General features: G+C 68.2%; 56 protein-coding genes (1 of these 56 only partly in view). 16 read left to right on the forward strand and 40 right to left on the reverse strand.

Annotated elements, in window-relative coordinates; all coding sequences use genetic code 11:
- On the forward strand, positions 1–347 hold the 3' portion of the coding sequence (gene lexA, locus HNR24_RS05685; RefSeq protein WP_182495260.1) for a transcriptional repressor LexA. The gene continues 373 nt to the left of window position 1, outside the view; 347 of the gene's 720 nt are visible here — the last part of the coding sequence; its start codon lies beyond the left edge, outside the window; the stop codon is at positions 345–347.
- Positions 348–491: 144 nt separating this feature from the next.
- Here lexA and HNR24_RS05690 read toward each other — a convergent pair whose 3' ends face one another.
- Positions 492–2,525, reverse strand: a complete 2,034-nt coding sequence (locus tag HNR24_RS05690) for an ATP-dependent DNA helicase (RefSeq protein ID WP_375139263.1) — start codon at positions 2,523–2,525, stop codon at positions 492–494.
- Positions 2,522–4,147 carry a GTPase HflX gene (hflX, locus tag HNR24_RS05695; protein WP_058888607.1) on the reverse strand — a complete coding sequence of 542 codons (1,626 nt, stop codon included), beginning with the start codon at positions 4,145–4,147 and terminating at the stop codon, positions 2,522–2,524. Before hflX ends, HNR24_RS05690 begins: the two co-directional genes overlap by 4 nt.
- Before the next feature lie 309 nt (positions 4,148–4,456).
- Here hflX and HNR24_RS05700 point away from each other — a divergent pair, with 309 nt between their 5' ends.
- A complete protein-coding gene (locus tag HNR24_RS05700; protein WP_058888606.1) occupies positions 4,457–5,074 on the forward strand; it encodes a class I SAM-dependent methyltransferase in 618 nt (205 codons plus the stop codon).
- Between the two features lie 120 nt (positions 5,075–5,194).
- On the opposite strand, the gene dapF is transcribed toward HNR24_RS05700, so the two are convergent.
- The 17 genes from dapF to HNR24_RS05785 all read right to left on the reverse strand — a co-directional run bounded on the left by dapF (position 5,195) and on the right by HNR24_RS05785 (position 23,400).
- Positions 5,195–6,169, reverse strand: coding sequence for a diaminopimelate epimerase (gene dapF, locus HNR24_RS05705; RefSeq protein WP_269745508.1), 975 nt, complete (start codon positions 6,167–6,169; stop codon positions 5,195–5,197).
- Positions 6,170–6,301: 132 nt separating this feature from the next.
- Positions 6,302–7,273 (reverse strand): tRNA (adenosine(37)-N6)-dimethylallyltransferase MiaA, encoded by a 972-nt coding sequence (miaA, locus tag HNR24_RS05710; RefSeq protein ID WP_083504817.1) that lies wholly within the window; start codon positions 7,271–7,273, stop codon positions 6,302–6,304.
- Positions 7,270–8,844: a tRNA (N6-isopentenyl adenosine(37)-C2)-methylthiotransferase MiaB gene (gene miaB / locus HNR24_RS05715; RefSeq protein ID WP_259392414.1), complete on the reverse strand. Its 1,575-nt coding sequence runs from the start codon at positions 8,842–8,844 to the stop codon at positions 7,270–7,272. Before miaB ends, miaA begins: the two co-directional genes overlap by 4 nt.
- 11 nt (positions 8,845–8,855) lie before the next feature.
- Positions 8,856–9,713, reverse strand: a complete 858-nt coding sequence (locus HNR24_RS05720; protein WP_232301757.1) for a regulatory protein RecX — start codon at positions 9,711–9,713, stop codon at positions 8,856–8,858.
- 12 nt (positions 9,714–9,725) lie between these two features.
- A complete protein-coding gene (gene recA, locus HNR24_RS05725; RefSeq protein ID WP_058888603.1) occupies positions 9,726–10,769 on the reverse strand; it encodes a recombinase RecA in 1,044 nt (347 codons plus the stop codon).
- Positions 10,770–10,957: 188 nt separating this feature from the next.
- Positions 10,958–11,176, reverse strand: coding sequence for a DUF3046 domain-containing protein (locus tag HNR24_RS05730; protein WP_182495261.1), 219 nt, complete (start codon positions 11,174–11,176; stop codon positions 10,958–10,960).
- On the reverse strand, positions 11,173–11,733 hold the full coding sequence (locus HNR24_RS05735) for a MarR family winged helix-turn-helix transcriptional regulator (RefSeq protein WP_182495262.1): 561 nt from the start codon (positions 11,731–11,733) through the stop codon (positions 11,173–11,175). The genes HNR24_RS05730 and HNR24_RS05735 overlap by 4 nt, the downstream gene beginning before the upstream one ends.
- Before the next feature lie 77 nt (positions 11,734–11,810).
- Positions 11,811–12,257 (reverse strand): helix-turn-helix domain-containing protein, encoded by a 447-nt coding sequence (locus tag HNR24_RS05740; RefSeq protein WP_182495263.1) that lies wholly within the window; start codon positions 12,255–12,257, stop codon positions 11,811–11,813.
- 94 nt (positions 12,258–12,351) lie between these two features.
- A complete protein-coding gene (locus HNR24_RS05745) occupies positions 12,352–13,026 on the reverse strand; it encodes a CinA family protein (RefSeq protein WP_182495264.1) in 675 nt (224 codons plus the stop codon).
- Positions 13,019–13,708 (reverse strand): CDP-diacylglycerol--glycerol-3-phosphate 3-phosphatidyltransferase, encoded by a 690-nt coding sequence (gene pgsA, locus HNR24_RS05750; protein WP_182495265.1) that lies wholly within the window; start codon positions 13,706–13,708, stop codon positions 13,019–13,021. Before pgsA ends, HNR24_RS05745 begins: the two co-directional genes overlap by 8 nt.
- Positions 13,709–13,715: 7 nt before the next feature.
- Positions 13,716–17,036, reverse strand: a complete 3,321-nt coding sequence (locus HNR24_RS05755) for an FtsK/SpoIIIE family DNA translocase (protein ID WP_182495266.1) — start codon at positions 17,034–17,036, stop codon at positions 13,716–13,718.
- A gap of 231 nt (positions 17,037–17,267) precedes the next feature.
- Positions 17,268–18,950, reverse strand: coding sequence for a ribonuclease J (locus tag HNR24_RS05760; RefSeq protein WP_179442003.1), 1,683 nt, complete (start codon positions 18,948–18,950; stop codon positions 17,268–17,270).
- Between the two features lie 96 nt (positions 18,951–19,046).
- The gene (gene dapA, locus HNR24_RS05765; RefSeq protein WP_083504816.1) at positions 19,047–20,009 is read right to left on the reverse strand and encodes a 4-hydroxy-tetrahydrodipicolinate synthase; all 963 of its coding nucleotides are present in this window, start codon (positions 20,007–20,009) and stop codon (positions 19,047–19,049) included.
- A gap of 100 nt (positions 20,010–20,109) precedes the next feature.
- Positions 20,110–21,270 carry an anti-sigma factor domain-containing protein gene (locus HNR24_RS05770; protein WP_182495267.1) on the reverse strand — a complete coding sequence of 387 codons (1,161 nt, stop codon included), beginning with the start codon at positions 21,268–21,270 and terminating at the stop codon, positions 20,110–20,112.
- Positions 21,263–21,775 (reverse strand): RNA polymerase sigma factor, encoded by a 513-nt coding sequence (locus HNR24_RS05775; protein ID WP_259392415.1) that lies wholly within the window; start codon positions 21,773–21,775, stop codon positions 21,263–21,265. The genes HNR24_RS05770 and HNR24_RS05775 overlap by 8 nt, the downstream gene beginning before the upstream one ends.
- Positions 21,776–21,854: 79 nt before the next feature.
- Positions 21,855–22,574 carry a class F sortase gene (locus tag HNR24_RS05780; protein WP_182495268.1) on the reverse strand — a complete coding sequence of 240 codons (720 nt, stop codon included), beginning with the start codon at positions 22,572–22,574 and terminating at the stop codon, positions 21,855–21,857.
- Between the two features lies 1 nt (position 22,575).
- Entirely contained in the window at positions 22,576–23,400 is an 825-nt protein-coding gene (locus HNR24_RS05785) for a DUF4397 domain-containing protein (protein WP_182495269.1), read from the reverse strand.
- A gap of 173 nt (positions 23,401–23,573) precedes the next feature.
- On the opposite strand from HNR24_RS05785, the gene HNR24_RS05790 reads away from it, so the two are divergent.
- Positions 23,574–24,788, forward strand: a complete 1,215-nt coding sequence (locus tag HNR24_RS05790; protein ID WP_182495270.1) for a heparan-alpha-glucosaminide N-acetyltransferase domain-containing protein — start codon at positions 23,574–23,576, stop codon at positions 24,786–24,788.
- A 125-nt stretch (positions 24,789–24,913) separates the two neighbouring features.
- Here the strand turns inward: HNR24_RS05790 and galK are convergent, their stop codons facing one another.
- From galK to HNR24_RS05810, 4 genes are read right to left on the reverse strand one after another with little or no spacing between them, the layout of a single operon-like run.
- The gene (gene galK / locus HNR24_RS05795; RefSeq protein WP_058888591.1) at positions 24,914–26,095 is read right to left on the reverse strand and encodes a galactokinase; all 1,182 of its coding nucleotides are present in this window, start codon (positions 26,093–26,095) and stop codon (positions 24,914–24,916) included.
- Positions 26,092–27,129 carry a UDP-glucose 4-epimerase GalE gene (galE, locus tag HNR24_RS05800; RefSeq protein ID WP_182495271.1) on the reverse strand — a complete coding sequence of 346 codons (1,038 nt, stop codon included), beginning with the start codon at positions 27,127–27,129 and terminating at the stop codon, positions 26,092–26,094. Before galE ends, galK begins: the two co-directional genes overlap by 4 nt.
- Positions 27,126–28,478, reverse strand: a complete 1,353-nt coding sequence (galT, locus tag HNR24_RS05805) for a galactose-1-phosphate uridylyltransferase (RefSeq protein WP_182495272.1) — start codon at positions 28,476–28,478, stop codon at positions 27,126–27,128. Before galT ends, galE begins: the two co-directional genes overlap by 4 nt.
- Entirely contained in the window at positions 28,475–29,320 is an 846-nt protein-coding gene (locus HNR24_RS05810) for a DeoR/GlpR family DNA-binding transcription regulator (protein ID WP_182495273.1), read from the reverse strand. The genes galT and HNR24_RS05810 overlap by 4 nt, the downstream gene beginning before the upstream one ends.
- Positions 29,321–29,502: 182 nt before the next feature.
- On the opposite strand from HNR24_RS05810, the gene dapB reads away from it, so the two are divergent.
- Both dapB and HNR24_RS05820 read left to right on the forward strand, forming a co-directional pair.
- The gene (dapB, locus tag HNR24_RS05815; protein ID WP_182495274.1) at positions 29,503–30,264 is read left to right on the forward strand and encodes a 4-hydroxy-tetrahydrodipicolinate reductase; all 762 of its coding nucleotides are present in this window, start codon (positions 29,503–29,505) and stop codon (positions 30,262–30,264) included.
- Between the two features lie 5 nt (positions 30,265–30,269).
- Positions 30,270–30,722 carry a hypothetical protein gene (locus tag HNR24_RS05820; RefSeq protein WP_182495275.1) on the forward strand — a complete coding sequence of 151 codons (453 nt, stop codon included), beginning with the start codon at positions 30,270–30,272 and terminating at the stop codon, positions 30,720–30,722.
- Positions 30,723–30,733: 11 nt separating this feature from the next.
- Here the strand turns inward: HNR24_RS05820 and HNR24_RS05825 are convergent, their stop codons facing one another.
- The 4 genes from HNR24_RS05825 to HNR24_RS05840 are packed head-to-tail and all read right to left on the reverse strand — an operon-like array spanning position 30,734 to position 33,694.
- On the reverse strand, positions 30,734–31,222 hold the full coding sequence (locus HNR24_RS05825; protein ID WP_375139264.1) for a molybdenum cofactor biosynthesis protein MoaE: 489 nt from the start codon (positions 31,220–31,222) through the stop codon (positions 30,734–30,736).
- A complete protein-coding gene (locus tag HNR24_RS05830; protein WP_083504812.1) occupies positions 31,219–31,857 on the reverse strand; it encodes a MogA/MoaB family molybdenum cofactor biosynthesis protein in 639 nt (212 codons plus the stop codon). Before HNR24_RS05830 ends, HNR24_RS05825 begins: the two co-directional genes overlap by 4 nt.
- Positions 31,854–32,354 carry a cyclic pyranopterin monophosphate synthase MoaC gene (gene moaC / locus HNR24_RS05835; protein ID WP_058888587.1) on the reverse strand — a complete coding sequence of 167 codons (501 nt, stop codon included), beginning with the start codon at positions 32,352–32,354 and terminating at the stop codon, positions 31,854–31,856. Before moaC ends, HNR24_RS05830 begins: the two co-directional genes overlap by 4 nt.
- Entirely contained in the window at positions 32,351–33,694 is a 1,344-nt protein-coding gene (locus tag HNR24_RS05840; protein WP_182495276.1) for a molybdopterin molybdotransferase MoeA, read from the reverse strand. Before HNR24_RS05840 ends, moaC begins: the two co-directional genes overlap by 4 nt.
- Positions 33,695–33,896: 202 nt before the next feature.
- Here HNR24_RS05840 and moaA point away from each other — a divergent pair, with 202 nt between their 5' ends.
- The 3 genes from moaA to HNR24_RS05855 all read left to right on the forward strand — a co-directional run bounded on the left by moaA (position 33,897) and on the right by HNR24_RS05855 (position 35,864).
- Entirely contained in the window at positions 33,897–35,030 is a 1,134-nt protein-coding gene (gene moaA, locus HNR24_RS05845; RefSeq protein ID WP_182496112.1) for a GTP 3',8-cyclase MoaA, read from the forward strand.
- A 5-nt stretch (positions 35,031–35,035) separates the two neighbouring features.
- Positions 35,036–35,428 (forward strand): MoaD/ThiS family protein, encoded by a 393-nt coding sequence (locus HNR24_RS05850; protein ID WP_220477167.1) that lies wholly within the window; start codon positions 35,036–35,038, stop codon positions 35,426–35,428.
- A gap of 61 nt (positions 35,429–35,489) precedes the next feature.
- Positions 35,490–35,864: a nuclear transport factor 2-like protein gene (locus HNR24_RS05855; RefSeq protein WP_058888584.1), complete on the forward strand. Its 375-nt coding sequence runs from the start codon at positions 35,490–35,492 to the stop codon at positions 35,862–35,864.
- 41 nt (positions 35,865–35,905) lie between these two features.
- On the opposite strand, the gene HNR24_RS05860 is transcribed toward HNR24_RS05855, so the two are convergent.
- The 3 genes from HNR24_RS05860 to HNR24_RS05870 all read right to left on the reverse strand — a co-directional run bounded on the left by HNR24_RS05860 (position 35,906) and on the right by HNR24_RS05870 (position 38,475).
- Positions 35,906–36,223 (reverse strand): hypothetical protein, encoded by a 318-nt coding sequence (locus HNR24_RS05860; RefSeq protein ID WP_182495277.1) that lies wholly within the window; start codon positions 36,221–36,223, stop codon positions 35,906–35,908.
- A 286-nt stretch (positions 36,224–36,509) separates the two neighbouring features.
- A complete protein-coding gene (locus tag HNR24_RS05865) occupies positions 36,510–37,811 on the reverse strand; it encodes a M16 family metallopeptidase (protein WP_182495278.1) in 1,302 nt (433 codons plus the stop codon).
- Positions 37,812–38,043: 232 nt separating this feature from the next.
- A complete protein-coding gene (locus tag HNR24_RS05870) occupies positions 38,044–38,475 on the reverse strand; it encodes an Lrp/AsnC family transcriptional regulator (protein WP_058888868.1) in 432 nt (143 codons plus the stop codon).
- Positions 38,476–38,622: 147 nt separating this feature from the next.
- Between HNR24_RS05870 and ocd the strand changes: the two genes are divergently transcribed.
- On the forward strand, positions 38,623–39,651 hold the full coding sequence (gene ocd / locus HNR24_RS05875) for an ornithine cyclodeaminase (RefSeq protein WP_182495279.1): 1,029 nt from the start codon (positions 38,623–38,625) through the stop codon (positions 39,649–39,651).
- A 6-nt stretch (positions 39,652–39,657) separates the two neighbouring features.
- Positions 39,658–40,698 (forward strand): citrulline utilization hydrolase CtlX, encoded by a 1,041-nt coding sequence (gene ctlX / locus HNR24_RS05880; RefSeq protein ID WP_182495280.1) that lies wholly within the window; start codon positions 39,658–39,660, stop codon positions 40,696–40,698.
- A 134-nt stretch (positions 40,699–40,832) separates the two neighbouring features.
- Here ctlX and HNR24_RS05885 read toward each other — a convergent pair whose 3' ends face one another.
- The 3 genes from HNR24_RS05885 to poxB form a co-directional block, all read right to left on the reverse strand.
- Positions 40,833–41,546 carry a hypothetical protein gene (locus HNR24_RS05885; protein WP_259392416.1) on the reverse strand — a complete coding sequence of 238 codons (714 nt, stop codon included), beginning with the start codon at positions 41,544–41,546 and terminating at the stop codon, positions 40,833–40,835.
- Positions 41,547–41,920: 374 nt separating this feature from the next.
- Entirely contained in the window at positions 41,921–42,622 is a 702-nt protein-coding gene (locus tag HNR24_RS05890; protein ID WP_182495281.1) for a DUF6318 family protein, read from the reverse strand.
- A 101-nt stretch (positions 42,623–42,723) separates the two neighbouring features.
- Positions 42,724–44,439, reverse strand: a complete 1,716-nt coding sequence (poxB, locus tag HNR24_RS05895) for a ubiquinone-dependent pyruvate dehydrogenase (protein ID WP_182495282.1) — start codon at positions 44,437–44,439, stop codon at positions 42,724–42,726.
- A 159-nt stretch (positions 44,440–44,598) separates the two neighbouring features.
- Here poxB and HNR24_RS05900 point away from each other — a divergent pair, with 159 nt between their 5' ends.
- Entirely contained in the window at positions 44,599–45,231 is a 633-nt protein-coding gene (locus HNR24_RS05900) for an NUDIX domain-containing protein (RefSeq protein WP_182495283.1), read from the forward strand.
- A 144-nt stretch (positions 45,232–45,375) separates the two neighbouring features.
- Here HNR24_RS05900 and HNR24_RS05905 read toward each other — a convergent pair whose 3' ends face one another.
- A complete protein-coding gene (locus HNR24_RS05905) occupies positions 45,376–46,254 on the reverse strand; it encodes a helix-turn-helix transcriptional regulator (RefSeq protein WP_182495284.1) in 879 nt (292 codons plus the stop codon).
- A gap of 61 nt (positions 46,255–46,315) precedes the next feature.
- Here HNR24_RS05905 and HNR24_RS05910 point away from each other — a divergent pair, with 61 nt between their 5' ends.
- The 3 genes from HNR24_RS05910 (at position 46,316) to HNR24_RS05920 (ending at position 48,509) form a co-directional block, all read left to right on the forward strand.
- Positions 46,316–47,470 (forward strand): epoxide hydrolase family protein, encoded by a 1,155-nt coding sequence (locus HNR24_RS05910; protein WP_182495285.1) that lies wholly within the window; start codon positions 46,316–46,318, stop codon positions 47,468–47,470.
- Between the two features lie 152 nt (positions 47,471–47,622).
- A complete protein-coding gene (locus tag HNR24_RS05915) occupies positions 47,623–48,063 on the forward strand; it encodes an ArsR/SmtB family transcription factor (RefSeq protein ID WP_310735396.1) in 441 nt (146 codons plus the stop codon).
- A complete protein-coding gene (locus HNR24_RS05920; RefSeq protein ID WP_182495286.1) occupies positions 48,060–48,509 on the forward strand; it encodes an SRPBCC family protein in 450 nt (149 codons plus the stop codon). Before HNR24_RS05915 ends, HNR24_RS05920 begins: the two co-directional genes overlap by 4 nt.
- A gap of 22 nt (positions 48,510–48,531) precedes the next feature.
- On the opposite strand, the gene HNR24_RS05925 is transcribed toward HNR24_RS05920, so the two are convergent.
- Entirely contained in the window at positions 48,532–49,512 is a 981-nt protein-coding gene (locus HNR24_RS05925; RefSeq protein WP_182495287.1) for an alpha/beta fold hydrolase, read from the reverse strand.
- 155 nt (positions 49,513–49,667) lie between these two features.
- On the opposite strand from HNR24_RS05925, the gene HNR24_RS05930 reads away from it, so the two are divergent.
- Complete coding sequence (locus HNR24_RS05930; RefSeq protein WP_182495288.1) at positions 49,668–50,600, forward strand: cation diffusion facilitator family transporter; 933 nt, start codon at positions 49,668–49,670, stop codon at positions 50,598–50,600.
- A gap of 15 nt (positions 50,601–50,615) precedes the next feature.
- Here the strand turns inward: HNR24_RS05930 and ku are convergent, their stop codons facing one another.
- Both ku and HNR24_RS05940 read right to left on the reverse strand, forming a co-directional pair.
- Positions 50,616–51,500, reverse strand: coding sequence for a non-homologous end joining protein Ku (gene ku / locus HNR24_RS05935; protein WP_182495289.1), 885 nt, complete (start codon positions 51,498–51,500; stop codon positions 50,616–50,618).
- Between the two features lie 163 nt (positions 51,501–51,663).
- Complete coding sequence (locus HNR24_RS05940) at positions 51,664–52,422, reverse strand: alpha/beta fold hydrolase (RefSeq protein WP_182495290.1); 759 nt, start codon at positions 52,420–52,422, stop codon at positions 51,664–51,666.
- Positions 52,423–52,495: 73 nt separating this feature from the next.
- Here HNR24_RS05940 and HNR24_RS05945 point away from each other — a divergent pair, with 73 nt between their 5' ends.
- The gene (locus HNR24_RS05945) at positions 52,496–53,230 is read left to right on the forward strand and encodes a helix-turn-helix transcriptional regulator (RefSeq protein WP_182495291.1); all 735 of its coding nucleotides are present in this window, start codon (positions 52,496–52,498) and stop codon (positions 53,228–53,230) included.
- Positions 53,231–53,391: 161 nt separating this feature from the next.
- Here HNR24_RS05945 and HNR24_RS05950 read toward each other — a convergent pair whose 3' ends face one another.
- The 3 genes from HNR24_RS05950 to HNR24_RS05960 form a co-directional block, all read right to left on the reverse strand.
- A complete protein-coding gene (locus HNR24_RS05950) occupies positions 53,392–54,261 on the reverse strand; it encodes a M23 family metallopeptidase (RefSeq protein WP_182495292.1) in 870 nt (289 codons plus the stop codon).
- Entirely contained in the window at positions 54,261–54,785 is a 525-nt protein-coding gene (locus HNR24_RS05955) for a helix-turn-helix domain-containing protein (RefSeq protein WP_182495293.1), read from the reverse strand. The genes HNR24_RS05950 and HNR24_RS05955 overlap by 1 nt, the downstream gene beginning before the upstream one ends.
- Positions 54,786–54,889: 104 nt before the next feature.
- Positions 54,890–55,198, reverse strand: coding sequence for a hypothetical protein (locus tag HNR24_RS05960; protein ID WP_182495294.1), 309 nt, complete (start codon positions 55,196–55,198; stop codon positions 54,890–54,892).
- Positions 55,199–55,256 lie beyond the last annotated feature (58 nt).

Raw genomic sequence — 55,256 nt, forward strand, 5'->3', positions numbered from 1 at the left:
AGATCGCTGCGGGTGGTCCGATCTTGGCCGAGCAGCGGGTCGAGGACATCATGCCGCTTCCCCGCCAGCTCACCGGCGAGGGCGAACTCTTCATGCTGCAGGTGCGCGGTGATTCCATGATTGAGGCCGGCATCTTCGAAGCCGACTGGGTCGTGGTGCGACGTCAGAGCACGGCCGAGAACGGTGACATCGTCGCCGCCCTGTTGGACGATGAAGCCACCGTGAAGACGCTCAAGCGCCGGGACGGCCATGTGTGGCTGCTGCCCCAGAACCGGCAGTACGAGCCCATCCTCGGCGACGAGTCCACCATCATGGGCAAGGTCGTCACGGTGCTGCGCAGCCTCTGAGTGACCGCAACCTCTGAACAGCCGCCGCACCTGAACGACGGCGGCCACTCGACGGGACAGCGCGCCTGAACGACGGCTACCCCGGTACGGGCCGCCCTGGAAGGGCTTGGGCGCGCCGGAGACGGACAGAGTCCAGCGTTCGGCTCAACGCCCGTTCTCAGCCAGGCGCGCCAGAGCTCCGCGAGCAAGGTCCCCGTTGGCGGTCGGCCAGAAGTCCGGCATCGAGCGCTTGAGGAATCCCCCGTAGCGCGCGGTGGCCAGACGTGAGTCCAGAATCGCCAGCACCCCCTTGTCCTCCGACGTACGGATCAGCCGACCGGCGCCCTGAGCCAACCTGGTGGCGGCGTGCGTCGCAGCGACCTGCATGAAGCCGTTCCCGCCGTGCCGAGTGACCTCCTGGCTGCGTGCGCTCACCAGCGGGTCATCGGGGCGTGGAAAGGGGATCCGGTCGATGGCGACCAGGCGACAGGAGCGCCCGGGGACATCGACGCCCTGCCAGAGGCTCATCGTGCCGAAGAGGCAGGTCTCCTCGTCTTCGGCGAAGGCGCGCACCAGCGAGGACATGGTGGAGTCTCCCTGGCAGAGGATCGGGAGGTCCAGTCGCTCACGGAGGTCCTCGGCCGCCTCCTCCGCCGCACGGCGAGAGGAGAACAGTGCCAGGGTCGCGCCCTTGGACGCCTCGATCAACCCGGCCAGCTCATCGCGCTGGGCCTGGGCGGTCTTCATCGAGGGCGGGGGCAGGTGCTTGGCAACATAGAGCACCCCCTGCTTGGGGTAGTCGAACGGGCTTCCCACGTCCACGGCATCCCAGGCAGGAGCCTTCTCCCCCGCCAGGCCCAGCGACCCCGCCACCGGGTCGAAGCTGTCACCGATGGTCAGGGTGGCGGAGGTCAGCACCACGGTGCGATCACCAAAGAGCCCATCGCGCAGCCGCCCGGCCACGGACGTCGGCGCGACGTAGATCAGCGGAGATTCCTCCAGATCGGCCTCCTGGTATCCCCGCCCCGGGACGAAGCTGCCCGGTCGGTTCAGCCAGACCACATCGGGGGTCTCCGGAGATTCCAGGATCCGGTTCGCGGTCTCGAGCACGGCCTGCATGCGCGACCTGGCCGTGTTGCGCCCCGGATCGGCTTCGGCGTCGCCGGAGGGTTTCGAGTCCGAGAGGGCGGTGCGGGCGGCGTTTCGTGCCAGCTCCACGGCCTCGCGCTGTTGAGGGTTCAGTCCGCGCGCCAGAAGGCCAGAGTCCACCCGGTGGAAGGCCGCCTCGACGGCGACCGCAGAGCTCTGAAGCGCCTCGACGTTGATCGCGGTATGCCGCCGGGCCGAGGACGCCGCGGCCTTGATCATTGCCGCGGAGAGCTGAGCGGTGACCGCAGAGGTCACCCGGTCAGCCAGCTCGTGGGCCTCATCGACGATGACCGCGTCGTGCTCCGGCAGCACGTCGAGGCCCTCGAAGGCGTCGATGGCGAGCATGGCGTGATTCGTGACCACCAGATCCGCGTCCTTGGCCTTCTCCCGGGCGCGCTCGGAGAAGCACTCGGCCGCCATCGGGCACTTTCGGGGCCCGATGCAGTCCACGGCGTTCACCGAGATCTGGCGCCAGGCCCGGTCGGTCACCCCGTGGGGCAGGTCGTCGCGGTCCCCGGTCTCGGTGACCTCGGCCCACTCGCGCAGCGCCACAATCTCCTTGCCCAGCTGCGAGCCGGGTTCCACGGCGGCCACCCCTCCGGTCGGCTCGTCGGCGAAGGCGAACAGCGCCTGCTCGTCGTCGTCCTCGGGGAATCCGCCGTCCATCTTGTGTTTGCACGCGTAGTTCGCCCGACCCTTGACCAGGGCGACATCGACCTCACGCTCCACGTGCTCGGCGATGTTCTCCAGCAGTCGGGGAAGATCACGACCCATGATCTGGGCCTGCAGCGCCAGGGTCGCGGTGGAGATCAGCACCGGCTTCTCCGCGTCCAGGGCGTGGACCACGGCCGGGACCAGGTAGGCCAGAGACTTTCCGGTGCCCGTACCCGCCTGGACAAGGAGATGGCGGCGCTTGCGCAGCGCCATGGCGACATGCTCGGCCATGGTCACCTGCCCGGACCGCTTGACCCCGCCCATGGCGGAGACGGCACGCTCCAGAAGCTCCGTCGTCTCCTGGTACCCGGTGGACCGGCTGGTGCTCACACTCAAGGCGTCGGCTCTGCGGTGACCTGGAACTCGGAGAGGTCCCCGGCGAGCTCCCGGCGGACCAGCACCTTCAACAAGGTGCCCTCCTCCAGGTACTCGGTGGAGAGGATCTCGGCGTCCTCGGCATGGAGCCTGGAGACGATGTCACCGTGTGAGTAGGGAACCATCAGCTCCAGCGGGACGCTGGGGCGCGGGATGGAGCTGCTGATCAGCTCGCGCAGCTCCGCGATGCCCTCTCCGCTGTGAGCCGAGACCACGATGGTGTGTGGCTCCCGCCGTCGGATTCGTTCCACCACGTCCCAGTCGGCGACGTCGGCCTTGTTCAGCACGATGATCTCGTCCACCTCGTGCGCGTCCACCTCGGCCAGAACCGTGCGGACCGCCTGGATCTGCCCCTCGGGTTCGGGGTGCGACGCGTCGACGACGTGCAGGATGAGATCGGCGTCGGCCACCTCCTCCAGGGTGGAGCGGAACGCCTCGATCAGCTGGGTGGGCAGCTGACGGACGAAGCCCACCGTGTCAGAGAGCGTATAACCGATCCCGTCCGGGGTGACCGCCTTGCGGGTGGTGGGGTCCAGGGTCGCGAACAGCGCGTTCTCGACCATCACCCCGGCGTCGGTGAGCCGGTTCAGCAACGAGGACTTCCCGGCGTTGGTGTATCCGGCGATCGCCACGGAGGGGACCGCGTTGCGCTTGCGGTTGGCTCGCTTGGCGTCACGGGCCGGTTTCATCGCCGCGATGTCCTTGCGCAGCTTGGACATGCGCGCGTTGATCCGGCGACGGTCCAGCTCGATCTTGGTCTCACCGGGTCCGCGGGAGCCGATGCCGGCGCTCGCGCCGCCCACCTGGCCACCGGCCTGGCGGGAGAGCGACTCGCCCCAGCCGCGCAGCCGCGGGAGCATGTACTCCATCTGCGCCAGCTCCACCTGGGCCTTGCCCTCGCGGGACTTCGCGTGCTGAGCGAAGATGTCCAGAATCAGACCGGTACGGTCGATCACCTTGACCTTGACGATGTCTTCGAGTCCGCGGCGCTGAGACGGGGCGAGCTCGGAGTCGACCACGACCGTGTCGGCACCGAGCTCGGCCACGGCCACCCGGATCTCTTCGGCCTTGCCGGAGCCGAAGAAGGTTCCGGGGTCGGGTTTGGCGCGGCGCTGCAGGAACCCGTCGAGGACGGTGGAACCTGCGGTCTCCGCAAGGGCGGAGAGCTCGCGCAGCGAATACTCCGCCTCCGCGACGGTGCCCTCACCCCAGAGCCCGGCGAGGACCACTCGCTCCAGACGGAGCTGACGGTATTCGACCTCTGAGACATCTTCCAGCTCGGTGGAGAGTCCATCCACCCGGCGCAGCGAGCGGCGCTCCATGAGGTCATACTGCTCACCGTCAGAGTCGGTGTGTGAGGTCTCACCGGAGAGCTCGCGGGCCTGCTCCCCCAGAATGCCGCCCCGCCGGGAACCGGGTTCGGCCTCGAAACGGGTGGTCCGCCCTGGGGCCTGCTCGCGGGCGCGGTCGGCGGCGAGGATCCGCTCGATGGTGGCATCGACGGAGGACTGCTCTGCGGCTGACGCCGGGGTGCCCTCGGGGGTCTCGCCGGAAGGTTCGGGCGTGTGGTTCTGCTTGGTCATGATCTCCTTAGGACCAGTTTTCGGCCTGGCCCTGCCCGCCGTGGATCTCCATCCTACGTTCGACCCGGGACATGGTTAAGTGCACGGGTCCGCTGTGGAGATCGGTCGGGACTTGCTCGTGGTGTGGATGGCGTGTGCCGCAGTCGCGGCCCGCGAGACCGAAGATGGGTCTTCGGCGTGCCGGGCTCTGCGCGCTGGCGGCAGGGCCGGCTCAGAAGGCCGGCCGGGCGATCAGAAGGTGACTCAACCGCGGGGGCGGGAGTACGTCAGGTGAATCCACATGAGAAGGAGTCTACTACGATTCACCCTGTGAGCTCCCAGCATTATTTCTCCGCGTCCCCCGAGGGGCCATTCACCCGCCGCGCCGTCTCGGTCAACCTGGACGGACGAGAGGTCTCCGTCGCCACGGCCGGGGGGATCTTCTCCCCCGATGGCGTGGACAAGGGTACGGCCGTGCTGCTCAAACATGTTCCGGATCCGGCACCGGAAGGGAACCTGCTGGACATCGGCTGCGGCTGGGGTCCCCTGGCGCTGACCATGGCGATGCGCTCTCCCCAGGCCACGGTCTGGGCTGTGGACGTCAATGAACGCTCCCGCACGCTCTGCGCAGAGAACGCGGCGGCGCTGGGACTGAGCAATGTGCGGGTGCTCGCGCCCGAGGAGGTTCCGGCGGATATCCAGTTCGACACCATCTGGTCCAACCCGCCGATCCGGGTCGGCAAGGAGGTGCTGCACGGGCTGCTCCAGCACTGGCTGCCCAGGCTGAGTCCCGGAGGTGCTGCCTGGCTGGTGGTGCAGAAGAACCTCGGAGCCGACTCGCTGCTCACCTGGATCTCCTCGATGCTCGAGACCGCCGACGGGGACTTCCAGAGTGGACGTGCGGAGACCGCCAAAGGCTTCCGACTGCTGCGGATCAGCAGAGACTGAACCGGTGTTCCCGGAGGCGGGCAGCCTGGGCCGCTGCCGGCTGTTTCGGCCGCGTGCTGCGCCGTCGGCCCGGCTCTTCAGCTGTGCAGCACCCGTTCCCGGTGCGTATCGGACAGTGGCTCAGGTCAGCGTGCCGGTGAGCACGAGCTCGGCGGGTCCGGCGAGCTCGACATCCTCCGCGCCGTCTTCCCGAGCCGTGAATCGCACGCTCACCTGACCGCCGGGAACGTCGACCTTCCAGAGGTTGACGCTGTCATCGGCGGCCCATACACGCACCGCGGCGGCAGCAGCACATGCGCCGGTCCCGCAGGACATGGTCTCCCCGACCCCGCGTTCGTGGACGCGCATCCGGACTCTGCCCACGGGCTGGCCGTCCTCGTCCTCGGTGACCAGCGGCTCGGCCGGGACCACGAACTCGACGTTGGTGCCGGCCGGCGGAACCGGGTCCACCTTGGGCGCCTCATAGAGGTTCAGCTCCTGCAGCGTCACCTCGTCGCTGAGAGCGACGACGGTGTGCGGGTTGCCCATCGAGATGCTCAGCGCGGGACGCGGTTCCTCGAGTCCTGCGGCGATCACCAGTGCGTCTGAGGCGTTCGCGGCCGCCTGCTCGGGGTCCAGGAAGGACCACACGCCCATGCCGATGGCGTAGCCTTCGGGAACCTTGCGCACGCTGCGCAGCCCGGCGCGGGTCAGCACCGGAAGCCGGTGACCCTCGGCGAGCTCCACCAGGCCTTCTGCGATCAGAAAATGGGCGAAGGCGCGCACTCCGTTGCCGCACATCTCGGACACCGATCCGTCGGAGTTCCGATAGTCCATGAACCACAGCGGCTCGTCGTCGGTGCTGCTGAGCTCGGTGTTCTCGGCCAGCAGCCGGGACACGACGGCGTCCCCGGTCACACGGTGCGCCGGGACGGCGCGGATGACCCCATCGGCTCCGATGCCGAGGTGGCGGTCGCACAGTGCCGCGGCCTGGTGCGCCTCGAGGTCCTGCTCGCCCAGGGGGTCAGCGAGCATCACGAAGTCGTTGCCGGTGGCGTGGGCCTTGGTGACGGCTGTGCCGGCGAGGGATTCCAGGCCGGTGAGGTGGTGAGCCACGCGGTTCTCCTTCAATGCGGATGGATCGATGGTGCTGGATCGATGCTTCAGGATAGATGGTGCAGGACGGGCGCTGCTGGCTGGGCCGTGCGCCGTGGGCCCTGCAGGTTCACCAGGACCATGCTGTGGTGTTCAACGTCGGGAGCCAGAGATCGCTTCCTGCGCCTGGTTCGCCAGGGACTCCGAGAGCGCGGGCAGCCAGGTCACTCGGGGGTCGGCCCGAAACCAGGTCTCCTGTCTGCGGGCGAACTTCCGTGTCGCCACCGTGGTGGCCTCCACCGCTTCCGACTGGGTGAGCTCGCCGTCGAGGACCTGAAGGAACTGCTGGTATCCGATGGCCCGGGAGGCGGTGCGCCCGCGGCGCAGACCGGCGAGGTCGAGCTGATGCACCTCTTCGAGCAGACCATCTCCGGCCATGTGGTGCACGCGCCCAGCGATGCGCTCATGCAGCAGGGGCCGTTCCATGTGAAGTCCAAGCTGCACGATCGGCCCCAGGCGGGGCTCATGGACTCGTTGTGGCATGAAGGAGGAGAACGTCCGGCCGGTGAGCTGCACGACCTCCAGGGCCCGGATCAGGCGACGGTCGTCCTTGATCACGGCGGCAGACTCGGGGTCACGCTCGCGCAGCTGCGCACGCAGCCCCGCCGCACCCTCCTCCTCGAGGCGCAGCGTCAAGCGGCTGCGCAGCTGTGCATCCGTGGGCGGGAACTCGATGACGTCGATCACGGCCCGCACGTAGAGTCCGGAGCCGCCGACCATGATGGGGGTCTTGCCCCGAGACCTGACCTCGTCGATGACCTCGCGCGCCCGCTTCTGGAAGTCCGCGACAGAGGCTTCTTCGGTCACGTCGAGCACATCGAGCAGGTGATGCGCCACCCCTCGGGACTCTTCTGCGGTGACCTTGGCGGTGCCGATGTCCATGCCGCGGTAGAGCTGCATCGAGTCGGCGTTGATGATCTCCCCATCCAGACGCTCTGCGAGCTCGATGCCCAGCCGGGATTTACCGGAGGCGGTGGGGCCCACCAGCACGATCAGTGGAAGGTCTGACGTGGGCGATCCGGGGCGGACCGTCACCGCCTGGGTGGCGTGGTCCTCCGGGGTCATCGGGAGACCGGCGGGAGCGTCGGCATGCCCAGAGAGACCGCTCCCGGGGTCGAACCGGTCACCTGGGTGGTCCCCACACCGCAGGAATCCGCCTGCCAGCGGTCCCAGGCGTCCCCGGCCGGAGACCGGCGCAGCTGGTAGTCCGCGGTGTCCTCCGGATCGGCCAGCAGGTGGAACCCGGCGGTCTCGGTGATCGGGACGGTGACGAAGTCACCGGGGCGCGGGACCGGTTCCCCGGTCGGGACCGAGAAGTGGACCAGACGATTATCGCGGGCCCGCCCGGTGAGGCGCCCGGTCTCACTGGATTTGGTCCCCGAGTCCGCGGTGACCAGCAGTTCCTGGGAGGTGCCGAGCAGCTTCGCGTTCTCCTCGGCCCCGATACGATCCTGCAGGGCACAGAGCCGCTCGAAGCGCTTCTGCACGATCGCCTTGGGCACCTGCTCCGCCATGGCCGCCGCGGCGGTGCCTGGGCGTGGCGAATACTGGAAGGTGTAGGCCGAGGCGAATCGTGACGCTTCGACCACCCGCATGGTCTCCTCGAAGTCGGCCTCGGTCTCCCCGGGGAAGCCCACGATGATGTCGGTGCTGACCGCGGCGTGCGGCATGGACTCGCGGACCTTCTCCAGGATTCCCAGGAACTTCTTGGACCGGTAGGACCGGCGCATGTCTTTGAGCACCTTGTCGGAACCGGACTGCAGCGGCATATGCAGCTGCGGCATGACGTTCGGGGTCTCTGCCATGGCGTGGATGACGTCGTCGGTGAAGGAGGCCGGATGAGGACTGGTGAAGCGCACCCGTTCGAGCCCCTGGATCTCTCCACAGGCGCGCAGAAGCTTGGCGAAGGCGCCACGGTCGCCGAATTCCACGCCGTAGGTGTTCACGTTCTGGCCCAGCAGGGTGACCTCCACGGCGCCGTCGGCGACCAGGGCACGCACCTCGGCGAGGATCTCTCCGGGGCGACGGTCGCGTTCCTTCCCGCGCAGCGAGGGCACGATGCAGAAGGTGCAGGTGTTGTTGCATCCCACCGAGATGGAGACCCATCCGGAGTGCACCGATTCGCGTTTGGTCGGCAGCGTGGAGGGGAACGTCTCCAAGGACTCGAGGATCTCGATCTCGGCCTCGGCGTTGTGCCGGGAGCGTTCCAGCAGCGTGGGCAGCGAGCCGATGTTGTGGGTGCCGAAGACGACGTCGACCCAGGGTGCCCGCTTCTGGACGGTCTCCTGGTCCTTCTGGGCCAGGCAGCCGCCGACCGCGATCTGCATGCCCTCGTGCTCGGCCTTGGTCTTCCGTAGCATTCCGAGGTGGCCGTAGAGCTTGTTATCAGCATTCTCCCGGACCGCGCAGGTGTTGAAGACGACCAGGTCAGGGGTATCACCGGTTTCCACCGGCCCATAGCCTGCGTCTTCGAGGAGCCCGGACATCCGCTCCGAGTCGTGGACGTTCATCTGACACCCGAAGGTGCGGACCTCGTAGGTGCGTGGGCGCACCCTCGGAGTCTCCTCGGCGGGGCGCGCGGCGCCGTCGGCCTCCGGCGCAGGGCTCTGGGCGCGGTCCATCAGTGCATCACTCATTGCACTGGATTCTACGCGTTGGAATGATCGTCGATCTCCTCGCGCACGATCTGGAACGCCACTCCCGGGGCGTGTCCCCTGCGGGCCAGCATCGACACCAGCCTCCGGGTGATCTTGTCCCGCTCGGCGCGCTCCTCCGGGCTGGGCCCGGTGGGCACGTTCTTTCCCTGCAGCTTCCGCTGCACGAGCTCTCGCGCTGCGTCACCCTCGTCCTCGGGGGTGATCTGTTCCAGTGCCTCTGCGGCCACGGCATCGGTGATGCCCTTCTCACGCAGCTCGCGGCGCAGCGCAGACTTTCCGAGGTTCTTCAGCTCGTGCCGCCCCTTCACCCAGGTCTGGGCGAATTCGCTGTCGTTGACCAGATGGACCTCTTCCATCCGGTCCAGCACACGGGTGATGATCTCGGCGCTGAACTCCTTCTCCTGCAGTGCCACAGCCAGCTGGTGCCGGGACTTCGGGGAACCGGTGAGTCGGCGCAGCACCACCGCGCGCGCCTTCTCGTATTGTTCCGCGGGACTCAGCTCAGAGTGCGCCCCGGAGGCGGAGTCCTCCTCGTCCTCCGGGCCCTGATCATCCCCCGCGCCGCGAGAATCCTCCGCGCTCTCATCTCCTCCCGCGTCCTCGGCCATCTCAGTCGAATCTGCGGTTGCGGCGGATCCGAGAGTCGCGGCGCTGCTCGCGGCGGAACCGGGATCCGCCGGTGCGGTGTGTGGAGCCTCCGGCGAGCTGTCAGGCTCACCGTCCTCCGTGACCGCGGGCACCGAGGTATCCACCACCAGGAAGTCAGGAACTGGGGCGTCAGGGTCCCGCTCCTGAATGTTGGTCATGGCGGCCCGCAGCGCGTCGATCTTCTGCTGCTGATCACCCATGGCGACCTCCTATCAGCCGTCGACTGCCTGCAGGGCGGGCCCGCCTTCTTCTTCCAGCGGGGAGGTCAGACCGAGCTTCTCGCGGATGCGCCGTTCAATCTCATCGGCGAGGTCGGGATTGTCCTTGAGGAAGGTGCGCGCCTTCTCCTTGCCCTGGCCCAGCTGGTCCCCGTCGTAGGTGAACCAGGCGCCGGACTTCTTCACGAGGCCGTTCTCGACGCCGACATCGATGAGTCCCCCCTCGCGGGAGATCCCCTCGCCGTAGACGATGTCGAACTCGGCCTGCTTGAACGGCGGAGCCATCTTGTTCTTCACAATCTTGGCGCGGGTGCGGTTGCCCACCGCGTTGGTGCCCTCCTTGAGGGTCTCGATGCGGCGCACGTCCACACGGACCGAGGCGTAGAACTTCAGCGCCTTGCCGCCGGAGGTGGTCTCCGGGGAGCCGAAGAACACGCCGATCTTCTCGCGCAGCTGGTTGATGAAGATCGCGGTGGTCTTGGTCTGCGAGAGCCGTCCGGCGATCTTGCGCAGCGCCTGAGACATCAGCCGCGCCTGGAGCCCGACGTGGGAGTCACCCATCTCGCCTTCGATCTCGGCGCGGGGCACCAGGGCTGCCACGGAGTCGATCACCACGATGTCGATCGAGCCGGAGGAGACCAGCATGTCCATGATCTCCAGTGCCTGCTCACCGGTGTCCGGCTGGGAGACCAGCAGCGCGTCGGTGTCCACGCCCAGCTTCTGGGCGTACACCGGGTCCAGGGCGTGCTCGGCGTCGATGAATGCCGCAATGCCGCCCTGCTTCTGGGCGTTGGCCACTGCGTGCAGGGCGACCGTGGTCTTGCCGGAGGACTCTGGCCCGTAGATCTCCACCACGCGTCCGCGGGGGAAGCCTCCGATGCCGAGCGCGGCGTCCAAGGCGATCGAGGAGGTCGGGATGGTCTCGATCGGTGCGCGAGTGTCATCACCGAGGCGCATGACAGAACCCTTGCCGTACTGCTTGTCGATCTGGGCGAGCGCCGCTTCAAGCGCCTTCTCACGATCCTTGCTGACTGCCATGATTCACCTCGATGACTCGTTGTATGTGTGTGGTGCAAGACTAGGCGGACCCTCTGACATGACTTCGTGCACGTTCAGGCCGTGTGCGTCTGAAGGAGTCCGTCCCGCAGCACGGGGCTTCTGGGGAAAACTCTAGCGCATCCAGTCGAACATATCTTCGATTCCCGGCCTGGGCGTGTCCGCGCAGCTCAGCGTTTGGGCGCGATGTCGCGGCCGAGCCGACGCTCCGCGGGGACGTCCTGCTGGTCACAGACGGCGTCCCAGACGTCCCGAGGGCTCACCCCGGACTCCAGGGTGGCCTTCACGCTCATCTGGTACTGGCTGAGCACCAGCGAGTCCGCGAGCACGTGGGCGTAGTTGGGCCCAAACTCACCCTCCATGAGGAACCAGAATCGACTCTCTCTCACAAGGCCCTTTCATCTGCGGCGTTCTCATTCGGCTCCCCCGCCGGATCCTTCACATTCACGGCCCCGGGAAGCGCCGACCCATGGGCCAGCGCGGGATCATGCTCGGCGTCGAATTCGGTATAGGACTTGTTCAGCTTCGTCAGCAGCCGGGAGAGCGTCTCGATCTCCTGCTCCTGCCACGGCGTGAGCATCTGGAGGTACCGTTCGGCCCGGTCTCCCTGGGCGGATTCCAGCCGGGCCCGTCCCTCCTCGGTCAGTGAGACCATCTGCGCCCGACCATCGGCGGGATCGGTGGCCTTCTCGACGAAGCCCCGATGCTCCAGCGTGCTGAGCTGACGCGAGAGGGTGGGCTTGCCGATCCCAAGGTGACGGGCGATCGCTGTCATCCGCTGCGGCCCCATCTGTTGCAGTGTGGCCAGCACGGAGTAGGACGCCGGCTCGATCTCGGAGTCGATCTGACGTGCCAGCTGCAGCGCGTTGAATCGGCGCCGGACGAAGAGTCGGTTGAACTCCTGCTCCAGCTCGTGGACCTTGGCGCGTCGATCGAAGCTTCCCATGGGCAACAGTCTATGACAGTGAAGGAGGGCCACCCCATAGGGCGGCCCTCCTACACAGATTCAAGCTGCGGGACGGATCACGATCCGCTGCGCGCGAGCTCCTCGCGGGTCAGCGCATCCGGTACGCGGTCCGGGACGACTCCGCCGCCGAACTCCCGCTGGAACTCAGTGGGAACGGTGTCGGGAACCTGTAGACCCTCGGCCGTGGCGATGCGCTCGGCGACCTGGGAGAGCATCGCGGAGAGGGGCACTTCGAGTGCGGAGCAGATCGATGCCAGCAGCTCCGAGGAGGCTTCCTTCTGGCCGCGTTCAACCTCGGAGAGATACCCCAGGGACACGCGGGCGTCATGGGAGACATCCCGGAGGGTACGACCCTCGGTCTGACGGATGCTGCGCAGAACGTCACCGATCTCCTGGCGCAGCACGACTCCCTTGGACTCTCGGGGCTGGGCCGCAGCGGCGCCGTCGACGTCCATATCTTTCCAACGGGTCACGCCGTTGACGGTGACTGGTTGTCTCACCATGGACTCACTCCTCTTTCGGTATGTTCCACCTGTGGTCAACGGTGTTCGCAGGTGTTTTCTTCCCGGTGTGGCTGCTGGTCCTCGTGGCTCTACTCTAGACCGAATACCGGAGGCCATGCGGTGCGGTGGCCAAGAAGTCTTCGACAAGTTTCAGGGCGCCCTCCACCGAGGCATCGCGGATCGCGGCGCGGTCACCGTGCAGCTCGAGACGCAGGGAGCCAGAGAGCCACTGGTCGGCGGTCTCCGGGCCAAGCCCGGCCGCCGCGGCGGCGCATCCGGCAGGCAGCGCGAGCTCGAGTCGTTCGCGCGCGCTGTTCCTGCAGGCCAGTCCGAGATATACGGTGCCCACCGGCTTGCCCTCATGCGGCTCAGGCCCGGCCACACCGGTGGTCGCGATGCCGATATCGGCGCCGGTGCAGGAGGCCGCCCCGCGCGCCATGGCGGCAGCCACATCGGGATCGACCGCGCCCCGGTCGGCAAGCAGCTGCGCGTCGACGCCGAGAACATTACGTTTCACGGCGCTGGCGTAGGCCACGACGCCGCCGAGAAGCGCCACCGAGGTGCCCGGCACCTCAGCGATGCGGGAGGACAGCCCTCCGGCGGTCAGCGACTCGGCGGTGGCCAGCGTGAGGCCGCGATGCGCCAGGGTCTGGATGATCCCGCGCGGCGAGGTCGCACGCTCGGCGGCTCGCGCCAGCTCACCTGCATCCCCGGAGAGCCTCGCGGGCTGCTCGGAGCGCCCTTCTGCTCGGTCGGAGGGCTCAGCCATCGGTTGGGTCTCCGGCACGTCCGGGTGCATCGGACCGGTCCCGACGGACCCGGCTGCGCATCCTGATCGCGGAGATCAGGTAGTCCACTCCGGTGACCACGGTGACCACCAGGGCAAGGATCATGATCCAGAACGCGACGTCGGCCAGCCAGCTGGCGAGCACGACCAGAGGCAGCAGCATCAGCTGCAGACCCGCAGACTGCAGCACGGTCTTGAGCTTGCCGCCGCGGGAGGCAGGCATGACGCCGTAGCGGATCACGACCATGCGCAGCACGGTGACGCCGAGCTCACGGGCCAGGATCACCACGGTCACCCACCAGGGCAGCTCGCCGAGCAGCGAGAGCATCACCAGCCCCGCTCCGATGAGCAGCTTGTCGGCGATGGGGTCGGCGATCTTGCCGAAATCGGTGACCAGGTTGCGCGAGCGGGCCAGGTCGCCGTCGATCTTGTCCGTGAGCACCGCCAGGGCGAATATCCCGGCCGCCGCCCAGCGCCAGCCTCCGTTGTTGGCCTCGGCCGTCCCGGCGCCGAACACCTGGCCGTCGGCGTCGAGCACCAGGAACCAGATGAAGACCGGGACCAGAGCGATGCGCACCATGGTCAGGATGTTGGCGATGTTGAGCAGCGGAGGTGCAGCCGGTTCCCCGGTCGGTGCGGCTCCTTCGCGCGGTGTGTCAGTCATGAGCCCCTCAGCGTCCGGTCAGTTCCCACATGTCCTCGCCGGACGTGGAGTCATGCCCGTCATGATAGTCCCTCGCCTGCGGCAGGGCCGCGGTGCGTTCGGCCAGATCACGGGCGATCAGATCGGCGCTGGAGAGCGAGGCCCGGCTGACCTGGCGCTGCCCGACAGCCTGGGTGGGACCGGTCGGCGCCGGCTCCTGGTGGGAATCCTCCACCCCGGACGGATCCGGGGCCGAGCCGGCCGAGACCGCAGAGACTGGCGAATGACCAGAGGCTGCCGAATGACCTGAGGCGGCGCCGGAGCCGGGGGCGGCGAATGACCCGGTCGGGGGCTGATGGTCCGGCTCCCCTGGTCCCAGGTCAGCCGCATGGACCGGACTCGGAGCGGACTCCGGGGCCCGCAGCGCTGCGCTGGGCGCGGTCTGCACCGAATGTCCGGGCTCATATTCGATCCCGGTGTTGTCATAGGCCTCCGGAGCGGCCTCGCTGGGCGCCGCGGCTCGCGGCTCCTCACCGCGCATGGTGGCCAGCAGCCCGGGCAGCTCCTCCGGGGAGACCAGCACGTCGCGGGCCTTGGAGCCCTCGGAGGCGCTGACCACCCCGCGGGACTCCATCAGGTCCATCAGGCGCCCGGCCTTGGCGAAGCCCACGCGCAGCTTGCGCTGCAGCATCGAGGTGGAGCCGAACTGGGTGGTGACCACCAGTTCGGTGGCCTGCAGCAGCACGTCGAGGTCATCGCCGATGTCCTCGTCGATCTTCTTGGAGACCTTCTCGGGCACCACGTCCTCGCGGTACTGCGCTTTGAGCTGGGACTTCACGTGCTCGACCACCGCGTGGACCTCGGAGTCGTTGACCCAGGCACCCTGGACGCGCATCGGGTTCGGCCGGCCGGCAGGAAGGAAGAGCGCGTCGCCCTGACCCAGCAGCTTCTCGGCGCCCACCGAGTCCAGCACCACGCGGGAGTCGGTGGAGGAAGAGGTGGCGAAGGCCATCCGGGAGGGGATGTTCGCCTTGATCAGCCCGGTGACCACGTTGACCGAGGGGCGCTGGGTGGCCAGCACCAGGTGGATGCCGGCGGCGCGGGCGAGCTGGGTGATGCGCACGATCGAGTCTTCGACGTCGCGCGGGGCGACCATCATCAGGTCGGCGAGCTCGTCGACGATCACCAGCAGGTAGGGGTACGGGCGAAGGTCCCGCTTGGAGTCCGGTGGCAGCTGGATCTTGCCGCTGCGGACCGCCTTGTTGAAGTCGTCCACGTGCTTGTAGCCGAAGTGGGCGAGATCGTCGTAGCGGTTGTCCATCTCCTTGACCACCCACTGCAGCGCCTCGGCGGCCTTCTTGGCGTCGGTGATGATCGGTGTCACCAGGTGCGGGACGCCTTCATAGGCGGTGAGCTCCACCCGCTTGGGGTCCACCATGACCAGGCGCACCTCGTCGGGAGTGGCGCGCATCAGGATCGAGGTGACCATCGAGTTCACGAAGGCCGACTTGCCTGCGCCGGTGGCGCCGGCGACGAGCAGGTGGGGCATCTTCGCCAGGTTGGCGACGACGAACCCGCCCTCCACGTCTTTGCCGACTCCCATGACCATGGGGTGATCGGTCTTCCGCGCGGCATTCGAGCGCAGCACATCGCCCAGGACGACGACTTCCTTGTCCTTGTTCGGGATCTCGATGCCGATGGCGGACTTGCCGGGGATCGGGGAAAGGATCCGGACCTCGTTGGAGGCCACGGCCAGGGAGATGTTCTTCTCCAGCCCGGTGACCTTCTCCACCTTGGTGCCGGGGACCAGCTCGACCTCGTACCGGGTCACTGTGGGGCCCCGGGAGAAGCCGGTGACCTGGGCGTCGACCTTGAACTGCTGGAAGGTCTGGTTCAGGGCGTGCACGATCTCGTCGTTGGCGGCGGTGTGCTCCTTGGCCGGCGGGCCCGAGGGCAGCAGCCCCTGCTCGGGCAGGGTGTAGGTGACGTCCCCGCCCAGGGTGAGCTGCTCCGAGCGCACCGGCATGGCCGCCGCCGGGGCGGGCGCCTCGGGGTCGGGGTTGCGCTTCAGAGCGGCCGAGGAGGGCACCTCCGAGGCCGACGCGGCGGACGCCTCGGTGGCAGCGGCCTCCGCAGCGGCGGCGGCGGGGGCGGCCCGCTCCCGGGCGCGCTGGATGGCGCGCTCCTGGGCGGTGGGACGACGGACCCCGGCGGGCACCGCTGGGGCGCCGGCGGGGTCCCCGTCGGACTCGTCGAAGACTGGATCCTCATAGGCGCCCTCGGTCGCGCGGGCGGCCTCGTGGTCCTGGTGTCCGAAGGACTCGATGTCGGAGTCCCGGGCGTCGGCGCCGCGAGCCTCCGAGTTCCCCGCGTCCTCATCCTTGGAGCCCATGATCTTGGAGAGCAGCGACTTCTTGGCGGGGCCCTCACCGGAGGAGTCGGCGTGGCGGGCGGCGCGTCGTGGCCGGGCCGGGGCGTCGTCGTCGGGATGCGTGGCGGCAGGCTGGGCGGGGGTGGACTTGGACTTCCGCGTCGGCGCAGGCTGCTGGGCCTGCCCGCCGGCAGGCAGCTGCGGGTCCTCAAGCGGTTCGCGGCGCTCTCCGACGATGAAGCTCTTGGCCACGGCGACGCGATCGGGCACCCGGCGCAGCGGGGTGTCGGTGAGCACCAGCAGGCCGGCGAGCAGCGCGAGGATCAGCAGCGCCCACACCGGGTACGGGGTGACCAGGGAGGCCAGCGGCACGCTGACCAGGTAGCCGATGACTCCCCCGGAGTTCAGCAGCGCGGTGAAGGCGCCGTCCTCGCCGACCGTGAACGCCTCGTTGATCGTGGGCAGCCCGTTGGCCAGGTGCACGATGCCGGCGGCGGAGATGAGGATGATGGCGCTGCCCGCGGCGATCCGGGCGTTGCCGGCGTGGTCCTGCGGTGCCCTGAAGTAGCGCACCGCCGCGATCAGCAGGATCAGCGGCAGGATCACCGAGGCCCAGCCGAAGGTTCCTGCCGTGGAGGTGTGCACCAGGTTGAGCGCCCAGTGATCCATGGTGCGCGCGCCCCACCAGTCGACGACGGCGGTCAGCGCAGCGAGCAGGAAGAACACCAGCCCGGCGCCGTCCCGGCGGTCATCGGGGTGAACCTTCACCTGCCGACCGATCCCGCGCACAGCAGAGGCCACCGGGGTGGCAAGTGCCAGCCAGAAGCCGCGCGCGGCGGAGGCCAGCAGGTTCCCCTGCGGGGACTCTGCTGCGGGGTTGGAGGAATTCTTCGACGTCGTCGCGCGGCCTGAGGCACCCTTGGAGGACTTGCTCCCTTTGGTGCTGGCGGCTCGCGAGGGGGAAGTACGTGTCGCCATAGGGGCTAACCTACCCTCGATCCGGGGTCCGGTCACCGATCGGCACACCTTTGGCCCCGGCTCGGGCGTGAGCCCCCTCGCCCTGGGCCCTGAGGAGCACACACTCACGCCCGGATCAGGCTCCGATCGGGCACGGATCAGGCCAGGATCGGGCCCAGAGACGACTTTGGGCCCCACATGAGGTGAGGCCCAAAGCGGTGCTGCGAGGGGACCTGTGGGGTCCGGTGCGGATCAGGTCTCGACGACCACCGGGACGATCATCGGCTTGCGGCGCAGCTTGCGCGCCACCCAGGAGCCCATGGTGCGGCGCACGATCTGCTGCAGCTGATGCGTGGTGTGTTCCTTGTTGTCCTGGATCGCCTCGGTGAGTGCGCGGGAGATCTTCGGCTTGATGTCCTTGAAGACCTGGTCCTCCTCGGCGACGCCGCGGGCGTGGATGTCGGGGCCGGAGATGATCTTCCCGGTCTGCCGGTTGACCACCACGATCACCGAGATGAAGCCCTCCTCGCCGAGCACCCGGCGATCCTTGAGGTCGCTGTCGGTGATCTCTCCGATGGAGGACCCGTCCACGTAGACGTAGCCGCACTCCACCTGGCCGACCACCTGCGCCACGCCCTTGTGCAGGTCCACCACGGTGCCGTCGTCGGCCATGATGACCCGGTCGCTGGGGACTCCGGTGTCTTCGGCGAGCTTGCCGTTGGCGATCAGGTGCCGGGTCTCGCCGTGGACCGGCATGACGTTCTTGGGCTTGACGATGTTGTAGCAGTAGAGCAGCTCACCGGCGGAGGCGTGCCCGGAGACGTGGACCTTGGCGGTGCCCTTGTGGATCACGTCGGTGCCCAGCTTGAGCAGCCCGTTGATCACCCGGAAGACCGCGTTCTCATTGCCCGGGATCAGGGAGGAGGCCAGGATCACGGTGTCGCCCTGGCCCACCTGGATCGGGTGGTCCCCGTTGGCCATGCGGGAGAGCGCCGCCATCGGCTCTCCCTGCGAACCGGTGGACATCAGGACCACCTCAGAATCGGGGTAGTTGTCCACCTTCTTCATGTCCACCAGGATGCCCTCGGGGACGTCGAGGAAGCCGAGCTTGGAGGCGATGCCCATATTGCGCACCATCGAGCGGCCCACGAAGGCGACCTTGCGGTTATGCGCGTGCGCGGCGTTGAGCACCTGCTGCACGCGGTGCACGTGGGAGGAGAAGGAGGCGACGATGATTCGCCGGTTGGAGGTGCCGAAGAGCTGGTCCAGGGTCGGACCGATCTCCTTCTCCGGGGTGGTGAAGCCGGGGACGTCGGCGTTGGTGGAGTCGGTGAGGAACAGGTCCACGCCCTCCTCGCCGAGCTTGGCGAAGTGGCGCAGATCGGTGATCCGCCCGTCCAGGGGCAGCTGGTCCATCTTGAAGTCGCCGGTGTGCAGCACGGTGCCGGCCTCGGTGCGGATGAACACTGCCAGCGCGTCCGGGATGGAGTGGTTGACCGCGACGAACTCACACTGGAAGGGACCGAAGTCCTCGACCTCGCCCTCCTTGACCTCCAAGGTGTAGGGCTTGATCCGGTGCTCGGCGAGCTTCGCCTCGATGAAGGCCAGGGTCAGCGTGGAGCCGATCAGCGGGATGTCGGGCTTCTTGCGCAGCAGATAGGGCACGGCACCGATGTGGTCCTCGTGCCCGTGGGTGAGGACCAGACCGACGACGTCGTCCAGCCGGTTCTCGATGTAGCTGAAGTCGGGAAGGATCAGGTCCACACCGGGCTGCTCCTCTTCGGGGAAGAGCACCCCGCAGTCGACGATCAGCAGCTTGCCGCCGATCTCGAAGACCGTCATGTTGCGCCCGACCTCCCCCAGGCCGCCCAGGGCGACGGTGCGCAATGTGCCGCGGCGAAGTTTCGGTGGAGTGCTGAGGCGCTGTGCTGCCAAGGTGAGATTCCTCCTCTAGAGGTCCCGCTGGGGACCTCAGTCATGTAGTGGTTCGGTGAGTTGCTCTGCTGCCGGCTCGTTCTGCGAACGGGCTGCTCAGAGCTGCCAGCCTGCCTCGCGCAGGTCGGCGATGATCAGTTGTTTCTCAAGTTCGTTGGCCTGGACCAGGGGCAGGCGGACCCCGGGGTGCATGCCGGTGCCCAGCCAGCTCAGCACCTGCTTGCAGGAGACCGCGCCCTGGACCCGGGTCATCATGGCCCGGATCACCGGGCCGAGCTCGCCGTGGGCGATGCGGGCCTCGCGCAGCTCGTAGTTCAGCACCGCGTCGATCATCCGACGGAAGGTCGGGGACGCGACGTGGGCGGTGACCGAGACGACGCCGGCGGCACCCATGGCCATCCAGGCCAGCACGTTCTGGTCATCACCGGAGTAGACCTCGAGGTCGGTCTTGGTCAGCACCTCGGTGGTGGCGGTGATGTCGTTCTTCGCGTCCTTCAGGGACATGATGTGCGGGTGCTCGGCGAGCTTGAGGATCGTCTCGGTGGCGATCGGGATGCCGGTGCGCCCGGGGATGTCGTAGATCATCAGCGGCAGGTCCGCGGCGTTGGCCACCGCGGTGAAGTGGGCGAACACTCCGTCCTGGCTGGGCTTGTTGTAATAGGGAGTGACCACCAGCTGGCCGTCGGCTCCGGCGCGCTCGGCCCGCTTGGCCATGAGCAGGTCATGGTCGGTGTGGTTGGTCGCGGTGCCCGCGATGACCTTCGCCCGATCTCCGACGGCGGACTTGGCCGCCCGGACCAGGGACTCTTTCTCGTGGTCCTCCAAGGTGGAGGTCTCACCGGTGGTGCCAGAGACCACCAGCGAGTCGTTGCCCTCATCGACCAGCCGCACGGCGAGCGCCTCGAATGCGTCGAAGTCGATCTTGTCATCCGGGGTGAACGGGGTGACCATCGCCGTGATCAGATGCCCGAAATGCGGGTCGGTCTGGTCCGGGTGCTGGACCTGCCCCTGGATCAGGTGCGGATCGAACTCGTGCGTGGGTTCGTTGTCGCTTGCCATGAGGCCCAGCCTACCGCCTGGGTCGCCCCCACGGGCCAGCGACGGGCAGGAACTCTCAAGGGAACCCCGCCGGAGCGGCGCCGCAGACCCAGGCGTCGGTTCAGCTGGTGGTGTCCTGCATCGGGCCCGCAGCCAGCGTGGTCCCGCTGTGGGTCGGGTCGCCGTCGAAGTGCTCGTGGGAGACATCGACCACCGGGTACTGGCTCAGGTCGATGCCCGCCGGCACGGTGAAGGTGCTGGTCTCCCCGGTGGCGGCGCCGAGCGAGATCAGCTGGGTGCCGGCCTCGTCGCGCAGCCACACCTCGAAGTAGCCGTCCTCTGGATCCGGGGCCGCGGTGATCTCCACGGTGAGTTCCAGTGCGCCCTCGCCGGTCTCGACCATCTCGGCGCGCCCGCTGAAGTCTGCGGCGGCCACCGGCTCCAGGGTGGCGTCACCGAGCACGGTGGGCCCGGCGATCGGAGACTCCGCCGAGGGGGACTCGCTCGTCGGAGATTCAGCGACGGGGGGCTCTGACTCCGGGCCCTCGCCCGAGCTGGAGAGCGCGGCGGCCACTGCGGCGCCGCCGAGCAGCGCACCGACGGCGGCTGCCGCCAGCGGCACCCAGAGCCTCCTGCGGGTCTGCCCCGGTCTCGGCTCGCGGCGAGGAAGCCTGGTCACCGACGCCATCCGGTGATCCTCGCCGGAGGCCTGGGGAGCATCGGGGGCATCGGGGGCATCCGGAGCATCCGGAGCATCCGGAGCATCTGTGGCGGCAGAGCGCTCGGAGGCCCCGGGGACCTCGGAGGGGAGCCCGATCTCGGCAGCGATCCGGTCCCAGAGCCCGGCCGGCGGCTCCTGGAGCACTGCGGGATCCCGCAGTGCCAGCAGCGCGCGTTCGGTGACTTCGTAGGCGGCACGGCAGGTGTCACACAGCTGCAGATGCCGACGCTGTGCGAGGTGCTCTGGATCGGTGAGGCGCCGGGAGTCGGTGAGAGGTTGGGAGTCGGTGAGGCGCTCAGGATGCGATTCCTGCGCACCTTCAGGGCTCGGGTCGGGGCTCGGGTCGTCGCTCGCAGCCGGGCTCTGGCCGAAGCCTGTGCCGGAGCGTGTGCCGAACCTTGTCTCGGAGCCTGGATCAGAGCTCCGGTCGGGGGCCGGGAGCGCACCGGGAGCACCTGAGTAGGCGTCCGCGAGCCGCGGGTCTGCCAGGATCGCCAGATTCGCGTCCGTGAGGTGCCCGTTGACCTGGGAGTCCTCCCGCGGCGGGAGCGGCTCAGTCATGGTGCACCTCCAGACTTTCTCTCATTCGGGCCAAGCCCCGGTGGACATGGGATTTCACGGTGCCCAGCGGCATCTCCAGGCGTTCAGCGATGGTCTTCAGGGGAAGATCCTCCGTATAGGCCAGGCGCAGTATCTCATCCTGCGGCGGACCCAGCTGCACCAGGCTCTGCTGGACCACCACCCGGTCGACCACGGAGTCCGCCGGCGGCGAGGATCCGTTGCGTGCCTGTGCCTCGGCCCCGGCCTCTGCGAGCTGATGGTCTCGCTCTCGACGGGCGAAGACGTCGGCGATCACCCGCCGGGTGATCCCGGTGAACCAGGCTCCGGTGGGTTGGGAGACGTCATAGGTGTCCCGCGAGCGCCAGGCGCGGGTGAAGACCTGCTGGGTGGCATCCTCAGCGTCTTGCCGATGACGCAGCGCGGCCATGCACAGGGAGAACACGAAGCTCGCATGCTGGTGATAGAGGTCCTGCATCGCCGCAGGGTCCCCGGCCGCGAAGCGCATCGCAAGAGGCTGCTGATCCAGAGCGTCTCCTCGGTCGCAGGGCACGGGCACGGCAGGCGCAGCAGGAGGCGTCGCCTGCTCAGTCAAGAGGTTCGGCGACCACGATGATGTTGTCCGCATAGCTGCCGCGCTCGTCGATCCACTGACCCCCACAGGTGATCAGCACCAGTCGGTGCTCGCCGGTCCGCTCGAAGTACGGAGCGAAGTCCAGACCGTCCTTGCCGAGCTGCTCCACCTGTGTGACTTCATAGTGATGCGCCGTCCCAGCTTCGTCAAGGACGGTGATCTCCTCTCCCTCCTGCGCGTCCTGCAGGGCATAGAGCGGACCGACCGGGGTCTCCTCCGAACCGGCGTGCGCTGAGATGACGGTGGTGCCGACATCATCAGCCGGTGCGTTGCCGTATTGGTACCAGGCAGCCTGCGCGGCGTCGTCGGGGATGTCCATCTGACCATCACTGGCGACGCCGCGAGGCTGGACCGGAAGATCTGCATCGATCTCCGGGTAGAGCACCTGGACCGGTTCCGGGGTGGGCTCCTGTTGCCCCTGATCGGCAGGTTGAACCGGGACGGACCCGGGGTCGAAGGAGGGTGGAGCGGCCTCCGGAGATCCAGGGGCCTCCGGCGAAGGGGAAGACGCCGGAGCCTCCTGAGGCTCTCCGGAGGCCGAGACCGTCGCCGCCTGGTCCTGGGTGCCCTCCGTGGCTCCCACGGCGCACCCTGCCGCACCGAGGGAGACAGCGAGCACGAGGGCCAGGCCTGCGGTGTGGCCCGCAGGCGCGCGGCGACGGTGGTCCTTCATCTCAGACGCGACTCTTCGCGCGCACACCCATGGTCACGGCGCCGACGCCGATCAGGGCGAGTACACCGATGCCGGCGACCCAGCCTGCGGTGGACTGGCCAGCAGCGACCTCGAAGTCGCCGGTGGGCACGCCGTCCGGCGCCGAGTGTGTGGCATCCACGGTCTGGGTCGCCAGTGCGAGGTTTCCGTCCTCCGCGGAGCCCCAGGCGTAGACGATCGTGTTGACGCCTTCGGCGACCTCGACGTCGGCGGGACCGATGACCGGGTCAGACTCCCCGGTCAGGGACACGGCGGCTTCCAAGGTTCCGGCGGCCAGGTCAAGCGACGCCTCATCCGGGTTGGCCAGGGCCTCGACCGCGACCTCGCCGTTGGCCCAGATGTCGACCTCGGGAGCCGCTGCCACGTGGCGCACCGTCAGGCGGCCCTCTCCGGCTGCCAGCTCCGAGGTGTCATTGCCGAAGGCGGTCACCGTCGGATTGCCCTCGGCATCCAGATGGGCGGCCGCGGTGTAGTTCCCGCCACCCTCCAGGCTCACGTCCACCGGGCCGAGCACCGGCTCCGAGGCGTCCGCGGCATCGGCTGCGGTGATGGCGATCTCGTAGTCGCCGCCGGGCAGCTCTAACGGGCCGGCAAGGTCACCGGGGTTGAAGTCATCCAGGGTGAGCTCACCGTTGACGTAGACGTCCACGGGAAGATCCGGCACGGCATGCAGCACAGAGAGCTGAGCGGAGCCTGCGGCCTCATCGGCGGCATAGGCAGGGGCTGCGCTGGCCGCGATGGCTAGTCCTACGACAGCGGTGGTTGCGAGTGGAAGAGACTTACGCATGGCGATGTCCTTTCAGGGTGCCTGGCGGCAGTGATGGTGATCACTTTTTGTGCTCACACCAGGACTACCGCGCCGAGGGTGGAAAGGTTGCACCTGGTGGTGAAGTATTTCTCCGCAGTGGCCGCGTCGAGTCCTGAGAGTCCCTCGCTCGGGAAGCCAGTAACGTACGTGCTGTGATCAAAGCTGGCACCACCTCCGCGCATTCCCGACGCATCTCCGGGGTCGACGCCGCCCGTGGCCTCGCTCTTCTGGGCATGATGACCGTCCACGTGCTGCCCACCATCTCCGACTCCGGTCAGGATGCCAGCTGGGCCGGCCTGCTGTTCACCGGGCGCCCCTCGGCGCTGTTCGCGATGCTCGCCGGAGTCGGCCTCGCGCTGCTCACCGGCGGCGCCGGCCGGGGCCATTCCGGGGCGCAGCTGGCCGGTTACCGCAAAGCCATCGCGGTGCGTGCCCTGCTGGTGGTGGTGATCGGACTGCTGGTGGCGGCGCTGAACTCCGGGGTGGCCATCATCCTGGTGCACTACGGCCTGCTCTTCCTGCTGGCGCTGCCGTTCCTGCGACTGGGTGCGGTGCCGCTGTTCACGCTGGCCGGAGCCTGGGTGGCGGCGGCGCCGGTGGCGTACTGGTGGCTGCACAATGATCTGCGCAGCTCCTGGGAGGGGTTCCCCGACATGTGGCGGCTGTGGCACTCCCCCGGTGTCGCTGACCTTGCGAACCCCACCCTGCTGGGCATGGACCTGGCGCTGACCGGGTACTACCCGCTGCTGCTCTGGCCGGCATACCTCCTCACCGGAATGGCCATCGGGCGTCTGCAGCTGCAGCGCACCTCCACCGCGCTGCGACTTGCCGGCACGGGACTTGGGCTGGCTGCGGCGAGCTATGCGGTGCACCTGTGGATGCTCTTCCAGTCCACGCTGGTCCCAGAGCTGGCTGCCCGTTACGGCTGGTCCAACGCGGAGATCCGCGCCGAGCTGATGGTGGGGACCTTCCAGATCCCGCTGGTCACCGAGGACCTGTGGTTCCTGCTGGCCACCCCGCACCAGGGCTCCACCATGGACCTGATCCACACCATCGGCACCTCGATGCTGGTGCTGGGGCTGTGTCTGCTGGTCGCGGAGCGGCTGCGCTGGCTGCTGGCGCCGCTGATCGGGGCCGGGGCCATGCCGCTGACCCTCTACGTGGCGCACCTGGTGGTGATTCACTTCTGGCGCGGCGCCCCGGTGCCGGACTTCCTGACCTTCCTCACCGAGTACTCCCCGATGCAGATGCTCACGCTGATGATCATCGGCGCGCTCGGTGCCGGGCTGCTGCGGTTCATCCTGCGCCGCCGCGGTCCACTGGAAGCGCTGACTCACGCCGCGGGCAACGCCGCCGCCGGCCGCTAGACCCCGACCCACCTCGCGCCTCCCCCTCCCCCTTGGGCGTTTTACCTGGCCTTGCGTGCTTGACCGGCGCCACGGGCGGGCCGGTAGCTCACGGACGGCCCGGTAAAACGCGGGGGTGGGCCGGCTCAGGCCAGGCGACGGGCGCCCGCGGAGGGGTGCGCCAGGAAGCCGGTGGGCTCGGTGAAGCCGCGCGCTCGGGCGTTCTCCTGAACCGCAGCGAGCAGCCCGTCATAGGAGTCCGTGTGGATCAGTGCGATCACGCAGCCCCCGAAGCCGCCGCCGACCTGCCTGGCTCCCAGGGCCGGCTGCACCGATTCGGAAGTCGGCGCCGCGAGCAGGGCTTCGACCATGGTGTCGGTCTCTGCCACGGTGATCTCGAAGTCATCGCGCTGGGAGATGTGCGAGGCGGTGAGGATCTCTCCGAGCTGGGCGTAGGACCCGGTGCGCAGCGCCTCCCGGGCGGCGAGGACCCGCACGTTCTCGGTGAGCACGTGCCGGACCCGCCGCAGGATCACCTCATCGGAGAGCCGAGCGTGAAGATCCGCGGGGGCGACGCCGTCGTCGTTGAGTTCGCGCAGGCTCTGCACCCCGAGCAGCCGGGCGCCGGACTCACACTGGGCGCGGCGGGCGGCGTACTCCCCATCCACCAGGCGGTGCTCGGCGAGAGAATCCAGGACCAGCAGCGCGAGGTCGTCTTGGGCGAGGGTGAAGGGGACCTGTTCGGTGCCCATGCTTCGGGTGTCCAGGAGCAGCGCGTGCTCGGCCTGCGTGGCGACCGAGGCCATCTGGTCCATGATCCCGCAGGGCATGCCCACGAAGTCGTTCTCCGCGTGCTGCGCGAGCCGAGCCAGCTCCGCAACGGGCAGCTCGACGCCGGCCAGGTCGGTCGCGGCGAGGGCCACCGAGCATTCCAGGGCGGCCGAGGAGGAGAGTCCTGCCCCGATGGGCACCGAGGAGTCGATGAGCAGGTCCAGGCCCGGGAGCCGGTGCCCGGCCTGCTCCAGCGACCAGAGCATCCCGGCGGGGTAGGCGGCCCAGCCCTCGACGACGCCGGGGGCCAGGCCGTCCAGGCTGAACTGCGCGGTCTCACCGTTGAGCAGCGAGCGCACATGGACCATCCGGTCCTCACGGACTGCGCCCGCCACCTCGCTGACCTGGGGCAGCGCGAAGGGCAGCACGAAGCCACCGTTGTAGTCGGTGTGCTCGCCGATCAGGTTGACCCGGCCCGGGGCGGCCCAGATCCCGGCGCAGTCACGGCCGAACGCGCTGTGGAAGCTCTCGGCGAGCGCGGGCCGAGCGGCGCTCACCCGCGGCCTCCCGGTGTCGGGGCTGCGGGGGCCTTCGTCCCAGGCGTCGCGGCTGCAGGGCTCTGGCTGGCACGGCTCGCGGTCTTGAACTCATGCCCCAGGGCGGCCCAGGCGTCGGCGACCATCTCGGGCACCTCGCGGGTGGGGCGCCAGCCCAGTCGCTCCTGCGCGCGGGCGCCAGAGGCGACCAGCACCGCAGGGTCCCCGGCGCGGCGCGGCTCCTCCACGGCTGGGACCTCCGCCCCGGTGACCTCACGGACCGCGTCGATCACCTGTCGCACCGAAGTGCCGGTGCCGGTGCCGAGGTTGTAGATCTCGTGGCTGGCGGGCTCGGCGGCCTGCAGCGCCCGCAGGTGCGCCTCGGCCAGGTCGAGCACGTGGATATAGTCCCGCACGGCGGTGCCGTCTGCAGTGGGATAGTCCGTGCCGAAGATGCTGGCGGACTCCTTCTCCCCCGCGGCGACCTTGAGCAGGTTCGGGATCAGGTGGGTCTCGGGGTCGTGGCGTTCGCGCAGCTCCCCGGAGGCGCCGGCCACGTTGAAATAGCGCAGGCTGATCGCCGCCAGCCCATGGGCGTGGGCCTCGGCGGTGAGCATATGGTCGATGGCCAGCTTCGAGGCACCATAGGGGTTGGTGGGCATGGTCGGATCGGTCTCGGCGATGCTGGACCCGGCGGGCTCGCCGTAGACCGCGGCCGTGGAGGAGAACACCAGCCGGCGCACCCCGGCTTCGCGCATCGCGTCGAGCAGGGCGAGGGTGGCGACGATGTTGCCGTGCCAGTACCGCTCCGGGTGGCTCACCGACTCCCCCACCAGAGAGCGTGCGGCGAGGTGAACCACGGCGTCGAAGCTGGAGTCCAGGATCTCACCGACCTTCAGCAGCTCGGTCTGATGCCAGAGAGCGCCCTGGAGCACCGAGTCCGCGTGGCCGGTGCTCAGATTGTCCAGGACCTCCACGGTGTGACCTTCGGCGAGCAGCTGCTGCACCACCACCGATCCGATATACCCGGCACCGCCGGTGACCAGCAGCTTCATGGTGTCTCCTCTTTGTGGGTGGGTTCTGCGGGTGAGTCCGTCGGCGCCGAGTCTGTCGGCGGTGAGTCCGTCGGCGTCGAGTCGGCCGGCACTGGGTCTGCCGGCACTGAGTCTGCCGCGCCGGATTGCGCCGCCTCCGATTCTGCCGTCTGCGGCCCGATCGCCACCAGTCGCCGTGCCGTCTCCTCCGGGGCGATGTCGTTGATGAACACGCCCATGCCGGATTCCGAACCGGCCAGGTACTTCAGCTTGTTCTCCGCGCGGCGGATGGAGAACAGCTGCAGGTGCAGCCGCATCAGTCCGGGCCCCGCCGAGGCCGGAGCCTGCTGCCAGCCGGAGATATAGGGCAGGGGCGAGTCGAAGAGCAGGTCCCCGCGGCGCAGCAGGTCCAGGTACAGCGCGGCGAAGTCGTCGCGTTCGGCGTCAGTGAGCTCGGGCAGCCGCTCCACAGCACGGTGCGGGTAGATGTGCAGCTCTACCGGCCAGCGCGCCCAGGCGGGGATGAACGCGGTCCAGTGTTCGGTGCGCGCAAGGATCCGCCGCCCATCGGAGACCTCGCTGGCCAGGATGTCGGCGAAGAGGTCGGCGTCGCGGCGGGCCCGGTAGTCTGCGGCGGAGTCCAGCAGAGTCCGGGTGCGCGGGGTGATGAAGGGGTAGCCGTAGATCTGCCCGTGCGGGTGGTTCAGCGTCACCCCGATCTCCTCGCCCCGGTTCTCGAAGCAGTAGACCTGCTCGACGCCGGGCTCGGCGAGCATCGCGGCGGTCCGGTCCGCCCAGGCATCGACCACGGTGCGCATCCGCCGGACGCTGACCGCTCCGAGCTGGGAGGTGTGCTGATCGGTGAAGCACACCACCTCGCAGCGCCCGGATCCGGGCTGGCGCAGCCCGGCAGACTCCTGCGCCGCCGTCGTCGTGCTCAGCAGGTCCTCCGGGACCGGGGTGTCGCCGCGGAAGGAGGGGAACCTGTTCTCGAAGACGACCACGTCGTACTGGGCCTGTGGGACCTCGGTGGCGCGTTCCGGCGTGGAGGGGCAGAGCGGGCACTGATCGGTGGCGGGCAGGTGGGTGCGGTGCTGCCGAGCCGCGGCGATGGCGACCCACTCGCGCAGCAGCGGGTCATAGCGCATCTCGTTGCCGCCCACCGGTCGGGAGATCTCACGCCGGTCCTGGACGGTGCGACGGCGGGGCTCGTCGTCGAAGAAGATGATCTCGCGGCCGTCGGCGAGCTGCGCGCGGGTGCGCTGCGCCGCCGGCCGGGCGGCCGCGTCGGCGGCGGACCGGGGCGCGGACCGGGCACCGGACGCAGGCTCTGCGGCGGGGCCCTCCGGCTCGGAGGAAGCGGTGGTCATCGGGGGCTCCTGGTCTGAGTGGGATCGGCGAGGATGAGGGCGTCGAGTCGCTCACGCAGCGCTGCTGCGGCGGTGTCGGGTAACCCGGTGTCGGTGATCAGCAGCTGGACCTGCTCGAGCATGGCGAAGCTGCCCAGGGCGGTGGTGTCCCATTTGCTGTGGTCGGCCAGCACGACGGCGCGCGGCGCGGTGCCCAGCCAGGTGCGGTTGGTCTCAGCCTCCTCCAGGTTCGGGGTGGTGAACCCGGCGTCCGGGGCGACCCCGTGGGCTCCGAGGAAGATCAGATCCAGGTGCAGCGAGCGCAGTGCCTGATTCGCGATCGGGCCGACCAGCGCGTCTGATGGGGTGCGCACTCCCCCGGTGAGGATCACCGTCTGCCCCGCAGCGGCGGTGTCTCCAGGGGCGGCATCCCGGGTCGCTTCGGCGCCGTGGTGAAAGATCTCCGCGATCCGCGGGGAGTTGGTGACCACGGTGAGCCCGGCGACGTGGACCAGCCGATGCGCCAGGGCCCAGGTGGTGGTGCCTGCGGAGAGTCCCACGGACATCCCCGGTTGCACCAGCATCGCTGCCTCTGCGGCGATGGCCTGCTTCTCGGCCTGCTGCCGTGCGGACTTTGCGGTGAATCCGGGCTCTTCGGTGCGCCGCGCAGGTGCCTCGGGGGCGGCTGATGTCACGGCCCCGCCGTGGACCTTGGTAATGAGCCCCTGCGCGGCGAGGTGATCCAGGTCCCGGCGGATGGTCATGTCCGAGACCTCGAACTGCGCGGCCAGCTCGGTCACGTTCACGGCTCCGGCGGCGGCAAGCCGGGAGACGATCTCGGCGCGGCGTTGCGCTGCCAACATGACCTCTCCCCTCACTCAGACCTCCGACTCATCACATTCAAACATGGATCAACACTTTCGAACACCCTTCCCTTGCGTTTTACCGGGCCTTCCTAGCGCTACTGGGCTGACCGTAGCCCCGGTAGCGCTCGCACGCGAAGGTAGAACGCCGGAGAAGCTGGGGCGGGCGATAGGCTGGGGCCATGAGCAATGCAGAGATTCGAGTCGCCGTCCTCGGTGCGAGTGGCCGCATGGGCAGCGAGGCCGTGAAGGCCATCCAGGACGCCCCGGATATGGAGCTGGTCGCCGCGCAGGGCCGCGGGGACGAGCTCAGCGAGATCCTCTCCGCCGGCGCCACCCACGTGGTTGATCTGACCGTGCCGGAGTCCACCGAGGCGAATGTCCGCTTCGCGGTGGAGCACGGGCTCCACGCCGTCGTCGGCACCACGGGGTGGGACACCGAGAGGCTGCAGGCGCTGGAGCGGCTGCTCAACGAGCATGGTTCCGTCGGGGTGTTGATCGCCCCGAACTTCGCGCTGGGCTCGGTGCTGGCCACCGCCTTCGGCGCCAAGGCGGCACAGTACTTCGACTCTGCCGAGATCATCGAGCTGCACCACCCCAAGAAGGTCGATGCCCCCTCGGGCACTGCGGTGCGCACCGCGGAGCTGATGGGACAGGCCCGGGATGCCGCCGACGTCGGCCCCTCCCCCGATGCCACCGAGACAGCACTGGACGGTGCCCGCGGCGCAGAGGTCGCCGGGATCCATGTGCATTCGGTGCGGCTGCGCGGGCTCGTGGCGCACCAGGAGGTCCTCCTGGGCTCCACCGGTGAGCAGCTGAGCATCCGTCACGATTCCTTCGACCGGGTCTCCTTCATGCCCGGTGTGCTGCTGGGGCTGCGCACAGTGGGCTCGCGCCCCGGCCTGACCCACGGACTCGACGGCTACCTGGATCTGGGGCTGTAGTCGGCGTGAAGACCAAATTCTGGACCGGACTGGTCATCGTCCTGCTCGCCATCATGTTGGTCGGCGCCGGGGCCTCCGCCTGGCGCTTCCTGCGCGTGGATGACCTCTACGCGCAGCTGATCGGTGGCGGCGCGATGCTCCTGGTCATCCTCGGAGTCTGGGTGCTGGGCCGCGAGCTGTTCTTCGGCATCGGGGTGGAACGGCTGGGACGGACTCTGGAGGCCGAGGGCGGCCTGCCCGCGGACACCGTGGAGCGCTCTGCCGGCGGCCGGGCGAATCGCGCCCAGGCCGACGAGCAGTTCAAGCTTTACGCCGCCGAGGCCGAGGCCGCCCCCGAGGACTGGCGCTCCTGGTTCCGGCTCTCCATCGCCTATGACATCGCCGGGGACCGCACGCGTGCCCGGAAGAACATGCGCAAAGCGATCGCCATGGAGAAGTCAGTCCGCACGGGCCGCTGAGCCGGGGGGCTCTAGAGCCCGACCCATTCCTTGCTGCCGTCGGCGAAGAACTGTTCTTTCCAGATCGGCACCTGCTCCTTGGTCTGCTCCACCAGTTCGGCGCAGGCCTGGAAGGCCTCGGCGCGGTGGGCCGAGGCCACGGCGGCCACCAGCGCGTGGTCCCCGATGGCCAGGTCTCCGACCCGGTGCGCCACCCAGACCCGCACGGTGGGGAACCGCGCGGCGACGTCGACGGCCACCTGCGCGATCGCCTCTGCGGCCGAGGGGTGCGCGGTGTAGCTCAGCCGCTGCACGGACTGGCCCTGATCATGGTTGCGCACGATCCCGGAGAAGCCGACGACGGCGCCGGCCCGTTCTGCCCAGACCTCCGCCTCGGCACGAGCTGGCGTCAGCGGTTCCTCGCTGAGCTCAGCCAGGATCACACGCTCCTGAGGGAATTCGAAGGGCTCCTCGGCCGCGAAGCCTGCCTGATTGAGCTCCTGAGGGTTCTCGGCGCTCACTCCTCGCCGCCCCAGGCCTCGTGGTCACGGATGTCCGCGACCTGGTCGCACAGGTGCGGCAGCAGCTCGATGAGCACCTCCATGCCCTCCCGGACCGCCTTCGGCGATCCCGGCAGGTTCACGATGACGGTCTTTCCGGTGACCCCAGCGACTCCCCGGCTGAGCGAGGCCAGCGGGTTCTTGGTCCGCCCATGGGCGCGCACCGCCTCCATGATCCCGGGGATCTCCTTGTCCAGGATCGGCCGGGTGAACTCCGGTGTCATGTCATCCGGGGTGAGCCCGGTGCCGCCGGAGGTGATGATCACTGCGGGTTCGATCTGGACCAGCAGCTCTGAGAGCGCGGCGAGGACTCCTTCGCCGTCGGGGATCAGCACCGGTGGGCGGGCGAAGAAGCCGATCTGCTTCGCGAATTCTGCGATCACCGGCGCTGAGCGGTCCTCGGTGACCCCGGTGGCGGCCCGGGTCGAGACGATCACCGGGGCGATCATCCGGGCGGTCTCGGCGTCGGAGTAATCGGTCTCACCGAGGTCAGGCACCGGCGTCTCGGCCTGGGCACCAGCGGCCTCGCCGGATTCGGGCGCACCCCCGGAAAGCGGGGTGTTCTCATCGGGTGCGGCGTGCTGGATGTCGGTCATGAAGTCTCCGTCTGTGTCCTGGCCCATTCTCCGCTGGCGCCGCCGGTCTTGAACAGGACCATCTGGTCGGTGATCACGGCGCCCTTGTCCACGGCTTTGATCATGTCGTAGAGAGTCAACGCCGCGACGGTGGCCGCCGTCAATGCTTCGATCTCCACGCCGGTGCGCGAGGTGGTCTTCACCTCGGTGGTGATCAGCACCGAGCCCGGTGCCGGTGCGTCGACGTCGAGGTCCACGGTGACCTTCGCGACCGGCAGCGGGTGGCACAGCGGGATCAGCTCCGGGGTCTTCTTGGCGGCCATGATCCCGGCGATCCGCGCCGTGGCCAGGGCGTCGCCCTTGGGCAGTCCGTCGCTGGCCAGCAGCGCAGTGACCTCGGGGGTGGTCTTGACCACCGCCTGAGAACGGGCCACCCGCTGGGTGACCTCCTTGCCGGAGACGTCGACCATGTGTGCGCTGCCGTCGCCGCGGACATGGGTCAGGCGCTGTTCGCTCATCGGGTGCCCACCCCGCGTCCGGTGATCAGCACGGCCTCGCGCTCGGAGCCAGCCGGCACCTCGACGTCGTCCTCGCCCAGTTCCAGCAGCGCGTCGGCTCGGGCCAGGTGACCCAGCAGGTGGGAGCCGGGACCGCCCTCGAGCTGCACGCTGGGCACCGCGCCAGCCTCGGCGGTGGCGTCATCGAGGATCCGCACCCGGCGGAACTGGCGGGTGCCCTGCGGGGAGCTGATGTCCTCGACGGTGCGCACGGTGACCCGGCGCTGCGGCTCACAGTTGGGATCGACGGCCGCCAGTGCCGGCCGGACCAGGGTCTCCATGCTCACCGCAGAGGACACCGGATTCCCGGGCAGCGAGATCACGGCGATCGGCGCGCGCGGGTCCTCCTGCTGGGAACGCCAGTGCAGCAGTCCGCGGCCCTCCAGGTCACCTTCCAACAGTCCCCAGCCCTGCGGTCCGCCGGGCTGCTGGGCGACGGTGCCGAAGGAGATGCCGCGCCGACCGAGTCCCTGCCGGACCACCTCATAGGCGCCCTTGCTGATCCCACCGGCGGTGATGATCAGGTGCGGGTGGTGCACGGCGACCAGCGCGTCGAGTGCATCGAGGAACCAGGCCGGATCATCGGTGCCGATCCGGGAGGTCTCGACCTGGTGTCCGAAGGTCTCCAGCACCGCGCCGAGCAGCGGGGTGTCGGCGTCGTAGAGCTGTCCCGGGCGCAGCTCGGAGCCCGGTCGGCGAATCTCGTCTCCGGTGGAGACCACCAGGGCTCGGATCCGCTCGAGGACGCTGACCTCGGAATAGCCGCAGGCGGCCAGCACGGCGAGCTGGGCGGGGCTGATCACGTCTCCGGGCTCGGCCAGGATCGTCCCGGCGTCGATGTCGGAGCCGACCTTCCGGATATAGCGGCCACGAGTGAGGTCGGCCGCGGCGAGCCCGCGGAAGTGGACCTCCTTGGCGCCGAACCCCTCGGTGAACTCCACCGGGATGACCAGATCAGCACCGGCGGGAATCGGGGCTCCGGTCATCACCTCGAACGCGGCACCAAGCGGCAGCAGCGCGGGCTCGTTGCCGGCCGCGGTGGTCCCGGCCACCGGCAGGGTGGCCTCGCCCTCATGCACGGCAAGGTCAGCAGCGCGCAGCGCGAAGCCGTCCATCTGGGAGTTGTCGAACCCTGGCAGGGGGACCTCGGAGACCAGCCGTTCCGCGACGATCCGTCCGGCGACCCCACCGGAGGAGATCTCGAGGGTCTCCGTTGCGCGCGCCCCCAGGGCGGCTCCGAGCACCTCTTTCAAACGGCTGATGTGCTCTTCCACGGGTGCCCGCACAGTGCTTTCTGACATGGGACCAGTCTACGCAGAGGCACTGACATCTCCTGGTCGCAGCAGGCGGGGCTACGATGGCAGGATGCAGCAGCTTCCAGCTGACCACGCCCCGGCTCCGGGCACCGCAACCCCGGGCGCCCCAACTCCGGGCACCGCAACTCCGGGCACACCAACTGCGGGCGCCGCGAGCGCGGCCGCGCCCCGCCCGGTCCAGCTGGGCATGCCCTCGCTGCCCTCAGCGCAGCCGGCCGCGCGGTCCAGCGTGCCGGGCGGGCCTGATACCCACGGTGCAGATCCGGCCCGCGGGCTGATGGACTCCTTCGGGCGTCGAGCCACCGACCTGCGGATCTCGCTGATCGATAAGTGCAATCTGCGCTGCACCTACTGCATGCCCGCCGAGGGTCTGCCCTGGCTGAGCAAGGACCAGCTGCTCTCCGCCGAGGAGATCCGCCGCCTGGTGCACATCGGAGTCAACACCCTCGGTGTGCGCGAGCTGCGCCTCACCGGCGGCGAGCCCCTGGTCCGAGCAGATCTGGTGGAGATCATCGCGGCCCTGCGCGCGGACCACCCGGACCTGCCGATCGCGATGACCACCAACGCCATCGGCCTCGAGCGCAAGGCCGCCGCCCTGGCCGAGGCCGGGCTGACCCGGGTGAACATCTCCTTAGACTCCGTGCACCGCGAGACCTTCGCCCAGTTGACCCGCCGCGACTCCCTGGAGAAGGTGCTGACCGGGGTGGAGGCTGCCGCCGCCGCAGGGTTGACGCCGCTGAAGATCAACGCGGTGCTGATGCGCGGGATCAACGACGTCCACGCCGCGGATCTTCTCGACTGGTCCCTCCAGCGCGGCTTCGAGCTGCGCTTCATCGAGCAGATGCCCCTGGACGGGGATCAGCAGTGGAACAGCGCCGGCACCGTCTCCGCCGCCGAGACCCGAGCGCTGCTCTCCGAACGCTTCGTGCTCTCCCCGACCCAGGAGAACCGCGACGGCGCCCCGGCGGAGCGCTTCGACGTCTACCCGCTGGGCACCAGCCCAGACTCGATCCGGATTGGAGAGCAGGGCCCGCCGCTGGGCCGGGTCGGGGTGATCGCCTCGGTGACGGAGCCGTTCTGCGCGGACTGCCGACGCACCCGGCTCACCGCAGAGGGCCGGGTCATGAGCTGCCTGTTCTCCAACGAGGAGTTCGACCTGATGCACCTGCTGCGCGCCCCCGGCACCACCGACGACGAGATCGCTCAGGCCTGGGCAGAGGCGATGTGGCTCAAGCCCGCCGCGCACGGCACCGACCGGCCCGGATTCGACCTGGCCAGCTTCCACCGCCCAGACCGCTCCATGTCCGCCATCGGAGGCTGATCCAGATGACCGAGACCTCCCCGTCCCCGAGCCACGCACCGATCCCTGCAGACAGTCCCGCAGGGAGCCCGGCAACCAGTCCCGCGGCGAGCCCCACCTCGATCTCCGTGCGGTTCTTCGCCGCCGCTGCCGAGGCAGCCGGGGCAGAGCAGCTCCAGCTTGAAGTCCCCGCGCAAGGCGTCGGCGTCGTCGACCTGCTGACGGACCTGCCGCGGCTGGTCCGGCAGCAGCGCCCGCTCCCCCAGCACCCAGCGCACGACGACGCGGCCTCGCCCAGCCTGGAGCGGGTGTGTGCACGCAGCTCGTTCCTGGTCAACGGGGTGCGCGCCCGTCCCGAGACCACCCGGGTGCATCCTGGGGATCAGCTGGACGTGCTTCCGCCCTTCGCCGGCGGATAGGCAGCCGGTCCCGGGCGTGAGGCGCTGACAGGTTCTCGGCCTGGCTAGTAGATTTCAGCCCATGATCAGGACGCCGATGGAGACGGTGCTGGCTCAGTTCGCGGCCTACCGCGTCGGAGACCGGCGAGCCGCGCGGATCCTGCTGCACGATGACATGACGTTCACCTCGCCGCAGGATGACCACATCGACAAGACGACCTTCTTGGAGACCTGTTTCCCGACCGCTGAGCGTTTCCTGAACCAGGAGATCACCGCCGCGGTGGAGTTCGAACCCGGCACCATCATGTTGCGCTACACCGCACAGCTGCGCGGCGAGAAGCCGTTCAGCAATGTGGAGATCATGAAGGTACGCAATGGAGAGATCATCGAGATCGAGGTCTACTTCGGCGGGGTGCAGGCGGCAGAACCTGCCTACCGTCCCGCCCAGAAGATCTAGCAGCGCGCCGCGGGGGCCGGCTTCCACAGATCGTGTGGAGGTCAGGGAGCCAATTCCACCTCGGTCAGCGGCTGGACCTCACGTTCGCCCAGCGGCTCCTCCAGCTCCAGGAGCAGGGACACCAGGCGGGCCTCTTGGGTGCAGGCGGAGTTCACCGCATCGGATCGCGTGCCGGAGACCGTGGCGACGCGGACCTCCATCGCGTCCTCCTGCACCACGGCACGCACCCCGTAGCAGGCGGGATTGCCGGTGTAGAAGGCCACCTGCAGCTGGGTCGGGGCGGGAGAGGTGTAGTCCACCCAGCTGGAGAGATGCTCGGACACCAGGTTCCGGGTGGGCTGCACCAGAGCGGCGTTCATCCCGCCGTCGGGGTCATCGTTCCCGCCGCCGTCGGACCAATCCTCCCAACCGTCGGCCCGGTCTGGGGAGGTCGCCGCCGGAGCGCTGGTGGGCTCATCCCCCGGGCTGCCGCCTCCCAGGGAGTCGGGTCCCCGGCGCAGGAGCTCAGGACGACCAGACCGAGCAGGATGATCGCGGCGCGAACCTGCCCTCGACGGCGAGCACCACGGAGCGGGTGACTCCGCCTGCGTTCCTGGCTGCCACTCATGATGCTCCCCTGTCACACCGTGGATGTCACGGCCCAGTCTAGGCGGGCCCGACCACGGTGACGGCTCGCGGTGAGCTGGCCAGCCGGGCGGCGACCTTGCGCACATCCTCGGCGGTGATGGCCTCGATCTGTTCCAGCGTGTCGGAGATGTCCACGAACTCCCCGCGGACCAGCTCCGCGCGTCCCAGCCGGGACATCCGCGAGGAGGTCTCCTCCATGCCCAGCACGGTGCCTCCGCGCAGCTGGCCCTTCGCGCGGGTCAGTTCTTCGGCGCTGACATGGTCGGTGGCGATGCGGTCGAGCTCTGCGGCCATGACCTCGGTGACCTTCTCGACCTTGTTCGGCAGGCATCCGGCGTAGAGGCCGAAGTAGCCGGCGTCGGTCATCGCCGAGGAGAAGGAGTAGGTGGAGTACGCCAGGCCGCGGCGCTCGCGGACCTCCTGGAAGAGCCGGGAGGACATGCCCCCGCCGAGCACCGCGTGCATCACCGAGAGCGCGAAGCGGTCCTCGTCGGAGGCGGCCATGCCGCGGCCGCCCAGGATCACCTGGGACTGCTCCACGGGTTTGATGATGGTCTCGGTCCCGGCACGGACCGGGATCTCGGTCTCCTGACCGACCCGTCGCTCCGCAGGTGAACCGGGCACCGTCATGTCCCAGGAGGATTTCTGAAGCGCCTCGGCGATCAGGGAGACCACGTGGTCGTGGTCGAGCCCGCCGGCGGCGGTGATGACCAGCTCATCGGGCCGGTACCAGCGCTGGTAGTGGTTGAAGACGTCCTCGCGGCTGGCCGCGTTGATCTCCTCGGGGGTGCCGCCGATGGGCCGGCCCAGCGGGTGCCCGTCGAGGACCTGGGCGCCGAAGCGTTCGTGGACCACGTCTTCGGGGTCGTCTTCGGCCATGGCGAGCTCTTCGAGGATCACCCCGCGCTCGATCTCCATCTCTTCCGGGTCCAGCAGCGCGGAGGTGACGATGTCGGTGAGCACCTCCACCGCCATGGGCAGGTCGGTGTCGAGCACCCGGGCGTAGTAGCAGGTGTGCTCCTTGCCGGTCAGCGCGTTGGACTCACCGCCCACACTGTCGAAGGCGGAGGCGATCTCCAGCGCGGACCGGGTCTTGGTGCCTTTGAACAGCAGGTGCTCCAGGAAGTGCGTGGAGCCGTGCTGGTGGGCGGCCTCATCGCGGGAACCCACCCCGATCCAGAACCCCAGGGTCACCGAGCGCTGGCCCGGCATCTCCTCGGTGAGCACCCGCACCCCGGCGGGCAGCACGGAGCGGCGGACGGTGGAGCCGGCGTCGTTGTTCAGGACGCCTTCGGTGTGGGGATCAATGGTGACGCGCATAGACCCCCAGGCTACCTGGGCAGTTGAGTAATCCGGCACTTACGTATCCGCCGGATAACTCAACTGCCCAGGAGGGATGGCGGGAGAACGACGACGGCGCGGGCTCGGCTCCCAGCGCGCGGCGACCGCCCGGTCTCCGACTCCGCCCCGGCCCGGCCCGGCCGGACAGGCCAACCAAAGCCAGGCCAAGCCAGGCCAGGCCACGCCGAGCCAAGCCGAGCCGAGCCAAGCTTCAGCGGACCACCGAGCTAAGCAGCAGGCTGGTCTCGCTGTTGACCACACCTTTGATCCCCCGGACCCGGCGCAGCACCTCGTCGAAGTCGCGCAGGTTCTCACAGGAGATCTCGGCGACCAGGTCCCATCCGCCGTTGGTGGTGTGCAGCGCCATGATCTCGGGGAAGCCGCGCAGCTCGGCGATCACGTGATCGGTGGTGCGCCCGACGACCTCGATGAAGGAGACGGCACGGACCTCCCCGGTCTCGTTGTGGTCGTGGACCCGCACGCTGAACCCCACTATGACCCCTTGGGCCTTGAGCTTCTCGATCCGGCTGGTGACCGTGGCGCGGGCGACCCCGAGCTGTTCTGCGAGCGCTGCCACCGGGGCGCGGCCGTCCTTGCGCAGCGCGGAGATCAGGCGACGGTCGAGGTCGGTAAGACGAGGCATGTGCATCATGCTAACTCCACCTTGCCAGACTGCCACCTGAGTGCCCCGAAATTCAGCAGAATAGCTCTTACATGTACACATCGAGATCTCTAGGCTGAGCGGCATCAACCTGACACGTTTCCCGCACCACCTTTGAAGGAGTTCCTCATGACGCAGTTCGTCGACGTCGGCAACATGGCCCGCTGGATCCAGCGTGAGGGCGTGGAGCCCCTGATGACCGGGATGATCGCCTACCTGGAGGACGACTTCCGCCGCTGGGAGAGCTTCGACAAGATCCCGCGCATCGCCAGCCACACGCCCTTCGGCGTGATCGAGCTGATGCCGACCTCCGATCTGGAGACCTACGCGTTCAAGTACGTCAACGGGCACCCGCTGAACCCCTCCCGCGGGTTCCAGACCGTCACCGCGTTCGGAATGCTCGCCGATGTCGACAACGGCTACCCGACGTTCCTGGCTGAGATGACCCTGCTCACCGCGCTGCGCACCGCCGCGACCTCGGCGATGACCGCGAAGGCGCTCGCCCGTCCGGACTCGCAGCGGATGGCCCTGATCGGTGCGGGGTCCCAGGCGGAGTTCCAGGCGCTGGCGATCCGTTCCGCGCTGGGCATCGAGGACCTGCAGGTCTTCGACGTGGATCCGGCGGCGATGGAGAAGCTGCGCCGGAACCTGGAGCCGCTGGGCTTCCGGGTGACCCTGGCCTCCTCCACCGATGAGGCAGTGGCCGGGGCGGACATCATCACCACCTGCACTGCGGACAAGGCGCAGAACACGATTCTGAGCTCCGCGCAGATCACCCCCGGTGTGCACATCAACGCCTTGGGCGGGGACTGCCCGGGCAAGACCGAGCTCGACGCTGAGATCCTGCGCCGCGGCCGGGTCTTCGTGGAGTACCCGGAGCAGACCCGGATCGAGGGTGAGATCCAGCAGATGGATCCCGACTTCCCCGTCGTCGAGTTCTGGAAGGTGCTCACCGGTGCAGAGTCCGGTCGGCGGTCCGCCGAGGAGATCACGATCTTCGACTCGGTGGGCTTCGCGATCGCCGATCTTTCCGCGCTGCGCTTCGTCCGGGACGCCACCGCAGGCACCGACCTGCAGACCTCGCTGGACCTGGTGGCCGACCCCGAGGACCCGAAGGATCTGTTCTCCCTGGTCAGCTCGATGAAGCCGGTGGGGTGATCCTCGATGACTGAGGTGCTCACGACACCTGCGAGGCGGTTCTCGCTGGGCAACGACGGCGCGGCGAGGGTCGCGGCTGCGGAGGATCTTGCGTCCCCGGATCAGCTGACCGAGCAGTCGCCCTCCCGGGTGGTGCTGGTGCGACCGCACCAGTTCACCCCGAACCCCGAGACCGCGGCGGACAACAGCTTCCAGCAGCGGATCCTTGATGTGCTCCTGCCCTCGGCGGCTCGCGAGTCCGCCCGCCAGATCGCCGCGGCCGCCTACGCCGAGGTCACCAGGCTGGGCCGGACCCTGGATGGCCTGGGCATCGGAGTCGATATCTTCGATGATCCCTCCGCGGAGACCCCTGACAGCGTGTTTCCGAACAACTGGTTCAGCACGCACCCTGACGGCACGGTCACGCTGTACCCGATGTACGCGAAGAACCGTCGTGCCGAGCGGCGCGAGGATATTCTGGCGCACCTGCAGGAGACCTGCCGGGTCCGCCGCGTGGTGGACTACTCCTCCGCGGAGCGTTTCGGGGAGTACCTGGAGGGGACCGGGTCGATGGTCCTGGACCACCGCGCCCGGCTGGCCTATGCCTGCCGCTCGCGTCGCCTCTCTCCGGCGCTGTTCACGGAGTTCTGCGCCGACTTCGGCTACACCCCGGTGCTCTTCGACGCCACCGACGGCGACGGTGTGCCGGTCTATCACACCAACGTGATGATGTCCGTGGGCACCGACGTCGCGCTGATCAGCTCCGAGATGATCCGTGACCGCTCCCAGCGCGAGCACGTGCTCGGCGTGCTGCGCGGATCGGGAAGGACCGTGGTGGAGCTCAGCGAATCCCAGGTGGGACGCTTCGCCGGCAACTGCCTGGAGCTGGCGGGGAGCTCAGGGCGCTGCCTGGTGCTCTCCACCACGGCGGAAGCGAGCCTGACCGATGCCCAGCGCGACGCCATCTCCGCGCACTGCACCCTTGTGCCCGTGGATGTCTCCACGCTGGAGGCCGCTGGCGGCTCGGTGCGCTGCATGATCGCCGGGAACCACCTCCCCCTCCGCTAACCCCTTCCTGGGCAGTTGAGTTCTCCGGTGCCGACGTTTCGGCCGGAGAACTCAGCTGACTGGGATGGGCGTCTGGGAACGGACGACGACGGCGCCAGTCTCTTCGCGCAGTCATGCCAGGGTGCCGCAGGAGGTCAGTCGCCCAGCCAGTTGCCGTCAGCGTCGTACTGGTCGGCGAAGATCTTGGGCGGGGTATCTCCGGGTTCGAGGATCACCGGTCCGTTGCAGCCCCAGTCGACGGTGTTGCGGCAGGACCCGGAGACGTTGCGGGCGGCAACTCTCCAGATGTCGGCCTCCCCCGGGGATGCCTGGACGTCGACTGAACCCGGGATCACGATCCAGGGTCCACCCCCAACCCGGTATTCGCCCACGAACGTGGTGGTCAGGCTGACCGGGAAGCGCCCGGTCTCGGTGTAGACGTGACTGGTGGGTGTCTCTTGGTCCGTCTTGACGACAGTTTCCCCCTGCCAGCTGTCCGGCATCGGTTCGCCTGGATCGTAGGTCACCCGGCTGACGCCGTCCCCGTAGTCCCACAGGAAGCTTTGAGGATTCACTCGAATCTCGACGGGGATGCCGAGCAGGTTCTCGTTCAGGGTCTGCGTCTGGACGTCGGCGAACATATGCGTATGGCGGCCTCGATAGCCGAAACCGAGCAGGTCAGGTTCGAACTCGACCGCCCCACCAGCGATCGGGAGGGTGGCAAAAGCTTCTTCCACGGCGCCGGGAAGGAGGGCCATGATGTCCACTTGTTCTTCTTGCTCTGCTTCTTCAATTTCCACCGCTTCAGCAGCTGGGGCACAAATGAACCCTGAGAATTCGCCTGTGTCGACGGGACTTACGACTTCCATATCCCGGGAATCACACTGCTCGAGCAAGACCTCACGGCAATCTGCCCGTCCGACGGCTCGCTCTTCGGAGCAATACACAGGTGGCAACGGGGGGCGTGATCGAGTCCTGGGCTCCGTTGCCTCTACAGCGTCTGAGCCGCGCCCCGGAGTTTGGTTTCGATCCGTTCGTTGCGCTCTCTCCGGTGCACCTCGGACAGGACAAGTGCTTATGTTCGCCCGTGCCTCGCCCGGAGCAGTCCAACGAGCAGAGGTATTGCACAACTGCCCGCTCGATGGTGAACCGTGAGCCGGTTCTGAAGTGGGGAGGATCAGGGAGTATGCACACAGCACGAACATGAGTCCCAGGCACCGCGTAGCCCGGCCAAGGATTCGCATTAGTTCTCTGCTCCGACTTCGTCCGGAAAGTACAACTCGAGGACTTGCCAGCGATCGCTCTGGAATTGCAGCAATGCCTCGAGGCCCGCCAAGGACTCCTCCGCGCCTTCGACTCTGAGCTCACCATCGGCATCGAACTCGAGCAGTTCGCCCTCACGAATCGTGAAGATGATCGATACTTCGTTTTCTTCCGACACACTGCTTGCTACCGGGTCTTCAATCGACGCTCCCTCTGTGACATGCCACCCTTCATCGACGTCGTAGAGTTGCTGAAACTGCCCAATTCGTGCAGCGCATATCTCACAGTCCGATTCTGACGCGCTCTCGAACGCAGCAGAATCTCCCGTGAGTTGCATGTACGTCGCCGCCTCAAACCAATACTCCAGCGCCGCCAGCGCGCCCTCTCGAGTCTCCTCATAGATCTCATCCGGGACCTCAGGCTCGGGCCAGTTCTCCGCGGGCCCATCCGAAGATGCAGCGACCGGCGTCGGCGAGGATTCTGGACTCGGATCCGAACCCTCCGCCCCACTTGGCCCAGAGGCATCCGTCGCCCCGGCCGCCGCAGAGGACTCCACCGGACTCGGCTCACCAGCAGCCCCGTCCGGTTCATCCCCCGCATCCTCACCCCCGCAGGAGCTCAGAGCAAAGCTGAGAGTCACCGCAAGACCCACCGCACCGAGCCGACGCGCTGAAGTGTTCATGAACCTGTTCCGTTCACTCCGTCACTGCTTCTGGAGCAACAGACTAAACAGAACTGCCCCGGCGCAAAAGGGGCCGGGGCAGTTCTGTGGAGGAGCTCAGGTCAGAAGAGCTGGCGGAAATTCGTCTTCGCCAGGTCGACCAGCTCATCGCCACGCCCACTGAGCACAGTGCGCACCGCATAGAGGGTGAAGCCTTTCGCCTGCTCAGCGGTGATGTTCGGCGGCATCGAGAGCTCTTGACGCTCGGTGACCACGTCCAGAAGAGCGGGGCCATCGTGCGCGAGGAACTCTTCCACCGCCGCAGGAAGATCTTCAGATTTTTCGACCCGAATCCCCTTGATATCCATCGCCTCGGCCACCTTCGCGAAGTTGGGATTCTTCAGGTCGGTCCCGTAGTTGACGATGCCGGCAGCCTTCATCTCGACCTCCACGAAGTTCAGCGAGGAGTTGTTATAGACCACGGTCTTCACCGGCAGCTCATTCTGCGTGATCGTCAGCAGCTCCCCCATCAGCATCGCCAGCCCGCCATCGCCGGCGAGCGCGATGACCTGCTTCTCCGGCTCAGCCATCTGCGCACCGATCCCCTGCGAGATCGCGTTGGCCATGGAGCCGTGGCTGAAGGATCCGAGCAGCCGGCGTCGGCCGTTCATCGTCAGATAGCGGCAGGCCCAGACCACGGGTGACCCGACGTCGGGCAGGAAGATGGCGTCGTCGTCGGCGGCGTCATTGATCAGCTTGGTCAGGTACTGCGGGTGGATGGTCCGCTTGGACGGGGTGGCCAGCGCGTCAAGATCCTTGCGCGTCTTGGCGTAGTGCTTGGTCGCCCCCTCAAGGTGGCTGGAGTCCTTGTGCGCATCGAGCATCGGCAGCAGCGCCTGCACGGTGTCCTTCACCGAACCGACCAGACCGACGTCGACCGGGGTGCGCCGACCGATCTGCGAGCCGCGGATGTCCACCTGCACCACCTTCGCATCCTCCGGGTAGAACTGCTGGTAGGGCAGGTCTGAGCCGAGCACCAGCAGCGTCTCGCAGGTCGCCATCGCCCGGTACCCGGAGGAGAAGCCGAGCAGACCGGTCATCCCGACGTCGTAGGGGTTCTCCCACTCCACGTGCTCCTTCCCGCGCAGCGCGTGCACGATCGGAGCCTGCAGCCGCTCGGCGATCGCGAGCATCTCCGGGTGCGCCCCGGCGACGCCGGCACCGGCCAGGATGGTCACCCGGTCGCAGGTGTTCAGCGCCTCGGCGGCACGCTCCAGGTCCGGCTCGGACGGAATCACGCGCGAGTGCATCGGGCTGATCGTCTCGACCTCGGCACTGATGTCGGCGAGCGCCACATCCCCCGGGACCACCAGCACCGCGACGCCGCGCTTCTCGATGGCCTCGCGCATGGCGATGCGCAGCAGCCGTGGCATCTGATCCGCGTGGGCGACGTGCTCCACATAGACGCTGCATTCCCGGAACAGCTCCTGCGGATGGGTCTCCTGGAAGTAGGTGGACCCGATCTCCTCGCTGGGGATGTGCGCGGCGATCGCCAGCACCGGAGTGCGCGAGCGCTGCGCGTCGAAGAGCCCGTTGATCAGGTGCAGATTCCCTGGACCGCAGCTTCCGGCGCAGACCGCGAGCTCCCCGGTGACCTGGGATTCCGCACTGGCGGCGAAGGCGGCGGCCTCTTCATGCCGGGTCGGCACCCACTCGATGGTCCCCGCCGCGCGCAGCGCATCGGTGAGACCGTTGAGTGAATCTCCGGAGATCCCGTAGATCCGCTCGACTCCGCTGGCGTGCAAGGTGTCAACGATGTTCCGTGCGACTGTCGGCATGGCGTCCTTCCAAAGGGGTCACCGCCACCTGCTCGCAGGCCACGGCGCGTATCTCCGCAGTCTAGGACGCCAGGCCCGCTCCGCCTATGGGACAGGTCACGCGGTCGACGACGACGCCGGCTCCAGCCCGCCGCGAAGCACCCCACGTAGGCTGAACCCATGGCCGTCCATGACTCCCCCGCCGAGCACCCCCTCCTCGAAGCCAAGACGCTGCAGACCACGCCGATCTATGAACTGGTCCAGGAGACCTTCCGTTTCGGTGCGGCAGGCGAGACCCTGACCCGGGCGTTTCTCAAACACCTGAGCGCCGTGGCCGTTCTTGCGGTGGACGAGCAGGACCGGGTCCTGCTGATCCGGCAGTACCGGCACCCGCTGCGACAGAACATGTGGGAGATCCCCGCCGGACTGCTCGACGCCAAGGGCGAGCCGATGCTCGACGCCGCCGCGCGGGAGCTCCACGAGGAGGCCGATATCAGCGCCGACACCTGGCATACGCTGGCCGATTTTCACACCAGCCCGGGCGCCTCGAATGAAGCCATCCGGATCTACCTCGCCTCCGGGATCACCGAGACGCCGGAGGCCGACCAGCACGCACGCGAAGGCGAAGAGGCTGAGATCGAGAAGACCTGGGTCCCGCTCCCCGAGGCGGTCCAGGCGGTGCTCGCCGGCCGGATCCACAACCCCAGCGCGGTGACCGGGATTCTGGCCTTACACGCTGTGCGCACCGGCGCCGGAGAACTCCGCGAGCCCCGGGCCCCCTGGGCGGATCACCCGCGCGGCATCACACCCTAGGACGACGCCGCAGCTCGCCTACCTGCCGCAGCCACCCCCTGATGGAGCTCCCCCACCTGCCGGAGCTCAGCCTTCCGCCGCCGCTGAGAATTGCTCGGCCAGGCGGCGCAGGGCCTCGCGCACCTCGTCGCCTTCTTCCAGCTCCTAGGTGAACCCGCTGGTGGCCAGGTACATCACGATCACCTCGGGACGATCGGCCCCGGTCACCAGCACTGAGGTGTCTCCTCCCGCCTCGGAGACCTCTGCGACGGTCGGACCGAACACCTTCCGCACCACCTCCGGCGGCGCATGGATCCTCACCTTGGCGCGCACCGGGTACGGAGCCGTGCTGATCGCCCGCGTGGTCGCGGTGCGCAGCGCGTGCTCGGGAATCTCCTGCGGCGCGAAGCTGGCGCCTTCGCTGCGCACGCGTTCGATCCGATCCACCCGCAGGGTCCGCCACACCCGCCGGTCCGGCTCCCAGGCGATCAGGTACCAGCGCTCGGCAGTCTGTACGATCCGATGCGGCTGCACGCAGCGCTCAGACGGCGCGGCGTCACGGCTGCGATAGCGGATCCAGATGCTGCGGCGTTCTGCAATCGCCCGAGCCAGAACGATCACCGTCTCCACATCGATGCCGCCCTGGGCCGCGAGCAACGGGACCATCGCATGCTCCACCGAAGCGATCTGGTTCCGGGTGACCGGCGCCAGAGAGAGCTCCAGCTTCGCCAGAGCACGAGCCGAGGCATCTTCGATCCCCGCGATCACCCCCGACGCCGCGGCGCGCAGTCCCACCGCGATCGCCACCGCCTCATCGGGTGCCAGCGTCAGCGGCGGCACCGCAGCCCCGGGCCCCAGCCGATATCCCCCGCCGACACCGCGGGTCGCCTCGATCCCATAGCCCAGGGCCCGCAGGTCCTCGATGTCGCGCCGCAGTGTTCGGTCACTGACCTCCAGGCGGGACCGCAGCTGCGCCCCACTCCACGCGGCGCGCGTCTGGAGCAGACCCAGCAGCTCCAGAGTGCGCCCCGTGGTTCTGGACATGATCCGAGTATCCTCCTGATTCCGGCCGTATTGCGACCGCAATCACCGCGAGACTGACACTATGAACACACACCAGATCATGCCGTTTCAGATCAACATCGACCCGGCCCAGGTCGAGGACCTGCAGGCCCGACTGGGCAACACTCGATTCCCTGACCCGCTGCCCGGTGATGACTGGGCCACCGGGGTCCCGATCGCGGTGCTGCGGGACTACGCGGAACGCTGGCGCAAGGCTGACTGGGACGCCACCCAGGAGCGGTTGAACCAGCTGCCCCAGTTCACCACCGATATCGATGGCCAGAGGATCCACTTCCTGCACATCCGCTCCGCAGCACCGACCAGCATTCCGCTGATGCTGATCCACGGCTGGCCCGGATCCTTCCTGGAGTTCGAGCAGCTGATCGGACCGCTCACCGACCCCGCGGCACACGGTCAGCCCAGCAGCGACGCGTTCGACCTCGTCATCCCCTCGCTGCCCGGCTTCGGGTTCTCCACCCCTTTAGTCGAGGCTGACTGGCCGACCCACCGGATCGCCGCGGCCTTCACCGAGCTGATGACCCGGCTGGGCTATGACCGGTTCGCGGTGCAGGGCGGAGACATCGGCGCCGCGGTGGCCCCAGAGATCGCCCGAGTGGTGCCGAACCGGGTGATCGGGGTGCACGTCAACGGGGCGCTCGGCGCTTTCCAAGCCGAAGCGGATGAGCAGACACTGGCGACGATGTCCCCGATCGAGCAGGACAGGATGCGCAGGATCGGAGAATTCATGGCCACCGAGTTCGGCTACATCGCCATCCAGTCCACCCGTCCGGGCCTGATCGGGGCGATGGCCGCGGACAGCCCGGTCGCGCAGCTGGCCTGGATCGTGGACAAGCTGCAGGCATGGAGCCACCCCGCGCAGACGCCCGCCGCAGAGCTCCTTGGTGAGCCGTTCATCTTCGAGAACGCCTCACTGTATTGGTTCACCGCCAGAGCAGGCTCCGCCGGGTACATCGGCTACGCCCAGGAGGAACCCTGGGGAGCCACGCCGGACAGCTCGGGAGTCCCCACCGCCACCATCCAGTTCGCCCACTACGTCGGCATCCGCGCCTTCGCAGAGCAGGGAAACAGCATCGTGCGCTGGACCGAGCATCCTGAGCGCGGCGGTCATTTCGCGGCGCTTGAGGAGCCTGAGCTGCTGCTGGCAGACATCCAGGAGTTCTTCCGTCCCTGGCAGTAGCACCACCACGGGTGCAGGGCCCGGTGGCCCGGTGAGATCCAGGCCCTGAACCCGGTGAGAGCGCCTCACTGTCACCGCCGAGATCGGGCGCCGAACCATTGACCGCAGGAATGCCGCACCCTAACGTGTAAGCAACTACTTACGCTCTGGAGGTGCTCTTGCCACCCAAGGATCCATTGAGCGTCACCTTCAGCGCTCTGGCCGACCCCACGCGCCGGGACATTCTGAACAGACTGCGACGCCGGCCGCTCACCGTGAGTGATCTCGCGAAGCACTACCCGATGAGCCGCGCCGCCGTCTCTCAGCACCTCTCGGTGCTGGAACGGGCCGAGCTGGTGCGCCGGCATCGCCGCGGGCAGTGGATCGACTGTGCGGTCACCCCAGCATCACTGGATGAGGCGGCCCGGTGGATCGAGAAGCAGCGCGCGGAATGGAACGACCGGCTGGATCGACTCGAGGACCACCTCGGCTCGGCACACCCACCGGCGACCGCACTCAACGCCGCAGCAAACACCCGACCTGACACCCGATCCGACACCCCACCCGGTCCCCCGCCCCCGGAGGACTTCTCACAGGAAGGCAAAGAACCATGACTGACACCACCACAGGATTCACCCTGGTCAGGACGCTCCCGGCCACCCCGGAGCAGATCTGGTCCGCGTGGACGAACCCCGATGAAGCCGCCCAGTGGTTCCACCCCGAAGGGCTCTCGACGCCGCGCGATTCGGTCTCCATGGACGTCCGCGTGGGCGGTCGCTACACCTACACGATGGTCAATGAGGCGGATGGCGCCGAGTACGTCACCGGCGGCGTCTACCGCGAGGTCGCACCCTTCGAGCGCCTGGTCTTCACCTGGGGCCACCCGGAGGGCGACCCCGAGGACGCTCCGGTCATCACGCTGACCCTGACACCGGTCAAAGACGGCACCCAGTTGAGTCTCGACCTGCGCGGAGCTCCAGGCGCCAAGGGAGACCACTACAACTACGACGGCTGGGACAGCGCACTGGATGTGCTCGAAGGGCACCTGCGCGCGAGCTGAGCCTCGGTGGTCGCCCGCTGGATCATCTCGGCTCACCGGCGATGCGTGCGGCCATCTCATCATTGGCTTCACACCAGGCGGCAACCATGATCGGACCGCCGTGTCCTTCACCCTCCTCGATCACCAGGCGGCTTCCCGGCCACGAGCGATGCAGCTCCCAGGCGGTGCGCAACGGTCCGCTGACATCGCGCCGACCGTGGATAAGCACTGCCGGGATCCCGGCGAGGCGTTCCATGCGGTCCAGCAGCGGAGGGTCACAGAACCCGTCGTGGGACCAATAATGCGTGACCAGGGCGACGAAGGTCTGGCGGAACTCACGGTCCTCCCAGCGCGGATCTCGCTGGAATCCGCCGGCGCCGAGGCCGATGTGGGCGTCTTCCCAGCGCGCCCAGGCCTGCGAGGCTGCGTCCCGCACCTCCTCGTCGCAGGCACGCATCAGCTGCCGGTAGGCCTCGACCAGACGGACCTCACCGCGTCGATGGCCCGTTCCAGCCTGCTCAGCGTGCCGGGCGAAGCGCTCCCACTCCTCGGGGTAGAGCGCGCCGACCGTCTCGGTGATCCAGTCGACCTCCCACCGCGAGGTGGTGGTGACCGCCATCGCGACCACTCCGTGCACCCGATCCGGGTGCTCCTGGGCGTAGGCGATCCCCAGCGTGGAACCCCAGGAGACGCCGTTGATCACCCACCGCTCGATGCCCAGATGCTCGCGCAGCTCCTCGAGGTCCGCGATCAGCCGAGGGGTGGTGTTGGCGTCGAGGTCATGCGCTGGATCGAGCGCGAGCGGCACCGACCTGCCGCAGCCGCGCTGATCGAGACCGATGATCCGGAATCGCTGGGGATCCGCCTTGGTCACGTAACCACGACCCCCCAAGCCCGCACCGGGTCCGCCGTGCAGGTATAGCAGCGGAATCCCGGCCCGGGACCCCGAGTCCTCCCAGTAGAGGCACTGCCCGTCGTTGAGGGTCAGCAGGCCGGTCTCATCAGGCGGTTGAGACGTGTACATGCGGCCAGCCTAGCGACGGAGCTGCTGGGCCCCGGATCCTCAGGCGGCGGCGCCGCACGGGTTGCGCGGCGAACGGGCCCCTGACGGTCGACTGCCGCAATAGAGTAGCGGTGCACCCCTCGACCATCCCGCCCCTCGAAAGGCCCATACTCTTCATGCGCACGGAACAGCAGACTCTGAAGGTCTCCCTCATCGGAATCCTGATCGTCTCAGCCCTCGGAATCGGGTTCGGTCTCGTGTCGGGATCCTTCGCGATCCTCTTCGACGGCGTCTTCTCACTGGTCGACGCGGTGATGTCCGTGGTGTCCATCACCCTGGCCGGGCTGATCGCGAAGTCGGCGTCCAACGCGCTCTCCCGGCGCACCCAGGACCGGTTCACCATGGGGTTCTGGCATTTCGAGCCGATGCTCCTAGCGGTGAACGCTCTGTTGATGATGTCGGTGGCCGCCTACGCGTTGTTCCAGGCCATCGCCGCTCTGACCTCCGGCGGCCGAGAGGTCGAATTCGGCCCGGCGGTCCTCTACGCCGCCGTCGTGGCAGTGCTGTGCCTGGTCATCGCGCTCATCGAACACCGCGCCAACAAGAAGATCGACTCCGCCCTGGTCGCAATGGACGTCAAGGGCTGGATCATGGCCGGCGGCGTCACGGGGGCGCTGCTAGCGGCTTTCCTGATCGGGATGCTCATCGACGGGACCGAGGCGGAGTGGGCCATGCCCTACGTGGACCCGGCGGTCTTGGCGGTGGTCGCCCTGATCCTGCTGCCGATGCCCTTCGCCACCCTGCGCAAGGCCGTGGCCGAGATCTCGCTGGTCACCCCGCCTGAGCTCAAGGCACGCGCGGAGACAGCGGCTCAGGACGTCGCCGAGGCAGAAGGATTCTCCGACTACCGGGTCTACGCCTCCCAGCAGGGCCGAGCGCGCACCGTCGACGTCGTCTTCTACGTCCCGGAGGATCAGGGGCTTCGATCCCTGGAGGACTGGGACCGGGTGCGCGATGAGACCCGGACCCAGTTGGACGGCGACGATCCACACAGCTGGATCACGATCACCTTCACCACGAAGCAGCCGCCCTCGCGTCCGGTGCGCTGACCGGGCTCCTGCGTCTCAGCTGGCCTTCTTCTGGCTGGAACCTGAGCTCTTGGCCGCCTTCGTCTTCTTGCTACCGGATTTCTCCTGCCCGGAGTCTCCGGAGCCCTTGCCCGTGCTCTTCCGCCGGGAGTCCACGGACTGCTTCAGCGCCTCCATCAGGTCGATGACATTGCCGTCGCCCTCCTCGTCATCCTCGACCTCGCCGAAGGTCGCCTCGGTGTCGATGTCTTCGCCGTGGGCGAGCTTCTCCTCCACCAGGGTGTGCAGCTGGTCCTGGTACTCGTCATTGAACCGCTCCGGGTCAAAATCCTCGGCGTAGGAGTCCACCAGCGAGCTGGCCATCTCTTGTTCCTTCTTGGTCAACCGGGACTTCGGGACGTCGAACTCCGGGTCCCGCAGCTCATCGGCCCAGCGCAGCCCCTGCAGCACGATCACATCCCCGCGCACGCGCAGCACCCCGAGCCGGGTCTTCGAGCGCAGCGTGAACGTCACGATGGCCACCCGGGAGGACTCCTCCACGGTCCGGCGCAGCAGCACATAGGCCTTCGCCGACTTCCCCGCCGGCTCCAGGTAGTAAGACTTGTCCAGCTCCATGGAGTCGATCTGATCCTCGGGCACGAACTGCTCCACCGCGATCTCCTTGGAGTCGTCCGCGGGCAGCTCCCCGAGCTCCTCCTTGGTCAGGATCACCGTGGACTCCCCGGAGTCATAGGCCTTGTCGATGTCCTTATAGTCCACCTTCTCGCCGCAGACCTCGCAGTGCCGCTCGTAGCGGATCCGGCCGCCGTCGTCGTCGTGGACCTGATGCAGGGACAGTTCATGGCTGCGGGTGGCCGAATAGAGCTTGATCGGCACCGTCACCAGGCCGAAGGACACGTCGCCAGACCAGATTGCCCGCATGGCTCACTCCTGTTGTTCGTCGTTACCTGTTGTTCGTCATTACCTATGGGCCTATGACACCACACGCGTCGGGATCAGCACAGGCGGAGCGGCGGAGATCAACGACGACGACGGCGCGGGTCTGCTCCGGTGAGCCGGGCCGGCCGGACTCAGCTGACCCGTTTCAGGCCGTGCGGGCAGCCCCGCGGGTCTGCGAAGCCGCCCTCGCGATGACCTCGGCGAGATCTCGGGGACGGCTCCACATGGGCCAATGCCCCGTCGGAAGATCGACGACGTCGAGGTCCTCGAGCGTCGTGACCTCGGCGAACATGGGGTGTCCGGTGCGGGCCAGCTCCAGGACCTGCGCGCCCGGGAGCGAGCAGCACACCAAGGTGGTGGAGACCCTTCGGCGGGCCTCGTTGCTGAGCGCGACCGACTCCCGAAGCACCGGAGCAGGTTCAGGAACAGCCCGGGCTCGGAACCGTTCAAGGACCTCGGCGCTCAGGCCTTCCAGGCTGGCCTGCTCAGCGAGGGCATCGAAGGGCGGCAGCGGCAGCTCCGTCACGGATTCAAGGAGGTCTGGGGCAAAGCTGCTCCCGGGGGCCACCGGCCCGGAGTCGACCCACACCACTTTTTGGATGAGCTCGGGATCATGGTCGAGGACCAGGCTGACGGGGGCGTTGGCCCCGCTGTGCGCCACGATCACTGCGGGCCCCTCCCTGGAGGCTCCGGCCTGGGTCATGACGTCCTGGATGGCGGCGGCCTGATCAGCGAGGGTGCGCGCGGCGCGCTGTGGATCCTCGCTCTCCAGACCGGGCAATGTGATCGCGAGGGCGTGGAGCTGGCTGGTGTTGAGGTGGTCAAGGACCTCGTCCCAGGCCCAGGCGCCCAGCCAGTGGCCGGCGATGGGGATGATGGGCGGATTCTCTGTATTCGGTGTCATGCCACCAGTTTCGTAGCCGCCCTGGACAGTGGTGTGTCACTATCTATGTCATGAATTTGATCTGGGCAGCCCGGTGAAGCGAGCCGAGCGGCTGCATGCGCTCTCCGAGATGCTGCGTCGTCACGGGACTCGCGGGTGTTCCGCGCAGCGGCTGTCCCGAGAGTTCGGTGTCTCCGTGCGGACAGTGAAACGGGACCTCGCGGCGCTCGAGAGCAGCGGAGCACCCGTCTGGTCGCGTCCAGGTCCGGGCGGTGGCTACGGATTGGCCGTGGGCGCGACCCTGCCGCCAGTCACGCTGTCCGCTTCGCAGGCGGTCGCCCTGCTGGCGGCCGTGTCCGCGGCACCCGAAGCTCCCTACTCCGATCTGGCGGGAGCCGGGGTTCAGAAGATCCTCGACGTCCTCGATCCCAGGACCCGGGTGCGCGCCGAGGCGCTGGCGGGTCGCGTCTGGGTCAACACGCCTCCCTCCAGCTCACGCGCCATCAGGTCAGCCCTGGAGGAGGCGATGGCCGAACAGCACGTGGTCCGGATTCGCTACACCTCGAGAGAGGGAGCCACGACTACTCGCGACGTCGAGCCGGTGCTCTTCGCCTCCACGAACGGGCAGTGGCACCTCGTGGGGTGGTGCCGATGGCGTGATGCCATGCGATGGTTCACCATTTCGCGCATCGAGCGGGCCAGCGTCACCAAGACCGTGTGCAGCGGTCACACCGTGGACGAGGTCGGTGAACCCCCGCCGAACGCCCGACCGGTGCACGGTGCGGCTGGGCCCAGCGGTGACACCGCGTCACCGACCAGCTCGGGCTAGGGCACGCGGCGTCGGCAGGTGAGCTGCGCGGCACGCGTCCCTGGGGCGAGAACCGGTGCTTTGACGCCTGTCGCCGGGGAAAATCCAACCGTTTGCGCCCCAGCGATGAGGATTCCCGCCCAGGGCCGACGTCGGCCCCGACTTCGACCCCGCTCCCCGGGTCAGGCCTCGAAGATCTCCCCGTTGCGCGGCATGCTCAACACGGCGTTGGGTACAGGCTGCTTCGCGATCTCTGCCAGGGACGGCTCGATCTCTTCGGACCGGGTGATGTCCGTCCAGGTCATCTTCAGACCTGCGGCCGCATTGGGGTTCGCACGATCCATCAGGTGCACGTGCAGGTGTGGCTCTGAGGAGTTCCCGGTGTTGCCAACCTCCCCAAGCTGATCCCCGACTCCCACCTGCTGCCCCTTCTGCACCGCTACGCCGCCCCTCCGAAGGTGGGCGTAGACGGCGGCGGTACCATCGGCGTGTCGGACGATCACGTGATTGCCCAGCAGTGCCGCCCGTCCGGCGACCGAGCGCAGTGAACCCTCCAGGACGAGCATGAACACCAGGCCCTGCCAGGTGTTTCGCGCCCGGTGATCCCGTGACCGCGACCAGGTGGCCGTGACCACACCCGGCGCCATCGCATACACCGCCGCCCCGAAGCTCGGATACTCCTGGGGCGTGGAGTTTCGCCACGCCTTGCGAAGCTTGGCAGGGGTCTCCGGGGTGGTCGGGCGCAAAATGTCGACGGCGGCGTACTGCCCCAGGAACCTGGAGCCATGGCTTGGGAGCTGCTGACCGGGACTGTTCAGCGCAGCCCAGCGACCTCGGACAGGCGCCGCCACCTGGTAGGGCTGATGGGCTTCGGCTCTGGGGTGGACGGCGAAGAGCACCACACCCAGGGCGATCGCTGTGATGATCACGGGCGGCGGGACGGCGGTGACGAAGTCTGGCACCACGCCGAGGACGCCGAGGACTCCCAACAGTGCCCCAAGCAGGATGGGCACCAGCCAGAGCGGCTTCAAGCGGGAGATCGCACGGCGCATCAGCGGTCCACCCCGAGCAGGATCACCAGCAGCGGCACGATCCGGGCCGGTGGCACCTCGTAACGGCCGGAGCCGCGCGCAGCCACCCAGCCTGCGGCGACCAGTTGCCGCAGGTGGTGATAGACCTGCCCCGTGGTGCCGAAATCTCCGGCCTCGCGAATCTCCTCCACGGAGGAGGCATCGGTGAGCAGCCGCTGGAGCAGCTGGAGTCGCACCGGGTGCGCCAGCGCCGATAGGGATTCTGCGCGCGAGCCGAAGTCGGTCTCGAACATCTCCTGCACCGAGCTCTGCATCTGCCACTGCACGTGCTCACCTTTGGGCACCGTGGCCGCGCCGGTCATCAGCACGGCGCCGGAGCCATCCTGGACGCGCTGCTTGAGCCCTTCGAGTGCCCAGAAGACCTCGTGGTGATCCGTGGGTGAGGGCGTCGATCCAGCCGGTTCGGAGGATTCGAGTGCGGCGAGCCGCTCCTCCACCTGCGTGAGACGATCGGCCAGCTCGTTGAAGCTGTCATGTTCGGCCATGGCCTCACGCTAGCCGAATCACGTTATTACGTAAAGACGATATTGGTACGCGCTCCCATAACAGGACTCGCGAGCCAGGTCAGGCCCAGCGACACCTCAGGCCCTCAGGTCTGCCGGCGCCACCAGCGCCCGAGCGGATCCCCACCAAAGCCGACGGGCTGAGCTGTGGGGTCAATGACACCTGAGGGCACACTGTCCCGCGCCGGGTCCAGGTGCTGGTCGTCGCGCGAATCCTCGTCCTCATCGGACCGACGACACATGTGCAGCAGCCCTGCGAGGATCGTGGTCACAGTAGCTGAGCCAGTGAGCCACTGCTGGCCGATCCATTCACCGCCGAAGAACACCTGCACGAACCACCCGATGAGCAGCGCGGCGGCGATGCCTGCAAGAAATCGCTGTGCTTTCTTCAGCATCCCTCGAGTCTACGGATTCAGAATTTCAATGAAACCCCCGAATGGAACTATCTATACC

Source organism: Nesterenkonia sandarakina (assembly GCF_014138825.1).
Classification (GTDB): domain Bacteria; phylum Actinomycetota; class Actinomycetes; order Actinomycetales; family Micrococcaceae; genus Nesterenkonia; species Nesterenkonia sandarakina.

Excerpts from the sequence above, each read along its gene's own strand:
- HNR24_RS05950 (WP_182495292.1), bottom strand. The coding sequence starts at position 54,261 with ATGCGCCGTGCGATCTCCCGCTTGAAGCCGCTCTGGCTGGTGCCCATC.
- miaB (WP_259392414.1), bottom strand. The coding sequence starts at position 8,844 with ATGAGTGATGCACTGATGGACCGCGCCCAGAGCCCTGCGCCGGAGGCC.
- HNR24_RS05720 (WP_232301757.1), bottom strand. The coding sequence starts at position 9,713 with ATGGGTGATCAGCAGCAGAAGATCGACGCGCTGCGGGCCGCCATGACC.
- miaA (WP_083504817.1), bottom strand. The coding sequence starts at position 7,273 with ATGACCCCGGAGGACCACGCCACCCAGGCGGTGACGGTCCGCCCCGGA.
- ocd (WP_182495279.1), top strand. The coding sequence starts at position 38,623 with ATGACGCAGTTCGTCGACGTCGGCAACATGGCCCGCTGGATCCAGCGT.
- HNR24_RS05890 (WP_182495281.1), bottom strand. The coding sequence starts at position 42,622 with ATGAACACTTCAGCGCGTCGGCTCGGTGCGGTGGGTCTTGCGGTGACT.
- HNR24_RS05860 (WP_182495277.1), bottom strand. The coding sequence starts at position 36,223 with ATGAACGCCGCTCTGGTGCAGCCCACCCGGAACCTGGTGTCCGAGCAT.
- HNR24_RS05740 (WP_182495263.1), bottom strand. The coding sequence starts at position 12,257 with ATGGTGAGACAACCAGTCACCGTCAACGGCGTGACCCGTTGGAAAGAT.
- HNR24_RS05770 (WP_182495267.1), bottom strand. The coding sequence starts at position 21,270 with ATGACTGAGCCGCTCCCGCCGCGGGAGGACTCCCAGGTCAACGGGCAC.
- galT (WP_182495272.1), bottom strand. The coding sequence starts at position 28,478 with ATGACCACCGCTTCCTCCGAGCCGGAGGGCCCCGCCGCAGAGCCTGCG.
- HNR24_RS05785 (WP_182495269.1), bottom strand. The coding sequence starts at position 23,400 with ATGCGTAAGTCTCTTCCACTCGCAACCACCGCTGTCGTAGGACTAGCC.
- moaA (WP_182496112.1), top strand. The coding sequence starts at position 33,897 with ATGCCCTCGCTGCCCTCAGCGCAGCCGGCCGCGCGGTCCAGCGTGCCG.
- HNR24_RS05865 (WP_182495278.1), bottom strand. The coding sequence starts at position 37,811 with ATGCGCGTCACCATTGATCCCCACACCGAAGGCGTCCTGAACAACGAC.
- HNR24_RS05850 (WP_220477167.1), top strand. The coding sequence starts at position 35,036 with ATGACCGAGACCTCCCCGTCCCCGAGCCACGCACCGATCCCTGCAGAC.
- HNR24_RS05735 (WP_182495262.1), bottom strand. The coding sequence starts at position 11,733 with ATGGGAAGCTTCGATCGACGCGCCAAGGTCCACGAGCTGGAGCAGGAG.
- HNR24_RS05745 (WP_182495264.1), bottom strand. The coding sequence starts at position 13,026 with ATGGCTGAGCCCTCCGACCGAGCAGAAGGGCGCTCCGAGCAGCCCGCG.
- dapB (WP_182495274.1), top strand. The coding sequence starts at position 29,503 with ATGAGCAATGCAGAGATTCGAGTCGCCGTCCTCGGTGCGAGTGGCCGC.
- HNR24_RS05885 (WP_259392416.1), bottom strand. The coding sequence starts at position 41,546 with ATGGAAGTCGTAAGTCCCGTCGACACAGGCGAATTCTCAGGGTTCATT.
- galE (WP_182495271.1), bottom strand. The coding sequence starts at position 27,129 with ATGAAGCTGCTGGTCACCGGCGGTGCCGGGTATATCGGATCGGTGGTG.
- ctlX (WP_182495280.1), top strand. The coding sequence starts at position 39,658 with ATGACTGAGGTGCTCACGACACCTGCGAGGCGGTTCTCGCTGGGCAAC.
- hflX (WP_058888607.1), bottom strand. The coding sequence starts at position 4,147 with ATGACCAAGCAGAACCACACGCCCGAACCTTCCGGCGAGACCCCCGAG.
- HNR24_RS05910 (WP_182495285.1), top strand. The coding sequence starts at position 46,316 with ATGAACACACACCAGATCATGCCGTTTCAGATCAACATCGACCCGGCC.
- HNR24_RS05925 (WP_182495287.1), bottom strand. The coding sequence starts at position 49,512 with ATGTACACGTCTCAACCGCCTGATGAGACCGGCCTGCTGACCCTCAAC.
- pgsA (WP_182495265.1), bottom strand. The coding sequence starts at position 13,708 with ATGACTGACACACCGCGCGAAGGAGCCGCACCGACCGGGGAACCGGCT.
- poxB (WP_182495282.1), bottom strand. The coding sequence starts at position 44,439 with ATGCCGACAGTCGCACGGAACATCGTTGACACCTTGCACGCCAGCGGA.
- HNR24_RS05810 (WP_182495273.1), bottom strand. The coding sequence starts at position 29,320 with ATGTTGGCAGCGCAACGCCGCGCCGAGATCGTCTCCCGGCTTGCCGCC.
- HNR24_RS05905 (WP_182495284.1), bottom strand. The coding sequence starts at position 46,254 with ATGTCCAGAACCACGGGGCGCACTCTGGAGCTGCTGGGTCTGCTCCAG.
- dapA (WP_083504816.1), bottom strand. The coding sequence starts at position 20,009 with ATGGCAAGCGACAACGAACCCACGCACGAGTTCGATCCGCACCTGATC.
- HNR24_RS05840 (WP_182495276.1), bottom strand. The coding sequence starts at position 33,694 with ATGTCAGAAAGCACTGTGCGGGCACCCGTGGAAGAGCACATCAGCCGT.
- ku (WP_182495289.1), bottom strand. The coding sequence starts at position 51,500 with ATGCGGGCAATCTGGTCTGGCGACGTGTCCTTCGGCCTGGTGACGGTG.
- HNR24_RS05930 (WP_182495288.1), top strand. The coding sequence starts at position 49,668 with ATGCGCACGGAACAGCAGACTCTGAAGGTCTCCCTCATCGGAATCCTG.
- moaC (WP_058888587.1), bottom strand. The coding sequence starts at position 32,354 with ATGAGCGAACAGCGCCTGACCCATGTCCGCGGCGACGGCAGCGCACAC.
- HNR24_RS05920 (WP_182495286.1), top strand. The coding sequence starts at position 48,060 with ATGACTGACACCACCACAGGATTCACCCTGGTCAGGACGCTCCCGGCC.
- HNR24_RS05960 (WP_182495294.1), bottom strand. The coding sequence starts at position 55,198 with ATGCTGAAGAAAGCACAGCGATTTCTTGCAGGCATCGCCGCCGCGCTG.
- recA (WP_058888603.1), bottom strand. The coding sequence starts at position 10,769 with ATGGCAGTCAGCAAGGATCGTGAGAAGGCGCTTGAAGCGGCGCTCGCC.
- HNR24_RS05955 (WP_182495293.1), bottom strand. The coding sequence starts at position 54,785 with ATGGCCGAACATGACAGCTTCAACGAGCTGGCCGATCGTCTCACGCAG.
- HNR24_RS05870 (WP_058888868.1), bottom strand. The coding sequence starts at position 38,475 with ATGCCTCGTCTTACCGACCTCGACCGTCGCCTGATCTCCGCGCTGCGC.
- HNR24_RS05855 (WP_058888584.1), top strand. The coding sequence starts at position 35,490 with ATGATCAGGACGCCGATGGAGACGGTGCTGGCTCAGTTCGCGGCCTAC.
- HNR24_RS05900 (WP_182495283.1), top strand. The coding sequence starts at position 44,599 with ATGGCCGTCCATGACTCCCCCGCCGAGCACCCCCTCCTCGAAGCCAAG.
- HNR24_RS05755 (WP_182495266.1), bottom strand. The coding sequence starts at position 17,036 with ATGGCGACACGTACTTCCCCCTCGCGAGCCGCCAGCACCAAAGGGAGC.
- HNR24_RS05780 (WP_182495268.1), bottom strand. The coding sequence starts at position 22,574 with ATGAAGGACCACCGTCGCCGCGCGCCTGCGGGCCACACCGCAGGCCTG.
- HNR24_RS05775 (WP_259392415.1), bottom strand. The coding sequence starts at position 21,775 with ATGCGCTTCGCGGCCGGGGACCCTGCGGCGATGCAGGACCTCTATCAC.
- HNR24_RS05940 (WP_182495290.1), bottom strand. The coding sequence starts at position 52,422 with ATGACACCGAATACAGAGAATCCGCCCATCATCCCCATCGCCGGCCAC.
- HNR24_RS05830 (WP_083504812.1), bottom strand. The coding sequence starts at position 31,857 with ATGACCGACATCCAGCACGCCGCACCCGATGAGAACACCCCGCTTTCC.